The organism is Chryseobacterium sp. StRB126 (assembly GCF_000829375.1).
In the GTDB taxonomy this organism is placed as follows: Bacteria; Bacteroidota; Bacteroidia; order Flavobacteriales; family Weeksellaceae; genus Chryseobacterium.
This window is the reverse complement of the sequence record NZ_AP014624.1, coordinates 5244365-5302035: the sequence shown is the minus strand read 5'-3', so window position 1 is coordinate 5302035 and position 57671 is coordinate 5244365. Positions and strand designations below refer to the sequence as shown.

The window sequence follows — 57671 nt, the reverse complement described above, 5'->3', positions numbered from 1 at the left end:
CAAGATTGATAGATAAAGGAACTACGATAAAAAAGATGGCGAAAAGCGTCCATGCAGGAACGTTATGCTGAACAGAATTTGGCATAATGTCCATTTCTCCTTTTTTCGGGGTGATTTCCTTGAAGCTGATGAGGTTTTTATTTTCTTCAAGGTTTTCCGTTGTTCCGAGCTGATCCTGGAATGCTTTGTAGATCTTTTTGTTTTCGATCTCAAAAACCATTTTGTTTACGGAGTTCATCACAGAGTTTTTGAATCCTGCATTGGTTGCCGGATCAAAATACAAATGAATCTCTTTTGCTTTTGGAGTTTCTATTTTCGTCTTTGCAGAATCTCCTTCCAATCCGAATGAACTTACAATCGTCTGAACTTTGGAATCAATATTGGAATTTAAATCTTTTGTAAGGTCTTGAGGAATGACGATCGCCATTTGATACTCTCCTGCAAATACAGCATCCTGTGCGGATTTTTCATTGAAATTGGTCAGCAGTTGGAAAGTCTTACTGTTTTCCAGTTCGCCTTTTATATTTTTAGAAACTTCAGATTTATCATTATCAATAAAAATGATAGGGATTTTTGAACCTTCAAGGTTTTTAAAGGTAGAATCCTGAATAAGAGTAATGGTTACAATCAAAAGTAACGGCATTACAAAAATGATAACAATTCCTCCAATATCTCTTTTCAGCAGAAGAATTTCCTTAATAAAACTTCTCCACAGTTTATACAACAACATCTCTTAATTCTTTTCCGGTTAATGAAATGAAAACATCCTCTAGGTTTTCTGCATGGGAAATCTGAGAAATAAGTTCTTCAGGAGTTCCTACAGCATGAATTCTTCCTTTATCGATAATCGCAATCTTGGTACAGAATTCTTCTGCCTCAGAAAGGTGGTGGGAAGTATAGATGATGCATGTTCCGCTTTTATTCAATTCTAAAAGGAAATCGATGATTACTTTTTTGGATTGTACATCTACTCCTACAGTAGGTTCATCCAAAAACAGAACTTTCGGATTGTGAAGGGTTCCAGCGATGAGGTTGCAACGACGCTTCATTCCGCCCGAGAATTGGCCTACCTGCTTATTGGCAAATTTTGAAAGACCCATAATTTCCAGGGAATCATCAATCGCTTTGGTAAGCTGTTTATGTTTTAATCCATATAAGCTTCCGAAGAACATCAGATTTTCTTTAGCTGTCAGGGTAGGATATAGAGCATATTCCTGTGGAACAATCCCCATAATCTGCCTGATTTTGAAATTGTCTTTTTGTGGAGATAGCCCGTCAATTGTAAATTGTCCTGAAGTAGGTTTAATTAACCCCGAAAGCATGGAAATCAAAGTTGTTTTTCCGGCTCCGTTAGGTCCAAGAATTCCATAGATATCATTTTTGTGGATATTCACGGAGATATCATTCACAGAAAACTCGTCAGAATTTTTGTATTTTTTATATAGATTTTTAATCTCAATCATATTCTCTGCCATATCAGATTGCTTTTCTCAGTTTTTTATAGAAAGCTTCTTCTAAATCTGCAATATGAAGCATTGTTTTTGATAATTCGTTGTAGATATCGCTCTTAGCATTTCTGTTTTTGTAAACTCTGGCAATATCTACTGCAAAATCTCTCCAAAGGTCACCAATAGATGTAATTTCCTTTGAAAGTTCTTTTAATTCATCATTTTTAAGGATAACTGCAGCTTCCTGAAGAAAAGCTCCATAAATAAATCTGAAACCTCCGCCTCCTGTTCCAATTTCCTCCTGCATTCTTATCAACTGTCCCAGATAATGGTTGGTTACTTTTGTTCCTTTCTTTTCTGCCCATTTAGGAATGCTTTTAGCCACCCATCTCATGGCTTTTACCCCGATAAGTGGTACCGGAGCCAACATGTTTTTGCAGGTATCTTTGATTCCTTTTTTAATAGCTTCTTCCAGATGAACATTTTCAGGGATGTAAATAGGATAATACATATGTCCTTTTGGAGGAAGTGCTCCCTTGGCGTATCGTACTTTTTCAAGTTCTGCTTCTGTAAGGGAAGTGGTGTAGTCCATTACGGGATCACTGATAAGAAATTTTCCGTCTTCTTTACCATACACAACAAGATTGTGGGCGTTGAAATGGAATTTATATTCTTCAGGAAAATAAGTAAGGTTAAAAACACCTACCTGAAGTCCTGTAGGGATATTTTGTTCTAAGTTTCTTTCCAGTGCTTTTTGAGCATCCAGAGGATTTGAGAATTTTTCTCTTTTGATTTTAATTCCTAATCTTTTAGCTGCCTTACTGAAAATAGCACCCGGCATCGGACGATAGCTGAAGCCCGGAGCAAAATTCACCTTTAAAAAGGGAAGATAGACAAAAAATAATCCTGAACCGATTCCAAAGATCATAGGTTCACTTAGTTTCAGTCCTCTGTTAAGCAGTAGATTAGAAGCAACACCGTTTTCGCAATGCGCAGTCTGATGGTGTTCAAAGTTTAATTTCATTTGCAGTTTATATCTTTTTCATAGGTAAATAAAATGGATGCATCACTTTATTTATTTCCCGTCGAAGTTTTTTAGTTCATTGACTGAAATTCCAAATGCATCGGCATATTTTTTCAGTACCACTTCACTCAGTGTTTTAAATACTCTGGGTTTAAAATGTCTTTTTACCCTCCATTGCCACATTCCTACATAAGAGGCGAGTACTCCAAGATCCATTTTATTGAACTCCATAAAATAAACGATGGGGCTCACGATATTATTGGCAACATTTTGTTTTGCTTCTTCAATTCTCTCATAGATCAATTCCATAGATTCGTCTAAAGCAGCCTTTTTTACATCCCAGCCTGTACTGTTTGCTGTTGTATAATTATCATTTTCATCCGTTACATACAGAATTTCTGTCATGTTGGCGGATTTCAGATTACTTTCGTCTTGAGGTAGGTCTTGTTTTTTCATCTGACTAATGTTTAATTTTTTAGGTTCCAGATGAAATAAGACTCACCTGTTTTTGATTATTTTAATCAGGTGGCTAAAATAGTGAAAATACATAATATGAAAATTGTACTTGCTTTTATGATAGAATTACGTTGAAATAAAGGCTGTACCAGATTTTCTGTTCAAAATTTAATGATAAAGACAATGGTTGTTTTTCTCCGGTTTCATTTGTGATTTGATATTGGGGCCTCTGTTGTGGTTTATACTATTAAGTAATATCTTTCTATTCTTCAGTTTTTACCTCAGAGATATTTAACTATTGGAGGATAATGAAATCTTAAGACCAACTGTTACTACTTATGATAGGTAAACTGTAACAAGTGTCTCCAATTATAAGACTAATGGATTAGAAATTTGAATATAAAAATTATTAAAATAACCACTATGAAGAAACTTTTTATTTCTGTTTCGCTTTTCTGTATGCTTAGTGCTATGGCTCAGAAATTCGATACTCAAAAACTGACAGATGCCCAGGGCTACACGTATGAAACGGTAAAGAATGACCTGGCAGGGGTAAGAGTCTATACCCTAAAAAATGGATTAAAAGTTTATTTGGCTAAAAATGAAGATGCTCCAAGAATCCAGACTTATATTCCGGTAAGAACAGGATCAAACAATGATCCTAGTGATAATACAGGATTGGCTCACTACTTAGAGCATATGGTTTTCAAAGGAACTTCAAAGTTGGGAACTCAGGATTGGGCAAAGGAAAAAGCTTTGCTACAGCAGATTTCTGATCTTTATGAGCAGCATAAGGCAGAAAAAGATCCAGCAAAGAAAAAGGAACTTTACAAAAAGATTGATGAGGTATCTCAGGAGGCTTCAAAATTTGCGATTGCGAATGAATATGATAAAGCTATTTCTTCGTTAGGAGCTACGGGAACTAATGCTCACACCTGGCTGGATGAAACAGTTTACAAAAACAATATTCCCTCTAATGAACTTGAAAAATGGCTAAGGGTTGAGAAAGAACGTTTTTCGGAACTGGTACTTCGCCTTTTCCATACTGAATTGGAAGCCGTATATGAAGAGTATAACAGAGCACAGGATAATGACGGACGTTTGGTAAACTATGCTTTGATGGAAGCACTTTTTCCAAAACATCCGAACGGACAGCAAACTACTATCGGAACTTCTGAACATCTGAAGAGTCCTTCAATGGTAGCGATTCATAAGTATTTTGATACGTATTATGTACCTAATAACATGGCGGTAGTATTGGTTGGAGATCTTGATTTCGATAAAACTATAAAATTAGTTGACCAATATTTCGGAGCTTTCAAATACAAGGAGCTTCCGATGAAAAAGATGGTGACAGAAGAACCAATGACTCAAATTGTTTCCAGAACTGTAAAAAGCCCATCTACTCAAAGAATGACGATGGCATGGAGAACAGATTCCTACGGAAGTCAGGAAGCGAGATTGGCAGATGTGGTGGCTGAAATATTGAGCAACAGAGGTGATGCCGGTTTAATTGATCTTAATATCAATCAAAAGCAAAAAACATTAGGAGCGGGTGCCTACGAATCTCCATTCAAAATGTACGGAACGTTTGCATTAGTGGTAACTCCTAAAGAGGGACAAAGCTTTGATGAGGCTAAGAAATTATTATTGGATCAGCTTGACCTTGTTAAAAAAGGACAGTTTCCGGATTGGATGCTGAAAGCTATTGTAAATGATAAAAAGGTTCAGCGCATGAAAGGGCTGGAAACTGCTGATGGTTTGGCTACAGAACTTTATGATTCTTATATCAAAGGAAGAACCTGGGAACAGGAGCTGGATGAGATCAACCAGTATGAAAAGATCACTAAGGCTGATGTAGTAAAGTTTGCGAATGATTTCTTTAAGGATAACTATGTGGTAGTGTACAAAGAAAAAGGAGTGAATGATAAACTTGTTCGTGTAGAAAACCCGGGAATTACTCCTATTAAACTGAACAGAGACGCTCAATCACCTTTCCTTAAAGATATTTTAAATACTAAGGTTGCTGAAATTAAACCAGAGTTTATCGATTATAAGACGGCTATTCAGACTTCAAAGGTGAAAGACAAGACGGTAAGTTTTGTGAAAAATAAATACAATGAAATTGCTCAGGTAAGTTATGTTTTCCCTTTTGGAACAGATCATGATAAGGAACTTTCGTTAGCAGGTACTCTTTTCGAATATCTTGGGACAGATAAATATACTCCGGAACAGTTGAAGGAAGAGTTTTATAAGCTAGGGATTTCTTATAGCTTCAGAACTTCCAATGACCAAACTACGGTTACTTTATCCGGGCTTGAAAGCAATATGAAGAAAGGAGTGGAGTTGATGAATCACTGGATGACCAACGTAAAAGCGGATAAAGCAATTTACAGCCAAACGGTAAAAACAATTCTTGAAGCCAGAGAAGTTGCTAAAAAAGATAAAGTGAGAATTATGGGCGCTCTTTCCAACTATGCAAAATATGGGAAAGACTCAAGAATGACGGATGTGATTTCTAAAGCCCGTCTTGAAAGTATTGATGCTGTAGAACTAGTGAAAAAGATCAAAACACTGAATCAGTATCCTTACGAAGTCCTTCTTTACGGACAGGACAAAGCAGGAATGGAGAAAGCGGTACAGCCTTATATTGTAAACGTAAGTCTGCAGCCGGCAAAAGCTAAGGAATATGCAGAGCCTGCAACAACTGGAAAGGTATATTTCACAAATTATGACATGGTACAGATGGAAATGGCTAAAGTAGCAAAAGGTAGTTCTGTAAACCTAAGCAACTTCGGAAAGTCTAATGTTTTCAATGAATATTTCGGAAGAGGGTTGTCTTCTATCGTTTTCCAGGAGATCAGAGAAAGTAAGTCTTTAGCATATTCTGCGTATGTTTCTTATGCAAATGCTTCAGAAAAAGGGCATGCTAACTACATCACGAATTATATCGGAACGCAGGCTAACAAGCTTCCTTTGGCTGTAAATGCAATGAGTGAACTAATGGCGGAGTTGCCACAGATTCCGACACAGTTTGAAAACGCAAGAGGTTCAGCATTAAAGCAGATCGCGTCTAACAGAATTAACAGAACCAATATTTTCTTCAGCCAGTTAGCGCTGAAAAAATTAGGGGTTGATTATGATCTGAGAAAAGATACTTATGCTGAGATCCAAGGGTTGACATTGCCACAGCTGACAGGATTCTACAATACAGAGGTGAAACCTGTCCAATACAATACCGCGATTATCGGTAAGAAAGAAAACCTGAATATGGATTCTATCAACAAGATGGGAACCTTCCAGGAAGTGTCTCTTGAAGAGATCTTCGGATACTAATATTTTAGTTTTAATAATAGATACAGTGGAGCAGAAATGTTCCACTTTTTTGTTTCAATAAGGTACTTGCTTGATAGTGAGGGTTCCATGTGTTTTTAGAATGTTTCACGTGAAATATAGAATTGTTTAAATACGAATGCCACAAATAACTCCACAAATGTTCACAATGATTTGTAATGTTTTCAGTGGCTATTTTTATAACACAAGGTTCGCGAAAGGATTATTAATACTGGATATTTTCGATCGCAGAGGCGTTTCACTCACCAAAGGAAGACATTTGATAATATTGATGTTTTTAATTCAATAGAGGTGGGCTTTAGCCCGCCTAAATAAATCATGAAATTCATCTGGCTTTAGCCAAAACCTGATACTGAATACAAGAATTTCCCACGTAAAAATAATTAGCAGTCTTTGCTGAGTGAAACGCCTCTGCGAACTTTAAAACAATAGAAGTAAACATTTTCTTTGCGATCATAGCGTTAAAAATAACAACATCCAATCTATGCAATTATCAAAAAACAAAAAAGCTGTACAAAACGTACAGCTTTTATAGCCTTTTTCTTTCTTTTTACGATTTTACCTCCTGAATAAACAGGTTAATCTCTGCTCTAATCAACAATTCATCATTATTGAAGGTTTCGCAGAAGATGTGGCAGATATTTTCAAACTGGGAAATCAGTGATGCTTTTGAAATGATCTTGTCCTTTACTTTTGGAAGTCCGAAAATCTCAATCTTTTTGATATTGGTGATAAAGCCTATCACTTTGGTGTCTGCTTCCGGGTTTTCGAAGAAGCTTTGCCCAAGAATAGATGAGCAGGTTTGAGCGAGATTTTCAATTAAACCTGCTTCAGCCAATTCATTGTTATGAACAAAAATATTGTCTTCTTTTATTTCAAAGGAAGTCACTACTTTTTCCTTGGTCAGTTCCAGAATATAGTCTGCCATAAGCATCGGTTCGCGATGCGGTAAAAAGTTGTGAATATTGATGATATTTTCTTCCCTGGTTTCCATTAAAAGTTATTTTACAGCAGTTTTCATTTGAGATTTTGCAATGACTTCACCATTTAATTTGGTGACAATGTCTACAAGCGTTACTCCCATTACTTCATTGAGGATGGTTACCTCAGATCTCAGCTGATCCCCAATTTTAGGCAATATTTCGGCTTCAAAAGATTTAATGGCACCAATATATCCTGTAGGAGCATCTTTTCCAAGCAGATAATACTTATATCCCGTATGAAGCGCTACACTTTGTGCCTGATGCTCAATAAGTCCGGAAGCCTGAAAAAATCCGTCATGAACAAAAAGATTATCTTCTTTTATTTCAAAACCGGAAATCAGATGGCTTTCAGAATATTCTGAAAGCTCATGTACCATAACAAATGGCGCACGTTGCGGGATAAGGCTTTGTACAAAATCTTTATCGGATGTTGGCAGTCTGTTTTCCATTAGCAGACTGTTAATAATGAGCAAGAATAGGCAAATCTTCCACTTTCAGGAACGCAAAGAAGTACTTTCTCTCCTTTTTTCAATGTTCCGGAGTTCATCAGTTCCTCTAATGCTACGAAGATAGATCCGGCCCCGATGTTTCCTATGTCAGAAAGATTATAGAACCATTTTTCTGCTGGGAAATCCATTCCTTTTTTAGCGAATTCTTCTTTCAATCCATCTTTGAAATATCCTGAAGAGATGTGAGCCAGCACGTGGTCAATTTTTTCAGTATCTAGATGATGTTTATCAAAAGAAGCTCTTAAGCTTTCTGCACCTTTTACCAGAATATATTTATCAAGGATTTTAGTGTCTTGTTTAATAGCAAAAATAGAATCCTTCAACCAGGAATCAGATGGATAATCTGCCCATGATTTTAAGCTTCCGTCTTCCTGCTTCTCACATCCCGCATACATACATGCTTCGATCTCGTGAGCGTAGGAATAGAAATCAATGAATTCCACTCTTAAAGAAATTTCGTTTTCTCTAGGTTTATTTTCTAATAGGAAAGCACCTGCTCCGTCAGAAAGCATCCATCTAAGAAATTCTCTTTTGAAAGCAATAATAGGTCTTTCTTCTAATAATTTTAAATTTTCAGCTTCATGGTTGAATTTATCAGCAGTCATCCATGCAGACATTCTTTCGGAACCAGCACATACAGCACTTTCCTGTACACCGGCTCTTACAGAAAGGAATCCGTAGTTAAGGGCATTCATCCCTGAGTTGCAAAGTCCGGTTGCTGTATTGATTTCAATAGATTTCCCAATGTTCAGTTCACCGTGAACCATAGAGGCATGTGAAGGCTGAATCTGATCCGGAGAAGTAGTTCCTACGGATAATAACTTCATATCTTCCTTTTTGAAATTTTCATCAAAAAGTCCTTCAATTGCCTTTGCCGTTAGCTGTGCATTGGTATGCGTAGGGTTTCCTTCTTTATCTAAAGCGTAATATCTTGTAGTGATTTTATTATTTCTTAAAATAAGTGATCTGGCTTTAGAAGGTGCGTCATTGATAAGCCCCAGATATGTTTCCATTTCCTCATTTGATACCGGTTCATTGGGTAAAAATTTTGAAGCTTTTGTTATAAATACGTCGTACATTCTATTTTAAATTAATTCCTTGTAAATATCTTTTTTGTTTTTGTCTTTTAAACCAAAATATAGGGGTTGTAAGCAGGTGTAACACCAAAACGACAGGTGAGATGATCCATATCGCAGCCATCAAATATACCTTAAAGAATTTTATCAGCAATGGGCGTTTCTCTTTTTTCTTGATAATCAGATGAGACCATACTGTGAAAATCTTGTTCCCTACCTTTTCTACACGTACTAAAAACGGACGGATTTCAATAGCGCCATTTTTTACAAGATCCGGTTGTAAATTTTCCAGGTCATTGTTTCTAAAATGCTTTTCGATGATCTCTCCATATTTTACAGAACCTGTAATTTCTTCCTCCGAAACTCCCGCTGCCGGCAGCATACCTGATTTTTCCTTTTGTCCTGTGGTCAGCCAGCGAAGAATAGTCAGCACGCTGGTATAATTGTCATGCCGGTCTACTAATGCAATGTTTCCCACAAGTTGGGCTTTTAAATCTCTTAAGTATATTTTCAGTTTTTCCTGGGAAAGCATCCACATATTTCGGGTTCCGGAAATGGTAACTACAGGAGTATCTTTCAGGATACGTTCTGCATAGCCACTTTTCAAAAATGAAATAATCGGGATAGAGGGTGTGAGGTACCATACCTGATATCCGAACAGGATGAGGTCGTACTTTTTGTTCAGTATTTCTTCTGAAGGCGGTACAATTTCCTTAGGTATTTGTAAATAAGATTCCGGAAAGGTGTTGAAAAAAACATCACTTGGCCAGGGAAAAGGAAAGTCTTCCTTTAGCTTAATATTATAATAGGTAATATCATATTCTTCCTTTTGAGCTTCAAAAGGCTTGGCAATATTTCTCACAATATCCTCCAGCTGGCCGGTTTGAGAATAATATATGACAAGTATATTTTTTTTCATGGAATCTTTTTAGTGTTTACAAAAATATGTTTTTCATATTTATTATTTAGTTTTAAATACTTTTAACGATTCAGAACTAAACTCTAATATATAATTTTCACTTTCTATCACCTTGTTTGTGGTATTGATGAAGATGATGGTCTCAGGAAAAATCTCAATATCCTTGATATTAAAACTGTCATCAGAAACCAGAAGAACATCAATCTTCTTATTCACTTCAGACAAATCTTTTATATAGTTTATTTTTCTCCTTTTTACCAGATAATTATGGGCGGCTGTTGCTCTTTTATTCTCATTTCTAATCCAAGAAAAAATTCTTCTGCTGGCCTGATAAAGGGTAAGTAAAGTATCTTTTTGTCCAAAATCATCAGCAATATGCAGAATGTTGGCATCCCCAGCAATATGTTTATTCAGCTCAAAGTAAACCGATTTATTGGCATTGAAGTCTTTCTTTACTGCTGTCACTACTTCATTATCCTTATATAAATAGCTTAGGAATAACTGCTTTTTAAAATAATTTTCATCTTCAATTTCTTCCCTCAGCTTAGCAAACTCCTTTCTGTAGTAAGCATTGATCTTTTTTGTTCTTTCAGAATAATTTTCACCAAAGTTCAGATCCTCTTTACTGATTCTGTCACCTACTTTTACTGTGATGCTTCCGTCATAGATAATAAAATCCCCTTTTGGTAATACCTCCGAATTTCCATGAATGTATAAAGGAAGAACATCTAATCCGAATTGTTCTGCAAGATAGAATGCTCCTTTATGGAATCTTTTTACATCATTGGAATAAGAACGTTCTGCCTCCGGAAAAACAACAAGAGAATATCCCTGTGCAATTTTTTCCTTCAATTGATCCATTCCGTTTTCAATACCTTGAGAAACCGGATAAAAGCCTAATGCTCTTACCAGCTTTCCGAAAACCGGAGACTTGTATACCCAGTCATTCACTAAATAAATGATTTTATGGGTTGCCATGGCAATAGCCAGAGTATCCAGAAAAGAAGTATGATTGGCAATAATTACTGCCGGTTTACTAAAGTCTTCATTTGGATTTGGAATGACCTTTTTCTTTACAAATGGATTCGAATAGAGAACAGAAGTTAAAAACTTGGCCAAAATAAGTTTGATAATATTCAGTGTTTTCCCCTTTGAATTTTTCACAAAGAAGCTTCCTATGGCGGAAAATATCATTCCACCAAGTCCATAATATAAAAAGCTGATTACTGAGACTATCAATAATCTGAATGTAATAGGTGAAAGTCCTTTTTTTGCTCTGTTGGTAATCAATAATCTAAACCAGAACGGGTATAGAGTAGAAGTAATGATAATTACAGAGAACATTCCGATCAGGGCAACCAAAGCCAATGAATGTAAAGCCGGATGTTGAGCGAAAATTAAAGATCCGATAGATAAAATGGTTGTAAATACGGCTAAGATAATTGATGTTCTGTAAGTCGGAAGCTCATTTTTCCCTGTGGTATGCTCTTTTTGCATGGCCTGTGTAAGGAAAATACTGAAATCATCTCCTACTCCAAAGACTAGTGTACAAACTACTGTACTGAAAATATTTAATTCCAGCCCTAAGAAATATAAAATTCCGGCGGTTACCACTCCTGTAAGAACAATAGGAAACATGGTAAGAATAGTAAGTTCGAAGTTCCTGAAGAAGACAATGATCGTTAAAATAATAGCCAGAAGAGAATAATTAATCAACGTATTGAAATCTCTTTTTAATAGACCTAAAAAGTTCTCATTCATCTGCTGACGGTCAATCGCAATGGCATTATGTTTCTTTTCAATATCCTTAATGAAAGCATCCCTTTTTTTCTCATCAACCTTTACTACATTGGAAACCGTATAAAAATTATTTTCATTGCTCATGAACTCTGAAATCTGGAGTGCTTTCACCTTTTCATAGTCCTTGATATCTAATGTAGCGTAGTTTTTATTTAAAACCTCATTGAAATTGTCAAAAGCTGAACTGTTGAACCCAAATTTGTTTCCATTGCTGATGAGCTCAGAAACTGTTTGATTCTTTTTATGATCATTCCAGAATTTTTTCCATTCCTCAATTTTCTTTTGCTGATCTTTTTCAGACAGAACAATGCTTCCGATCGAGTTATAGCTTAGGATTTTACCCTCTTTTTTCTCTTGTTCCAGGAAGGTGCTTAATTGAGAGTTTCTTGCCAACGCCTGCTCTTCAGAGTTTCCATAAGAAATCGTATAAATGGATTTTGAAGTAATATCCGATAGTTTCTGAAGTTTAGCCTCACTGATTTTCATTTCTTTCGGAATGTAATTCAGATCCCCAATATCTTCATTAAAGCCTACATGCCTGAATCCAAACAAACATGCTAGAATAATGATGGAACATCCAATAATCAAAGGTTTGTTTTTTTCATACGGATATGATCCGATTTTATCAATGAAGTTGGTATTCAGTTTCTCTTTAGCCTGTTTAGGCTTATAAAGCTGCGGAACAATAATCAACGCGCTAATGGAAGATAGAATAACCGTGATGGCAGCAAAAAGTCCCAGATCCTTTAACGCTTCAGATCTTACAAATACCAGACATAAAAAGGAAACCGCAGTCGTAGCACTGCTCAAAATAATAGGCTGGGTGATTTCTTTATAAAGTTCCTCAATATTATTATTGTGCTTGTAATGGGTAAGAATATGCAGGGCATAATCTATGGTAATTCCTATGAGAATGGCTCCTACACTCAATGAAATGGCCGAGATTTTATCCTTAATAAAGTATAACACCAACAACGCCAGTAAAACAGAGAAGACTGTAGGAAGGAAGACAATGATTGGGGTAAAGAAGTTCCTGAAATAATAAATCAGCAAGACCAAAAGTACGGTCATGGAAATTACAACCGTATTCTGAATATCTTTTTTAATCTGTTTGGCATTTGCCACCGCAATCATAGGAGAGCCAAAATAACTGATCTCAGTTTTTCCCTTGAACTGTTTATTGAGATTGTCTTTTATGGTATTGAGCTGGTCCACAAAAGCCTCATTGGCCTTTGTATCATTACTTTTATTTTTAGGTTCAATGAAGAGCAGAAGATTTTTGCCATCTTTGGTTACAATATAGCTGTCTTCCAGTTTGAAATCCTTACTGATGTTGAGGGCGTTTAATTTTTTGATTCCTAAAAAGGTTAATCCAAGTGGATCTTTTTTAATAAATTCCTTAGTGACAAGGCTGGTAGGGGAAACCAATGATATATAATTGTCCTCTACCTGTTTAGCAATGCTGTCTTTTTGAAGTTTCCTTTCAATCTCTTTATAATCATTTTCATTGAGGAATAATGGCAGGTTTTGATTCACAAAATCAAAGGTTTCAGAGATTTCATTATCATTTACTTTCCCTTGAATAGAACCAATATACTTTTGTAAAGGCTCTGTTTTTTGTAAAAAAGTATCTGCGGTTTCAGAAAGCTGGAAGCTGTCTTCATGGGACTTGTTTTCTATGATAACAATAATCTTATCCGAAAAATTAAGCTGTTTAAGAACTTTTGCAGTAAGATCTGATTTTTCATTTTTAGGGATAATCTGGTTAATGTCTTCCTCAAAGTTAATCTTAGAAGCAAAGAAAAGGCATAAGAGAGCAATTCCTAACGCTGTAAAAACAGAAAGAATTTTGTTTCTGGAAATCAGATAATATAAAAATATAAAAAAGCGATGCATTACGTTTGAATCAAGTCTGCAAATTTAAATTTTTAAGAATTACATCAAAATAATTCAGGATAAGTTTTGTCTGAAAATCAATAAAATATTCTACTTTTGTAAAAGTTCCCTTTTGATGAAATATATTTTAAACCATAATTATTATTAAAAAAATAAGAATCTGTTTTTTGATATGTTGAAAAAAAATGATGAAAAAATAAACGGATTTCTATTTGTAGCAGTACTCCCGTTTCTGCTGTTTGCGATGGCTTACTATGGCTTTGAGTCTTCCTATGTAAGATTGAAAACCATGGAAAAGGCTCCTGATTTTATGTTTGCTTCTGTATATGCTTACAGGGTAATTCCCAATTATCTGAGTGTACATGTTACAGAAATAGTGACTTTCATTGTAAACAATTATATTCCCTTTCTGAAAAACTTTCTTTTAAAGCAGGGAACGTTATTTTACCATAGTATTTTTCTGATTAACAGTTTCTTTTTTATACTGTCTTCAGCTGTTCTGCATGCGCTTCTTAAGCTAGGTGCCTTGCCTCTTACGATCAGAAGAATGATCCATCTGCTGGCGATATTTTTTATGGTTATTATACAGTATGTTCCCACCAACTGTGATTCTATTGCCATCTTCTTTTATCTTTGGGGAGCACTACTCACATTGAAATTTCTAGAGCACAGGAAGCTTACAGATTTTATTCTTTTATGCGCGGTGGTATTTATTTCTACGCTGGCAAGAGAAACTTCATGCCTGAATATTTCTTTCTTCGCCGCAATGTGCATTGATTTTGAAAAATTAAAAAATAAAGATTTTACTTTTATCAAAGAACTTATCTTTTTGGTGATTGCTTTTATTGTTCCTTATGCTGGACTTAGAATAACGATTCATCAGGATGTTTCTTTTGTGGAAGGAATTTATTTCCTTGATAATTTCAGCAGTCCTTTTAACCTGAGCGGTCTTCTGTTTGGAATAATAAGTTTATATTTCAGTTACCTGTTGTGTAATGATAAAGGAAAAATGCTCCTCAGAAAGTATCTTTTCTTTGCCATTCCTTATCTGATAATGATTGCTATGGTAGGCCTTTTCTGGGAAACAAGACTTTTTTTACCATTGATTCTTACAGGAATTGTAGTGGCTTCCCATCAGTTTAAAAATATAATACCAAAACAGTGAAATTCATAATAAATGAGTTCGATAAAAAAAGCACTGGAAGGATTTAAATTAGGATGGTACCTTATAGCGGTTACTATTCTTTGTTTATTTAAAATTGGATTTGCCTATTATGCATGTAATGGGTTTGCTTTTGCGGATTGGTTGATAAATTATCAGGATGGAGGATTTAAAAGGAGAGGGCTTCTGGGAACTGTTTTTGTTTTCTTTTATGATTCATTCTCCATAAAATTACAGTATTCTGTTTTTGCAGCTCAGGCAATCGTTTATATCTTGTTTTTTTATCTTTTGTCATTACTATTTAAGGTAAAGCAAACCAATATTATAGACGTTTTCTTATTTCTTACCCCATTTTGTTTGTGGGGTTTTCTTTCCGATGCGGCAATTGGCTCTAGAAAAGATGGGATTTTATGGTTGCTTTTCTCCATATTTACTTACTTTTTAATAAAGAATAAATATTCTGGATTTAGAGAAATTATTCTATTGATTTCTTTCTCTTTGTCCGTTTTTATTCATGAGAGTTTTATTTTTTATGCTCCTTATTTTTTATTTATTCTGTTCCTTCATAGCAGGAAATTAGACATTCAAAAGAGTCTTAAAATAGTATTGGCTTTTTTTATTCCGGCGGTATTCATTTTTTTTATGGGAAATATGAACCCGGATTATGGCTATACACTTCAGCTTGTTAAGGAATGTGGTATTAACCTACAGGATTCAAACATTTTTCAATGGAAAGAAAATGAACTGATTAAGATTCAGTATTATAGAGAGCATTTCAATACAGTCAGTCTTTATGTGGTGAGTTTCACACTAGAGTTATTCTTCATACTCTATTATATTTTCATCATTAAGAAACAGGAACTTTCTAATAAGAGACTTTTATTAATCACTTTTTCTATTTTGATTATATTGACAATTCCTCTGATTTTAATCGCTATTGATGTGGGAAGATGGTTGTATAATCACTTTATTCTTTTTTTCATTATCCTAATTTTCCAGCTTCCTGATAGGAAAGGTGATGTAAAAATAATGGACAGATCTTTGGTGAATAATAAAAATATAATTTTTGTTTCACTTGTTCTTATTGCTGACTTTGTTTATCGTGTTCCATCATATGAGTTGGGCCTTGATGTGGGATTGCCTCTAAAACTTTTGTTGAAATTTTTTTAGAAAAAACAATTGGATTTAACCCCATAAGACTATTAAAATACATTTTAAATTAGCTTATTATAATTAATCTAAAACAGGAAAAATGTAAAAAACAGCGATGTGGTTTATTTATTTTTTCAATTTTACTGGTGGTATTTTTTAAATATTTTCACTGCAAATGATGTTTATGATGGTGTAAATTGTTTATATTTCATTTATGATCTATTTTTATTCAAAAATAGAATTTCTCTATTATGAGATTTTTTTTTATTTTTTTTGGTAACTTCGTTAAAAATTTAAAGATAAGCTATATCTGGAATTTTTAAGGATTTCTAAAACACATAGCCAGAAAACTAAAAACACGTAATCATAAAAAATTACGTTCTGCCTATTTACAGATTACTCTGTTCGCAGCCTCTTAAAATTATTCATAAGAATCTGATTTAACATACCCTATTTTCCAGGTAATAAATTTACGATCCTGACTTGTCGACAAAGTTAGGGTTGTGATAGTGTTTTGAATTCTATCTGATTTTCAAAATATTATTTGGATGATACATTCATCTTACCTTCTAAAACACTTTTTAATTCTTTTGGTATGAAAAATAGGTTCATCTTAAAGATTTTTGCTGCAATAATTTGTATTGCAGTATCTCATGCCTGGGCTAGGACGCCATCCGTTCCCAAGCCTATTGACACCAGTATTGGATTCAAATATGGGGCAAATTTACCTCCAAGTGTCTATGATCTGGATCCTCTTATCATCATTTCACAAAATGTGAATGAGAAGGGATTGGTAGTTATGAAAGGAAACTTTCAAAAACCCACTACCGCAGGAGATGTAAAGGTTACCATCAAGTACAAAGATGCCCAAAACAACTGGGTATCTTTATGGTGTAAAACTTTTGCAGGGAATTATGACTATGATGAAGAACTTACCGCCAATTTCGAGCTGCCGTCATCAGTTTTGAGTGCACATTCCGTTAAAATTGAATTAAGCTCAAATGAAACGGTGACAAATTGGACATCAGTTACATGGAATAAAACGGTAAACCACTACAAGCAATCGGATTATACTTATGGGAACTGTGATCTGGATGAAAACCAGTACACCCTTCTGTTTACCCCTAAAAAGAATGGAACTGTAGTGTATAATCCGAATGGAACCGTTTCAGGGGTTAAAGACAGGGTGACTTCCCAGCATCTGGTAAGAAAACTGGATGATATTGTTTTGTCTTTCCAGGGGAATGCCGCATTAGATAATTCCAATACCAGTTCACCGGTAATTAACATTACAAACCCGAATAACCTTCCTACAATAGCAAGTTCGCAGAAATATATTTATCAGAACAGTAATACCAGTCCTTTCGAGTTCTCTTATCATGATCCGGTGTATATGTTTGCGGGAAAATTTTCCAATGAAAGTTTCTTTATCAACTTCAGTAACTGGTTTTTACTAGCGTCTGATGGAGGTGAGGATTTAGGCAGGGGATATCTGGATTTTACCAAGCCTAATGCTCTTGTTAACAGATATTATAGCCTTTATAACTATATCAATGAAAAATTAGGCGATGTATTTGCCAATCAGCAGCCTGTTGTTATTGTGATCAGTAAGGTTACAGGATTAAGAGTTTATAAAGCCAACGGACAATATATTGCTCTTTCTGCGCTAAGCAACTACAATACGACCAATGATTTTGGGTATCCACCTCTTAATGGCAAGCAGAGAGGTCCCGGTTCTGAGAATTTTTCATTAAGTAATACTTCTCAGGCATCATTGTATGGTGTAGGTGCTATCAGAAACAGAAAAGTAATCAATAGCTGGAACGGTCCATCAAGACCTTTGATGGATATAGAAAGCGAGATCAATAAGTTTATAAAGTATGTAGGAATTTTTACCAACCCGGTTACTGAGGAATGCCCTGTTGCCTGCTTTACGATTAACTCCGGAGCTGTATCTGACTATGGAGACTGGTCCAAAGCTCCAAACAGTTATATCTTCACGGGTAAGGATAAGAAAACCAATGCTGAAGTAGATGGTCTTTATATTCCTGTAAAAAAGGCATATACAATGTGGAACTCCAATCCTCTTATGGGCGGAAATCCTATCCCGGCCGGTGCTGTAACTGCAGATGTATATTGGGAAGATATCCATGGATTAATAAAATCCGGAGAAAATTACAGTTTGGAAATTATAGGCTCGGGAGAAGAGGCAAAGATAAAAGTTCCGATCAACAAAACGAAAGAAGGAAATGCTGTAATCGCTTACAAAGTAAACGGAGAGGTCTTCTGGTCGTGGCACGTATGGGTTACTGACGACCCTACAAACGGTTCAACATATAAGAGTTTTGATAGGGTGAAAAGACAAAGGACTGACGGAACTGTAGAATTAATCCCTGATTCAGACTGGGGATGGATGGACAGAAATCTTGGAGCTTTAAGCAATACGATCACTGGAACTGAATTTAACAAAAACGGAGGTCTGCTGTACCAATGGGGAAGAAAAGATCCGATTCCTCCATTGGTATACAAAGGAAATGACTTTTATGAAGCTTCAGGATCTGTTGGAAGGATAAGACACAGACAGTCCAGAAATATGGCGAATGGTTCACAGAAGATCGATAATTTAATTAAAACGGTAACATTATCCAATGCAACAGTTCCCAATAACCTCCGTTTATCTATTAAAAATCCGCTAAGCTTAATTTATGTAAATAAGGATGATAATTCGGGACAGGCGCTTTATAATAACAATGCCAATCTTCAGGTGAACTGGTTTGGTAATTCAATAACGTTACCTGCCAATAGATTAAGCGAATTAAACTTGTGGTCTGATAATTCAAAAGGCTTTATTACAAATGGAGATTTGAGTAATGACAATAGTGCCAATCCATATAGAGATAAATCTCCTTTTGATCCATGTCCTAACGGATGGAGAATACCTTCTGTATTGGTTGCCAATTTAGGAGATACAAGCTATATTGATAATGTAAGAGTGGACTTTAGTCCGTTTGGTGTTAAGAATAATATATCCATCAATGCTTTTGAAGCCAATAAGTATCATATCATTAAACCAAATGATAACAGTGCTCCTGCTTATATGAAAGGTTTTAAAATTTACAACAATGTGGGAGTAGATCTAAGCAATGTAGGAGGGAATAACATGGGAATATTCCCAGGTACAGGTATGCTTGTAAGGAATTACCATGAAGGACAGTATACAGATCAGCATGAAACGTATTTATGGACTGCAACAATGACTAGGTTTTTCGATGCAACATCTTCCGTTTCAGCCAGAAGTTTCCATATGATTCCGGACAGAGACCAGCCGGATGTCCCTGATCCTTCTTTACCTTCCATCACAGGAAGATATCAATATTATCCTATAACTGGGGGAGTAACTTCCGCAGCTCATGGATGCAGATGTATTAAAGATCCTTTGTATGAAGTTAATAATTATAATTTCCCTACCGAATACTTTAATAATGTGGTAGAATATGCTGAAGGATTAAACAATCCTAACTCGTATACTGTTGTGAAGAATACAGTAGAATCTACTATTCAGATCCCAATCAGTAAAGCATTCTCTGCTCAAAGCAAGCTGCTTAACAATCCTGATATTCTGAATCCATCGAATTTCAATAATCTGAAAGTTAATGTACTGTGGTCTACTGCTACTGGCTTAATCAGTAATATTGCACTTTCTAATGCTGCTCCCACTTCGTTGGCTGATATTTCTAACACCAATATTAATGTTAAGATTGCTCCGAACCAATCAGGGAATGCTGTGGTTACGCTGCATAATGGAAGCATCACCAATCCTATTTACTGGAGCTGGCATATTTGGGTAACCAATACGCCTATCAGTTCAGTTAGCTATGTTACTGAATTACCTAACCAGGCCGCTGTTAACTATATCAATTACATCAAGCCTGGTGAAGTTATCAAAACAGGAATAATGGATAGAGATCTTGGGGCTAACCAGGCTATTGCAGAAACTAATAAAACGACTTCTACCGGAGGCTTACACTTCCAATGGGGTAGAAAAGACCCGCTGCCTGTTTTTGTAAATGCTAACAGAAACTCTATTCCTGTTTATTTAGGAACGGTACAGGCCAATGGAAGTGTTACGTATACAACACTTGCTGCTGCAACTTATTATTCGGATTCCTATCTTAAAAAGTATCCTGATTATTCTGTACAGGCGAATGTATTGGCTACAGATAAAGTAGCGGATAAAATCAGCAAGGTGTTATCCTATTCCGTGAAAAATCCAATGATCTTTATGGTTCCTAACATGACCACGAAATCAGCGGATACTAATCATACCAATGGAGCAGACTGGTTGGCAAATGAACCTAACCTGGCTCCGGAAAGATGGGGAAGAGGCGGTAAAAAGTCTCCTTTCGATCCTTGTCCTGAAGGATGGAGAATTCCCGATCCAACAGGAGTATCCAATACCAATGTAGGGACGAGTCCTTTTTATAAACCTACTGGAGGAATCAGCATTCCTAATAATTATGGAGGAACAAGAATCAACAGAAGTCCCTATAGTTCCGCTGCTATTGCATATTCTTTTGGTGATGTAGCTTATAATATAGGAAGCTTTGCCAATTTGGGAGTAAGGGGGGGGCGAAATACCATAGAAGCAAGTCCTGCTTCTCCGGATTTCAATGCTATTGATTACGTGTATGGAGGTTTTTGGTTAGGAGCTTTAGGTTCTAATTATACAGGAAGAGCATTAAGAACGGAGATACAGTATATCGGAAATTACTTAATTTCATTCAGTAGTAATGCTGATCCATATTTTGCTCAAAACTGCCGTTGTGTTAAAGTACAATATGATGAAAACGGAAATGAGTTAGGCCCAATTCCTAAACTGCAGATTACCTCATTGTCTGCGGCTAGAGCAACGAATGTTTTAGCAAAGTCTGTAATTGAGGATAAAATAACCCAAAATAAATTTGAGTTATTCCCTAACCCTGTGAAAAGTATATTATACATCAAAGGGAATGAAAGGGTTAAAGAGTATTATTACCAGATTTATAATATGTCTGGCCAGATGATAAAATCAGGTAAGTTTGAAAATGAACAGACTGATCTTTCTTCTTTATTATCCGGAGCCTATTTAGTAAGAATCAACAATTCTGAAACCATAGTAAAGATTATCAAAGAATAATATGAATTAATGTGAAATTTGAAACCGTCTCAGTTTTTGAGACGGTTTTTTTTATAGAATTTAAAATATTTAATATTTGTTCTCATCTTATCCAAATGTTCATAAATCAGTTTTGTAAACCTTTTGAAGAGAACCCTTTTGATACCCTTGTTATTGCTCATAATTATAGTCTTATGAATAATTCATTTTGTGGAATTAATTACTTGTGCATCGTTCCAAAGTAACAGTATTAAAACACAAAATGTATTCTATTATATGAACTGGGAATTGACATGGGGCTGCCCTTAAAGCTTTTTTGAAAATTTTTAAAGAAATTGCCTCAATCTAATATCACAAGAATATTAGAATACTCTTTAAAAATTATCAATAATAACTTTTTATCGTTGACTCAAATTCGGAGAAGGAAAATCTAAAAAATAGGGAACGTTCTTTACTTTATTCAAGTAGAACAGCATTTTTTATATATTATTTATAACAAATAAGCTTTATGATATCCTAAATCACCTGTTTTTGATTTATTTCACAGGTTTTTCAAATATAGAATATCTCTATTGTGGGAATATATTTTTTTTCTATTTTTGTTAAGACTTTAAAGATCAGTTTCATCTGAAATTTTTAAAGTTGAAAAAACACACAATAGAAAAACTAAAAACATATAAACATGAAAAAAAATACTTTCTACCCATTAACAGGTTTCTCATTTCGTTACCTCTGAAACCTACTCACAAGAATCTGATTTAACCAATGATATATTCTAGATAGAAAATTGTAAATCCTAGCTTTTAATTGACAAGCTTGGGATTAGGATATTTTTTAATTCTATTTGACAACCAATGTATTATTTGGATGATGCATTCATCATATTCACTAAAAACACTTTTAATTCTATACGTATGAAAAAAAAATCGACCTTAAAGATTTTTGCTGCAGTACTTTGTATTGCGTCGTCTCATACATGGGCAAGGGCAGCATCTGTCCCCGAACCCGGTGAGACCAGTATTGGATTCAAACATATGACTGCTTTACCTCCAAGTGTCTATGATCTGGATCCTCTTATCATCATTTCACAAAATGTGAATGAGAAGGGATTGGTAGTTATGAAAGGAAACTTTCAAAAACCCACTACCGCAGGAGATGTAAAGGTTACCATCAAGTACAAAGATGCCCAAAACAACTGGGTATCTTTATGGTGTAAAACTTTTGCAGGGAATTATGACTATGATGAAGAACTTACCGCCAATTTCGAGCTGCCGTCATCAGTTTTGAGTGCACATTCCGTTAAAATTGAATTGAGCTCAAATGAAACGGTGACAAATTGGTCATCAGTTACATGGAATAAAACAGTAAACCACTACAAGCAATCGGATTACACTTACGGGAACTGTGATCTGGATGAAAACCAGTACACCCTTCTGTTTACCCCTAAAAAGAATGGAACTGTAGTGTATAATCCGAATGGAACCGTTTCAGGGGTTAAAGACAGGGTGACTTCCCAGCATCTGGTAAGAAAACTGGATGATATTGTTTTGTCTTTCCAGGGGAATGCCGCATTAGATAATTCCAATACCAGTTCACCGGTAATTAACATTACAAACCCGAATAATCTTTCTACAATAGCAAGTTCGCAGAAATATATTTATCAGAATAGCGATACCAGTCCTTTCGAGTTCTCTTATCATGATCCGGTGTATATGTTTGCGGGAAAATTTTCCAATGAAAGTTTCTTTATCAACTTCAGTAACTGGTTTTTACCACCGTCTGAAGGAGGAGAGGATTGGGGAAGAGGATATCTGGATTTTACCAATCCTAATGCTCTTGTTAACAGATATTATAACCTTTATAACTATATCAATGAAAAATTAGGCGATGTATTTGCCAATCAGCAGCCTGTTGTTATTGTGATCAGTAAGGTTACAGGATTAAGAGTTTATAAAGCCAACGGACAATATATTGCTCTTTCTGCGCTAAGCAACTACAATACGACCAATGATTTTGGGTATCCACCTCTTAATGGCAAGCAGAGAGGTCCCGGTTCTGAGAATTTTTCATTAAGTAATACTTCTCAGGCATCATTGTATGGTGTAGGTGCTATCAGAAACAGAAAAGTAATCAATAGCTGGAACGGTCCATCAAGACCTTTGATGGATATAGAAAGCGAGATCAATAAGTTTATAAAGTATGTAGGAATTTTTACCAACCCGGTTACTGAGGAATGCCCTGTTGCCTGCTTTACGATTAACTCCGGAGCTGTATCTGACTATGGAGACTGGTCCAAAGCTCCAAACAGTTATATCTTCACGGGTAAGGATAAGAAAACCAATGCTGAAGTAGATGGTCTTTATATTCCTGTAAAAAAGGCATATACAATGTGGAACTCCAATCCTCTTATGGGCGGAACTCCTATCCCGGCCGGTGCTGTAACTGCAGATGTATATTGGGAAGATATCCATGGATTAATAAAATCTGGAGAAAATTACAGTTTGGAAATTATAGGCTCGGGAGAAGAGGCAAAGATAAAAGTTCCGATCAACAAAACGAAAGAAGGAAATGCTGTAATCGCTTACAAAGTAAACGGAGAGGTCTTCTGGTCGTGGCACGTATGGGTTACTGACGACCCTACAAACGGTTCAACATATAAGAGTTTTGATGGGGTGAAAAGACAAAGGACTGACGGAACTGTAGAATTAATCCCTGATTCAGACTGGGGATGGATGGACAGAAATCTTGGAGCTTTAAGCAATACGATCACTGGAACTGAATTTAACAAAAACGGAGGTCTGCTGTACCAATGGGGAAGAAAAGATCCGATTCCTCCATTGGTGTACAAAGGAAATGACTTTTATGAAGCTTCAGGATCTGTCGGAAGAATAAGACACAGACAGTCCAGAAATATGGCAAATGGTTCACAGAAGATCGATAATTTAATTAAAACGGTAACATTATCCAATGCAACAGTTCCCAATAACCTCCGTTTATCTATTAAAAATCCGCTAAGTTTAATATATGTAAATAAGGATGATAATTCGGGACAGGCGCTTTATAATAACAATGCCAATCTTCAGGTGAACTGGTTTGGTAATTCAACAACGTTGCCTGCCAATAGATTAAGCGAATTAAACTTATGGTCTGATAATTCAAAAGGCTTTATCACAAGCGGAAATTATAATAGTGATACTAGTGCCAATCCGTATAGAGATAAATCGTCTTTTGATCCATGTCCTAACGGATGGAGAATACCTTCTGTATTGATTTCCAACTTAGGAAATGGAAGTTATATTGATGATTTAAGAGTAGATTTTAGTCCCTTCGGTATCAAGAATAATATATCCATCAATGCTTTTGAAGCCAATAAGTATCATATCATTAAGCCAAATGATAACAGTGCTCCTGCTTATATGAAAGGTTTCAAAATTTACAACAATGTGGGAGTAGATCTAAGCAATGTAGGAGGAAATAATATGGGGTTATTCCCAGGGACAGGTGTTCTTGTTAGAAATTACCATGAAGGACAGTATACAGATCAGCATGAAACGTATTTATGGACTGCAACAATGCCAAAATGGTTTGATGCAACCCCTGTAGTATCAGCCAGAGGTTTCCGTATGATTCCGGACAGAGACCAGCCGGATGTCCCTGATCCTTCTTTACCTTCCATCACAGGAAGATATCAATATTATCCTATAGGTTCAGGAGCAACTTCAGGAGCCAATGGATGCAGATGTATTAAAGATCCTTTGTATGAAGTTAATAATTATAATTTCCCTACCGAATACTTTAATAATGTGGTAGAATATGCTGAAGGATTAAACAATCCTAACTCGTATACTGTTGTGAAGAATACAGTAGAATCTACTATTCAGATCCCAATCAGTAAAGCATTCTCTGCTCAAAGCAAGCTGCTTAACAATCCTGATATTCTGAATCCATCGAATTTCAATAATCTGAAAGTTAATGTACTGTGGTCTACTGCTACTGGCTTAATCAGTAATATTGCACTTTCTAATGCTGCTCCCACTTCGTTGGCTGATATTTCTAACACCAATATTAATGTTAAGATTGCTCCGAACCAATCAGGAAATGCTGTGGTTACGCTGCATAATGGAAGCATCACCAATCCTATTTACTGGAGCTGGCATATTTGGGTAACCAATACGCCTATCAGCTCAGTTAGCTATGTTACTGAATTACCTAACCAGGCCGCTGTTAACTATATCAATTACATCAAGCCTGGTGAAGTTATCAAAACAGAAATAATGGATAGAGATCTTGGGGCTAACCAGGCTATTGCAGAAGCTAATAAAACTACTTCTACCGGAGGCTTACACTTCCAATGGGGTAGAAAAGATCCGCTGCCTGTTTTTGTGAATGCTAACAGAAACTCTATTCCTGTTTATTTAGGAACGGTACAGGCCAATGGAAGTGTTACGTATACAACACTTGCTGCTGCAACTTATTATTCAGATTCCTATCTTAAAAAGTATCCTGATTATTCTGTACAGGCGAATGTATTGGCTACAGATAAAGTAGCGGATAAAATCAGCAAGGTGTTATCCTATTCCGTGAAAAATCCAATGATCTTTATGGTTCCTAACATGACCACGAAATCAGCGGATACTAATCATACCAATGGAGCAGACTGGTTGGCAAATGAACCTAACCTGGCTCCGGAAAGATGGGGAAGAGGCGGTAAAAAGTCTCCTTTCGATCCTTGTCCTGAAGGATGGAGGATTCCTGATTTAACAGGGGTGTCCAATACAATTATAGGAGCAACTCCTTTTTATAAACCTACTGGAGGAATCAGCATTCCTAATAATTATGGAGGAACAAGAATCAACAGAACTCCATCAAGTTCCGCAGCTGTTGGATATTCTTTTGACAATCCTGCTTATAATATAGGAAGCTTTGCCAATTTGGGAGTGAGGGGAGGTAGAAATACCATAGAAGCAAGTCCTGCTTCTCCGGATTTCAATGCTATTGATTACGTGTATGGAGGTTTTTGGTTAGGAGCTTTAGGTTCTAATTATACAGGAAGAGCATTAAGAACGGAGATACAGTATGCCGGAAATTATTTAACTCCATTCAGTAGTAATGCTGACCCATATTTTGCTCAAAACTGCCGTTGTGTTAAAGTACAATATGATGAAAACGGAAATGAGTTAGGTCCAATTCCTAAACTGCAGATCACGTCATTGTCTGCGGCTAGAGCAACGAATGTTTTAGCAAAGTCTGTAATTGAAGATAAAATAACCCAAAATAAACTTGAGTTATTCCCTAATCCTGTGAAAAGTATATTATACATCAAAGGGAATGAAAGGGTTAAAGAGTATTATTACCAGATTTATAATATGTCTGGCCAGATGGTAAAATCAGGTAAGTTTGAAAATGAACAGACTGATCTTTCTTCTTTATTATCCGGAGCCTATTTGGTAAGAATCAACAATTCTGAAACCATAGTAAAGATTATCAAAGAATAATATGAATTAATGTGAAATTTGAAACCGTCTCAGTTTTTGAGACGGTTTTTTTATAGAATCAAAATACTTAATATTCGTTCTGGTTTTATGTGGATAACTTTAATTTGGACTGTAGGATTAGGAGCACTTGAAAGAGAGATCGTAGATATGCGGGAAAATAGGAGGTTGAAAAATATTCCACTTGAAAATTTAGATAGAGGGAATGAGCGGGCGTAATATTTTAAAGCCAAATTTTGAGAAGCTCATCTTTCTGAAAAGATTAATAAAATAGCAAAAGAATCTATCGATAATCAAAGCTGGGTTTTACAGATGAAAGTACTTCATATGCTGATTGATAGGCTTGATGCTGCCAATAGTATAGTCTTAGGAATAATTATGGATATTCAGTAAAAACTTTAAGGTATATTAATAATTCCTTTTGTGAAATTAATTACCTTTGTGAGGTTCCAAATTAATAGTATTAAAACACAAATGAATTCTATTACAAACTACTTTTTGCGATTTTTTTTATTCTTTATTACTCTTTTTTTGATTTTTAAGATTTATTTCGCGTATACCATTGCTAATGGTTACCCTTTCGGAGATTGGCTTATTAATTATCAGGATGGAGGGTTTAAAAGAAGGGGATTACTGGGAACAATCGTTTTTTTTATATATGAGAAATTTCAGATTAAAGTACAGTATACTGTATTTTTCTTTCAGTTTCTCTTCCATTTTCTTTTCTTCTATTATCTGATACGGCTAATACAATTGAAAAAGTATAATATTCTTGATTTTGTATTTTTATTTACACCGTTTTGTTTATGGGGATTTGTTTCCGACTCTGGCATGGGGGCGAGAAAGGATGGCGTCTTATGGTTTATGCTATCTTTCTTTACTTATACTCTTACAAAGGGTAACATAAGCAAGTGGCGATGGTATTTTTTGTACCTCATATTTTTTGTTTCGGTGTTTATACATGAAAGTTTTGTTTTCTTTTTTCCATGTTTTATTGCTTTATATTATTTTCATACAAAGAAGGTTGAGACTTCTAAGATGGTCATTATCTCCTTATCATTTTGTATTCCTGCCCTGATTATCTTTTTTGGAGGGATGAAAAATGTTGGGTCAGAGTATACAATAAATATCATTAAAGCTTGTGGAATCAATTTTCAAAGTGATAATATCTTTGCATGGAAAGAAAATAAGTTGTTAAAACTAGATTATTATGATGAACATCTTTCTGGTTATTTACTGTATATCATAACTTTCACATTGCAGTTTGTGTATGTGATTTTCTATTTATTGATAAGAGAATTTAAGAAAGAAGATATACGAAGATTGACGTTTTTCTTTTTTGCCTGTTTATTGGGTACAATACCCTTGTTTTTGATTGCTATTGATTTTGGAAGATGGCTTTACAATTTGTTTATCTTCTGGAGTTTATTGATTATCTCTCTTTTGCCAGATGCAGAAGCAAAGACATTCGTTTTTGATTATAAAACTATTTTTTCAAAAAAAAATATCAGTTTTATAGTGTTAGTTTTTTTATCCAATTTTATTTACAGAGTTCCTTCTTATTTTATTGGAATTGAAATAGCTGCACCCTTAAGAAGAGTGATGATTTGGTGTGGATATTCATAGAATAATTTAAAGAATAAGCTTTAGCTATGAGATTTTATTAATATTTGATTTTTTGATACATTAGCAGTATGGATATATTACCTCTTTACTTTTTAGTAATTTTCATTATTTTATTATTTCTTTCTTTTCAAGAATATTCCGGCGGATATATAAATCCCGGAATCTTATATACAATTTGTTTTTTTCAAATTATTTTGATTGGACTTCGAAATGAGGCAGGACCGGATTATGGCTCTTATAGAGGAATTTTTGACTACTCTTATCTTAATGATTATTCGAAAATATTTTTGAGTAATATTCCATTCAGTAATACCCCCAAGCTGGGAATAGAATGGATATACGTATTGATGAATAGGGTCGTGCTCGACCTAGGGCTTCCTTTTTATGTAGTTACTTTATTAGTGGCTATTATCTCGCTGATATTATTCTATACATTCTTAATTAAAAACTCGGATTATCCTACGCTTTTACTTTTAATAGGATTTATCCCAGGAATGTTAATTTCTACAGGGGGACAGATGAGACAGTCAGTGGCTGGTGGAATTATGTTCTATTCTTTTATCTTTATTAAAGAAAGGAAGCTCTTAAAGTACTTTATCTGTGTATTTTTGGCTGCAGGATTTCATACTTCAGCGTGGGCAACCTTACCATTGTATTGGTTGGTTAGGATTCCTCTGAACAAATTCTTAATCTTTGGATTAGTCTTAGTTTCAATGATATTGTCTCCCTTTAAAATATATGAACAGCTTGGTGCTTTTTTGAATACAATAGCAGGAGGTACTGCAATTTCAGATGGAGTTAATGGATATATGGATGAACAATATGCGAGGATTAATGGAGGTTTTGGTATCCCTGAAATCTTAATGGTTCTTTATACATGTTTTATTATATATTTTAATGATAAATTAGAAGAGAGAAGCCCTTATTACGAGTATTACAGAAATGTTACCATAATAGGGATATGTGCATTTTTCATACTAAGGGAAAATCCTATCTTAAGTTCCAGATTAGTAGGGGTTTTTATGGGGTTTGTAATGTTGCTCATGGCAAATTCGATGTCGGTGGTTTCTAAAATAGAAAGGCGGTTTATTTTTTCAGGGCTTATTTTTATTGTATTTTTTAACTTTATTATTTTTTCAATTTTTAATGCTAAAAAGGCAAATTACTCTATTGATACCTATAAGAATTTTGTATTGCCTAATTAAGATTGACTTTAGATATTGATAATAGACTGATTTTATTAATACCTCTAAATACCTAGAGACATTGTTAAATCATAAGGTTATTTTGTTATTTCGCTTCTTGAGGATTTTAAAAATACACTATGCGGATAGAAAAGTTTGTACAACATTTTAATATTAAGATATTTATTTATTTTCTTATCGCTGTTACAGCAATTTATACCCTTGCATTTACTCTTGCATTTAATCTTAAAGATGACGGATATATTCTTGCAGACTGGCTTATTAACTATGAAGACGGAGGCTTCAAAAGAAGAGGACTATCCGGGAGTTTCTTTTTTATTCTGCAGGATATAACAGGACTTAATCTTAATTATATTGTTTACTTTTTTCAGTTTATAATTATTTCACTGTTCTTTTGGTGTTATACAAAGCTTATAAGGTATAAAGTAACAGACCTGCTGTATCTCTCACTTTTACTATCTTCCATTGGTTTTGTAGGGCTTTTGAATACTGTTACCTATGTTGGAAAAAAAGAATTTATTGTATTGCTTCTGTTTACCTATTTTGTATATCTTTTAGATAATGATAAGCTTTCAAAATATAAAGAATATATCTTCTGTTTATTGCTTTTTATAAGTACACTTTTACACGAAGTTACCCTGTTTTATATTCCTTATTTTGCCATTGCACTCTATATGAAAAAAGGAACGCTAGAGATCAAAAGATACATCAAATTTTTTCTGGCGGTTATCATTCCTGCGGCAGCTATTGTTGTATGGGGGAAAAATGTGAACGAAGGAATGTCATTAGAAATTCTTAACAGCAGAGGAGTGCATCCTACCTATGGTATTTTCTATTGGAACATTGATGAAAGACAGTATATTAAAGAACATCTTAATGAATATCTGCTTTACTTTATCAGTTTAGGAATAAGCCTATTTCATATCACCTATTATTTAAAATATCTAAATGGGCGAAAGATTTTATATATTTTATTAATCGGAGCCTTTATCTTTTCATTTCCACTGTTTTATCTTGCTATAGATTGGGGAAGGTGGATGTATATTCATATGATGCTGATGATTGTGCTTTTTGCCATGATGCTGAGAAAAGGAGATTCAATATATGCCTATGAACCCATAGTCATTAACAGGAAGTTTTATATTATAATGGCCATTATACTGCTGTCCTTGCTATACAGAGTAGAAATGTCCGGCAGAGGTTTTACTTTCGAAGGAATACTCTACAGACTGTTTGTTGCTCCTATAGAATTATTAAATAAAATGTGATTTCAAAAAGTATATAATAAAAAAGCTTTACTTTTGCAAAAAATTTTTTTTAGAATGTCAAAAAATTTAGTAATCGTAGAGTCCCCGGCTAAGGCAAAAACTATTCAGAAATATTTAGGTAAGGATTTTGAAGTGAAATCCAGTTTCGGACATATCCGGGATCTCCCTAAAAAAGGAATGGGAATAGATCTTGCCACCTTTAGTCCTGATTACGAAGTTTCAGCAGACAAAAAGAAATTGGTGACAGAATTAAAGGCCGCAGTAAAGAAAGCAGAAATGGTTTGGCTGGCTTCCGATGAAGACCGCGAGGGAGAAGCTATTGCATGGCACTTAGCAGATGAATTGAAACTGAAGCCTGAAAACAGAAAAAGAATTGTTTTCCACGAGATTACTAAAAATGCCATTCTAAAAGCCATTGAAAACCCCAGAGATATCGATCAGAACTTAGTGAATGCTCAGCAGGCAAGAAGAGTGCTGGACAGAATCGTAGGTTTTGAAATGTCTCCGGTTTTATGGAAAAAAGTAAAACCAGGACTATCTGCAGGAAGAGTGCAGTCGGTAGCCGTAAGATTAATTGTTGAAAGAGAAAAAGAAATCCGTGAATTTGTACCCAAAGCAAGTTTCAAACTTGACGGAATTTTCTTAAACAATACAGAGCAGGAAATTGCTGCCAAACTTAAAAAAGACTTCGAAAAAGAAGTTGAAGCAGAAAAATTCCTTGAACAGGCAAAAACTACAGAATTTAAAGTTCTGAATGTTGAAACAAAACCTGGTACACGGTCTGCATCTGCACCTTTTACCACTTCTACAATGTTGCAGGAAGCTTCATCGAGATTAGGATATAATGTGACAACAACCACTCGTTTGGCTCAGAGACTATACGAAGAAGGATTCATTACCTATATGAGAACTGACTCCGTAAACCTTTCCCAGGAAGCTATCGATGGTGCTAAAAAACAGATTGTATCAGAATACGGAGCAGGATATTCTTCTCCAAGAAATTATACTACAAAGTCAGCTTCAGCACAGGAAGCTCACGAAGCCATCCGTCCTACGGATTTCGCAGTGAAGAGCATTGGAGATGCACAGTTGAATAAGCTGTACCAATTAATCTATAGAAGAACATTAGCTTCCCAGATGACGAATGCTAAAATTGAAAAGACTGTAATTGAGATCGGAAATGCTTCATTACCACATCATTTTGAAGCACAGGGAGAAGTAATCATTTTTGATGGTTTCCTTAAAGCTTATGGTATTGTAAAAACAGAAGACGATGATGAAGAAAACAGCGAAAAATTATTACCTAAAGTAAGTGTCGGAGAAGTTTTAACTTATAAAACAATTACGGCTGCTGAAAAGTTCACAAGGTCAAGCGTAAGATACACAGAAGCTGCTTTGATAAGAAAACTTGAGGAATTGGGAATTGGACGTCCTTCTACCTATCCTCCTACAATTCAGACGATTCAGAATAGAGAGTATGTAGATAAGCGCGAAATCGAACCGAATATTCGTAAAGTTGTTAAAATTACTTTAGATAAAGATAAAATAAAAAAAGAAGTCCTTGATGAAAAGTTTGGAGGTGATAAAAATAAATTCATCCCTACGGATATTGGTGAAGTTGTCAATGACTTTTTAATTGACAACTTCAAAGAAATTCTTGATTATGGTTTCACGGCAAGAGTAGAAGAAAGTTTCGACGAAATTGCAAGCGGAGACCAGAAATGGAAAGAAATGATGAGTGATTTCTACTCAAAATTCCATCCAAGAATTGAAGATGTAGAAGAAAATGCAGACCGTGCAACAGGGGACAGGCTTCTAGGAGTAGATCCGAAGACCGGTAAAAATATTCATGCCAGAATCGGAAGATTTGGAGCAATGATCCAGATCGGAGAAACAGATGATGAAGAAAAACCAATTTTTGCATCATTAATGTCTGGTCAGAATATTGCCACCATTACTTTTGAAGAAGCGTTGGAATTGTTTAAATTACCATTTGAATTGAGCGATTTTGAAGGACACGCAGTTTCTGTGGGAGTAGGAAGATTTGGACCTTATGTAAAATGGGGAGAAACTTTCATCAGTATTCCAAAAGGTGAAGATCCACTTTCTGTAGATCAAAAACGTGCAGAAGAGATCATCAACGAAAAGAAAAAAGCGGATGCTCCAATTGCTACGTATAAAGGAGAACCTGTAACCAAAGGATCAGGAAGATTCGGACCATTTATCAAATACAAAGATATTTTCATAAATGTTCCGAAGAAATATAACTTCGATAATCTTTCTCAGAGCGATATCAATGAACTGATTGATGCTAAGCTTGAAAAAGAAGCCAACAGATACATCCAACAATGGGAAAAAGAAAAAATTTCCCTTGAAAACGGAAGATGGGGACCTTTCATCAAATTTGGAAAAGCCATGTTCAAAATTCCAAAGAAAAATGATGATACCAAATACGATGCAGAAGAATTGAAAGAAACTTCCCTGGAAGAAGTAAAGAAATGGATCACAGATCAGGATAAAAATGCCTTTGCAGAAAAGAAAAAGCCTGCCGCAAAAAAGGCAACTACTGCTAAGAAAACTACAGCTGCTAAAAAACCAGCTGCTAAAAAGAAGTAATATTAATTATATCATACAAAGCCGTTAACAAATAGTGTTAACGGCTTTTTTTATGAACAAAACTCTTCGGAAGGTTCACAGTTGTAGCGTTTTTTTGTATGTTTGTTAGATCAAGCAATTATTAAACTATTATATTTTCAGGTTACAATATGGATTTTGAAGACTTTATCATTTCACCAAGAAATTTTAAAACAGAAAGCTGGCAGATCGGAAACCGGATTACAAAAGATATAAAAGAAGACAGTATTGTTCTTTTATTTGTGTCAGATTATAGAGGAGCAGGTGGCGATGCAGAAGTACAGGATTTTACAGCAGTCAGAAAAGAATTTTACAAACTTGCACAGTTGGATTTTGAAATTCCGATTGTGGATCTTGGTGATCTGGTCTCGGGAAAGTCTGTTCAGGATACCCATTATATTTTACAGGAAGTTTTATCGGCTTGTCATTACAAAAGAGCACTTCCGGTGATTATCGGAGGATCTAATGACTTTGCTTTTTCACTGTTCTCAGCATTGAATTTCCATCAGAAAAGTATCAATTATACTCAGATCAGTAATATAATTTCACTTAAACAGGGAGAAGAAATAAATGAATATACTTTTTTAGGTAAAATTTTCGGAGCTAAGAATTTTTCCATTAAAAACTATCATCATCTAGGATATCAGAAGCATTTGAACGAAATGGATTCTGTACGATTGATTAAAGAAGTGGAGTTTGACATCATCCGTTTAGCAGAAATGATGAATTCTACTGAAAAAACAGAACCTTTCTTCAGAAAAGCAGATCTGGCGACAGTAAATTGTGATGCTATTGAGAGTTTTAGTGATCCTTTTTCTATGAATCCACAAGTAAATGGATTGAACAGAAGAGAAATTTGTGCTTACATGAAAGAAATCGGGTTGAGTGAAAACTTGAAAACGGTAGGGATTTTTAATTATAATATTTATTCGGACAATCAACTGAATCATCAACTGTTAGCACAAATGATATGGTATCTGATCGAAGGAATCAATATTCAGCAGTCTCATCCCAAAGAAAGACAATATGAATTGTTTTATGTTTTAATTGATGATACACAATTTGCATTTAAGCGTGATACTTTCAGTAATTTGTGGTATTTTGGCGACGATGAAAATATAGAAAACTGTATTCCCTGCTCAAGAAAGGATTTTGATGATGCTAAAAAAGGCTGGTTGAATGCAAGACTGACGAAATTTTAATGTATGACCAACGTTCCCTCAAGAATTTCCATTATTGTTCCTGTTTATAATGTCGAAAATTATTTGGCAAAATGTCTCGACTCTCTGGTGAATCAGACCCATCAGAATATCGAGATTCTTGTTGTAGATGATGGAAGTAAAGATAATTCCGTAGAGATCATTAAAGAGTATGAAGGAAAATATCCTGACAAAATAAAAACCTTTACCAAGGAAAATGGCGGATTAAGTGATGCCAGAAACTTTGGTCTAGATAGAGTAACAGGAGATTACATAGGCTTTGTAGATAGCGATGATTATGTTACGGAAACGATGTTTGAAGAAATGCTTCACTTGGCTGAAAAGCATCAGACGAGAATAGTGATCTGTAATATTCAGAAAGTAGATGAAAATGGGCAGGTTACCCAAAAGCTGACACAAATTCCCAATATGGAGGAAAAGATAAGATTGGAAGATCATTTCTCAGTTTTTTCAGATATCAGTTATTTTGCCTGCAACAAATTGTTCAAAAAAGAACTTTTTAATCAGAAAAGATTTAAAAAAGGAGTTCATTTTGAAGATATTCAGTTAATTCCACAGTTATTGCTGGAGTGTGAAACCATCGCACAAACGCAGAACTTTCATTACCAATACCTTGAACGTACGGATTCTATCACTAAAACCCATTCGGAAAAAGGGCTTGATATTTTAAAGGCAGTGTTGGATGTGGAAAGTGCATTTAGTCAATCAAAATATGCTCATAAAAAAAAGGAACTGAAAAACTTCCAGATTTTTGAAGGAGTATATTCTTTTCTGGCATATCTGGCCTTTGTGAAAGACGAAAAAACTTTTTACAGCATGGCTGATAAACTATCTGTTTTTATAAGAGAAAGACAAATAAAAATTCAAGATATATTGAACTATAGTCGTTTTGGTACAAATTATCTTTTATCTTTGCCGATGAAAAAAAAGATTTTTTATCTATTATTTTTTGCCGGACAGAAAAAGTTGATAAGAAAATTGATATAAACACAAATGTAAGTACTATTGTTTCGGACGATAGAACATGATGAAAGCTATATGCGTCGTCAGTTTAATTAGAAAGATAATGTGTACTGGATAAGAAAAGAATGAAAAACTTTGAATTGTTCTTAAGCGGATCGGGAATACCTATTTTCTATGTAAAAATAGGATTAGGTTTCGTATTCTCCTTTTTAATTACCTTTTTTTCCATCCCTACTATTGTAAAGATCTCCAGAAGGAAGAATCTTATGGATGAACCTGGTGTCAGAAGTTCACATCTTAGAAAAATCCCAAATCTTGGGGGAATTGCCATCTTTTATTCCATTGGGATATGCGTTTCCATTTTCGCTTACGAGCTGTTTGACCTTTATAAATTCTTATTTGCTTCACTGGTTATCCTTCTGTATATTGGAGTAATGGATGATATTGTGGTCATGAGAGCCTATAAAAAGCTTGTGGCTCAGATCTTAGTATCCTCATTAATCGTCATTGGTTCAGATATTAGAATCAGAAGCCTCTTTGGAATATTTGGAGTCTTTGAACTAGGCTATTTTGTAAGTATTCTATTCAGTATTGTTACTTTTATTATTCTTATCAATGCTTTTAACCTGATTGATGGAATTGATGGTTTAGCAGGCGGATATTCTGTGATCTGTAGTGCATTATTTGGAATAAGCTATTACAGACTGGGGGAGTATAATTATCCATTGGTTGTTTTATCAGTAGTGATTATAGGAACTGTTTTGGCATTTTTATATTATAATCTGTCAAATTACAGAACCAACAAAGTATTTATGGGAGATACTGGGTCTATGCTTTTAGGCTTCCTGTTGGCTTTTACCTCCATTTGTTTTATAGATATTTTTATAGATAAAAATCTTGCAGATGTGCCAAGGTACCACCTGCAGTCTGCACCGGTAGTGGCTGTAGCAATTCTGATCTTACCGATTGTGGATACACTGAACGTAATCTTCGTAAGGCTTTATAACAAAAAGTCACCCTTTGATGCTGATAAAAACCATATTCATCACAAACTTCTAAAATTGAATCTCACCCATAGAAGATCCACATTCTATATTATTCTATATTATTTAATGATTGTAACAGTGGCATATTATCTGAGACATATCAATGTGAATCTGCTGTTGTTGGTTGTTGTTGTATTGGGCTTTATGGGAGCATATTTACCGGATTTGATATATCGATTAAGAAATAACAAAAATTAACAATTAAATATTACTTTTGTAAACAATATTCAAACATGATGAAGAACTTTAAGTATTTATTTTTATTATTACCTTTTTTACTTACCTCGTGCATCACAACAAAAGATGTAAGATACTTACAGCCGAGTGAAAGCCTTGTAATTAATGAAGAAGGTCTTGTTCCCTACAATATTCCTGTCTACAGGATTACCAAAAATGATATGCTTAACCTTAATATAGTGACTACTCCTAAAGGAGATGCAGCACAGTTTTACTCTGCTTATAATGTTTCAGGCGGAACAGGTGGCGGAAATGTAAACAACTCTGTTGCAGCAGGCGGAGGAGGAGGTGGTGTAGGGGCATCTGCCGGAGGGAATGTTAATTTCTATTTTAACGGTTTAAAAGTAGATATCAACGGAGATATTAATGTCTTCGGTATAGGCTACATTAAGGCAGAAGGAAGAACCCTTGATGATGTATCGAAGGAAATACAGGTTAAAGTAAATGAAAACTTCCAGGAAGGTAAATCTGAAGTAAGATTAAATACTGATGGAATTACCTATTACATACTTGGAGATGTAGAAACTACTGGCCTTTCCGGAGAAAAAGTAGCCCATAAAAATACTCTTACAATTACCGAAGCTTTGGCTATTAATGGGGGGCTGAACAGAACTATTGATAAAAAAGAAATAGTTATCCACAGAAAGCTTCCGGAAGGAATCAAAATTGCTAAAATAGACCTTACCCGTGAAGATCTGATGAACTCTCCTTACTATTATATACAGAACGGAGACGAAATTTATCTTAATACCAGAAGAAAAAGCTTGAACGGATTCGGTAAAGATCCTATTCAGACACTACTTACTGGGGTAACAGCAATTACAACGGCATTAACTCTATATACAATCCTACAAAGACTTTAATCTCATGATTCCAGGAAAAGATACTAACGTAGGAAAAAGCGAAGCTCCCAAAGAAAAGTCCGGAACTTTTGCATTGTTTGATATTGAGCATTTTTTAAGAAGGTTACTCAAAAACTGGTATTGGTTTGCTTTTATGTTCCTTATTGGTTATGCCATCTCTTGGGCATACAGTAAATACTATGCTCAGAATGTTTATGCTTCAGATTTATCCCTGAGTATTTCCAATAATACCTCAAGTTATTTTAGCCCGAACCAATCTATTAATTTCATTTGGGGGCAAGGAGGAAATCAGGATGGTGTTTATCTAAAGAAAATGCTTTTATCAAGATCTCATAATGAATATTTGGTTAAAGAATTGAATCTTTTTGTAAATTATTCTACTAAGGGACTCATAAAATCTACCTATTTAGATAAAGACGATTCACCTGTTTTTCTTGAAATCGATAAAAAGCATCTTCAGCAGGTAAATTATCCAATTACAATAAAACCAAAAGGAAATGGCACCTATGAAGTAGTATTGCCGGAAGAAGGGCATTCTACAAGTTTGTACAGTTATGAAATAGAAGGTTTTCAAAATATTAATGCCTATAACAGACCCGCAAATAAAGTTATTAGAGTAAATGAATGGTATAATTCTCCAAATTTGAGATTTAAGCTGGTTCAAAATCCAGTTACTCCTGGCATTAAGCTGGATAATATTATTGTTAATTTAACGACAATAAATCAGAGTGTTAATGATATTGTTTCTACTATTGCTGTAAATTTCGATAGGGAAATCAGTACCATCATGATCATTAGTAAAAGAGGATATAATCTTAACAGTACGGTAAATTTCCTGAATAAATCAGTTGCTGAGCTTCAGAAAAAAAGACTGGAAGATAAAAATACTGTTAATAAGAATACAACGGCTTATCTACAGGGAAGCCTGGATGAGATCCGCAAAAGATTAGATTCTGCTGCCACTGCTCTGAACTATCTGAAAACTTCAGAAAAGCTTTATAATATTAAAGATAGAGATGAAAAGTCGCTTGAAACAATAAAAGACCTTGAAGCCAAAAAAGCGGATATTGTAAGCAAAATTGCATCTCTGAATAATATTAGAAATACACTTCAGTCACAGAATTTTGATAAAATGATTACTACCAATGCGGCCGGTTTTGAAGATGGAATGTTTTCTGCTTCTGTGAGTGAGCTTAAGGCTCTGTATACAAAAAGATCAGAATTAGCTACTATCTATAAACCCGCTTCTGAGCCTATGAAGGAAATAAACAGAATGATTAATGATGCTAAAACCAGCTCTTTTAACAGTCTGAAGAATTACTATACCAAATACTATGATGAGATCAATAAACTTGATCAAAAGGTTGCAGATGCTAATTCCGATTTACAGTCTTATCCGGAAAAAGAAAGAAAATATCTGGACGCAGAAAGAGGTTATAATATGATTGAAGCTACTTACAGTAGTCTTTTAAACAGACAAAATGAATCTCGTTTAAATGTAGCAACCAATCAGTCTGATATTAGCGTAATTGACCCTGCAAAAAATCTTGGACAAGGGCCTATAAGCCCTAATATAAAAATGGCAAAAGCAGGAATAATCGCTTTAATGTTATTAATCCCACTCTTGTTTATTCTAATAGGTGAATTGCTGGATAGTAAGATCAGAAATATCAAAGAACTATTAGGCGTAACAAAAATTCCGCTTATTGGTGTTATTGGAAATAATAACAGTGAACAGATGCTTACTGTTTTGGAACAGCCAAAATCATCTGTTTCAGAGGCATTTAGAGGAATTAGAGCCAATATGAGATTTCTGATGAATAATGAAGATGAAAAAGGTAAGGTAATCTTGGTAACATCTTCCGTTGGAGGAGAAGGAAAAACTTATGTTTCCATTAACCTGGCTTCTGTATTGGGGTTAAGTGACAAAAAAACTATTCTTTTAGGAATGGATCTTAGAAAGCCAAAAATCTTTGGTGATTTTAAGATTGATAATAAATATGGTATTTCAAACTATCTGACAGGAGAAGTGGGCATTGATCAGATTATTAATAACACCAAGATCCCAAATCTGGATGTCGCCACTTCAGGACCTATCCCTCCGAATCCTTCAGAATTGCTGATGAGCCAGAGGAATGTTAATTTTATAAAGGAGTTGAAGGAGATATATGATTTCATTATTATAGACTCTCCGCCGGTAGGTTTGGTAGCAGATTCTTATGAAATTATGAAATATTCTGATGCCAATATTTATGTGGTGCGTCACGAGTACACAGAGAAATATATGATGAAGCTCATTACCGAAAAGTATCAGAATAATGAAATTAAACATTTAGGACTTATTTATAATGATTATAATACGAAGCAGGGATACGGGTATGGTTACGGATATGGCTACGGTTATGGATATGGATATTTTGATGAAGATAAAAATTATAAAGAACCGTTATTAATTAGGATACGGAATAAGATGCAGACAATGTTTAATAAAAAATAGAGCCTTAAACCCTCATTCAATGGGGGTTTTTTCATACTTTGTGTATTTTGATTCTATGAAAAAAAGAATATTTTTGCCACTTTGCCGTTTACTTTATAACAAATTATGTTTTTTTGTTTATTTTTAACTAAACATTAAGATTATCATTAATATAAAAATGTTTTATATTTGCAAAAATTAAATTTTAAAATAACCATAAATCCATATTCTTTTATGAATAAAAAATTATTGTTTAGCTTCCTTGCCTTCCTTGGAGTGGTAAGTGTTAAAGCACAAAGAAACGAATTGGGGGTTCGTCTAGGTATGAGTAACCTAGTGGGTGATGTAGGGAGTACAAGTTATATTTTACAAAAGCCGTTGGATTTAAATAGAATGTCGGATTGGGGGATCCCGTTTTATGGTGGAATTTTATACAGATTTAATTTTAACCCGCACCAAACTGTTAGATTGGATTTAGGATATAACCAGATTCAGTTTAGCGATAAAGCTGCGAAAGAAGAATATAGAAGAAATAGAAATGCATACGGGAAAAATAACGTATACGAAGCAAGTTTAATGTTTGAATATAATTTTTTCCCAGTTAATAATGAACAGGTAAGTATGGTAAGCCCATATATTTTTGGAGGTATTGGTGCCTTGATGTTTGATGCACCTAAAGCTAATCTAGCCCATGATTTCAGAAGAGATCCGGACGGTGTAGCTCTTGCTCCCATTAATGAAATGGACTTTAAAACAACTACCGAATACTCATTAGGAAAAAAAGTTACCATGCATATCCCTTTTGGAGTAGGGTTAAAGTATAAATTTAACCATACTTGGGCTATATTTGCAGAAGCAACATTTAGATATACTTTGACAGATCAGCTTGATCACAGTAAAATTCTTTCTGAGGATGTAAAAAATTCCTTTAATGCCGATATCCTAAATCCGGCTACAGGAGGCTCTTTATTACAGTCTGGAAACTATTATGCTGTTGCTAAGGAAAGAGAAGAAGAGTTTATTAAAAAGAGAAATATTGGAGATGATAAATCCAAAGACTGGTTAAATACATTCAGTTTAGGATTAACGTTTTCGTTTGGAAGACCTCCATGTTATTGTGATTAATTAATATGTCGTTGATTAAAGATAAAATAAATTCTGAGAATTTACCAAAACACGTAGCCATCATTATGGATGGTAATGGGAGATGGGCTAAATCTCGTGGCGAAGAAAGAACCTTCGGTCACAAAAATGCCATTAATGCTGTAAGAAATGCTATTAATGCATGTAATGAGATCAATATCCCTTATTTAACACTGTATACATTTTCTTCAGAAAATTGGAATCGTCCTTTTGAAGAAGTAAATACCCTCATGAGCTTACTTGTGGAAACCTTACTGTTAGAAGCAGAGGAGATCTTCAGTAAAGGACTGAGAATGCATGTGATAGGAGATCTTGAAAAACTGCCTGCTTTAGTAAGAGAACAACTGCAGCGTGTGGTAGAACTTACAAAAGAAAACACAAAAGGAAATCTTGTACTGGCAATCAGCTATGGCTCACAAAACGAAATACTGGAAGCCGTTAAAAATATCAGTTCAGATGTAAAAGAAGGAAAGATAGATGTAGAGGATATAGATGAAAAACTATTAGAAAACTATCTCTATACCAAAGACTTTCCTCCTGTAGATCTATTGATAAGAACTAGCGGCGAAATAAGAATAAGCAACTTCCTCCTTTGGCAGATTGCTTATGCTGAATTACAGTTTTTAAATGTTCTATGGCCGGATTTTACCAAAGATATTTTCTTTCAATGTATTTTGGATTATCAAAACAAAGAAAGAAGATACGGTTTAACCGGAGATCAGATACAAGGCCAATAATTTTAAAGAAAAGAAAGACTCGATAAAATGAAGTTTAGACTATTACCCATCATTATGTTTGCTGCTTCTGCACATTTTTATGGACAAGTAACTCCACAGGACAGCACAAAAGTAAACAATGCTGTGCATGCAGACAATGAGGTAGGTACTTATACGCTTAAAGACATTGTTGTAGATGGGGTAAAAAAATATACACCAGCTCAGATCCTCAGATTTACTGGCCTATCCAAAGGAGAAAGCGTAGATATTCCGGGACAGAAAATCAGCAATGCTGTTAAAAAGCTTTGGGATACCCAATCTTTCTCTGAAGTAGAAGTATACGTTCAAAGTATTGAAGGACAGACTGTAATTCTTAAATTCTATCTTCAGGATCTGAAGGAACTTGGAGAAGTAAAATTCAAGGGTAAAGGAATTGGAAAATCAAAAAGTGAAAAACTGGCTAAAGACAACAACCTGAAGCCGGGTACAAAGATTACCCAAAACTTAGTATCAAGTCTTAAGACAACTATTCCTAAAGACTATATCAAAAAAGGTTTTGCTGATGCCAAAATTACAATCGAGGATAAAGTAAATGCCGGAGATCCTGCTTTGGTAGACTGGACGATTAATGTAGAGAAAGGTAAAAGAGTTAAGATCGACCATATTGAGTTTGAAGGGAATCCAAGTGTAAGTGATAGAAAACTTAGAAACAAAGCCTTTAAAGAAACAAAACAGAAACGTTTCAGTATTGGTGGTATTTTGAAATCTTCAAAATTCATTGAAGATAAATATCAGGAAGACAAACAAAATCTGATTAACTATTATAACTCCCTAGGGTATAGAGACGCAAAAGTTGTTTCAGACTCTGTATGGAGAAATAAGAAAAACAACTATGAAATCAATGTAAAACTTAACGAAGGTAAAAAGTATTATATCGGTGACATTACGTTCACAGGTAACACTGTTTACGCTACAGAATATTTACAGAGATTATTAGGATATAAGAAAGGAGATATCTATGATGCAGTAGGATTCAACAAAAAGGTTGGTGAAGACGGAGGTAAAGAAGATGATTCCGATATTAAGTCCGTTTACATGAATAACGGATACCTTTTCTCCAATGTGACACCGGTTGAAAAATCAGTGAACGGTGATGCTGTAAACCTTGAGATCAGAATTAACGAAGGAGAACAAGCTACTTGGAATAAAGTAACATGGCAAGGGAACACAACAACCCATGACCACGTAATCCTTAGAGCATTAAGAACAAAACCGGGAGAATTATTTAAAAAGACTGAAATCAAGAGAACCTATTTTGATTTGGCAGGGATGTCATTCTTTGATCCACAACAGATAGGACAGGATATTCAACCTAATCAGGTAGACAACACTGTTGATGTTAACTGGAAACTTGTAGAAAAAGGATCTTCTCAGGTTCAGCTCCAGGCAGGTTATGGGGGTAATAGCTTTATTGGTACCTTAGGATTGACGTTTAACAACTTCTCATTGAGAAACTTCCTTAAGTTCAAAGACTTTAAGCCAGTACCACAAGGGGATGGGCAGACTTTCTCCATTCAGGTGCAGGCAGGTCAGTACTTCCAGAATTATGGAGTATCATTTGTAGAACCTTGGTTATTCGGAACAAGACCAACAGCTCTTTCCGTGAGTTTAAATAACTCAAGAGTAAGATATAGTGATAGCATGGGAGGTTCTCAGAAATTGAATATATTCTCTGCATCAGTAGGTCTGAACAGATTATTGAACTGGCCAGATGACTATTTCTCTCTATATACAGGATTACAGTTTCAGAAGTATGACTTTAATAACTATCCATTCCAGTTTGGTGAGACTACAGAGTATAATGGATCTGCAAATAACTTTAGTGTCAACTTAGGATTAAGCAGAAACTCTGCCGGGATAGATCCTATCTTCCCGACAACGGGTTCTAATATTGAGCTTTCGGCTAAACTAACACCTCCATATTCATTGTTCAGTAATAAAGATTACGATACAATGAAGCCTGTTGATAAGTACAAGTGGATGGAATTCTACAAAATCAAGTTTAAAGCAGACGTTTATAACGAAATTGCCGGTAAACTGGTCTTGAGATCTTCTGCTGAAATGGGATTCATGGACGGATATAACAAAAATCTTGGAGCACCACCATTTGAAAGATTCTATGTGGGAGGTACCGGATTATTTGGTGGTAGATATGACGGTAGAGAATTGATTCCTTTAAGAGGATATGATAATGCAAGTACTTACGGTGGTGAAGCTGCCGATATTACTCAAAGAGGTGGGGGAACAATCTATAACAGATTTACTTTAGAATTAAGATACCCGATTTCAATGAACCAAACTGCTAAAATTTATGCATTAACATTTGCTGAAGGTGGTAACGTTTGGAATTCATGGGGTAATTATAACCCATTCCAGCTGAAGAGATCAGTAGGGGTAGGTGTTAGAGTTTATATGGGAGCGTTCGGACTGATCGGGTTCGACTTTGCTTATGGATTTGATAAGACAATGTCAGGAACTCCATCAGGATGGCAAAATCACTTCTTGATGAACCAATCATTATAATTATACATATGAAGAACTTTAAAATAACCATCACTTTTGTATTACTCTTAATTTTCGGGTTTGGAAATGCCCAAAAAATTGGAGTAGTAGATACGAATGAAATTTTAAATAAATTACCTCAGTATAAAGAAGCCGAAGCGAGATTAAACTCTCAGATTGATACCTGGCAGTCTGAACTTCAGAATATGCAGTCCGAGTATGAAAGAAAAAAAGCGGCCTTTGAAAGTGAAAAAGTGTTATTGATAGGTGACCAACTGAAACTGAGAGAAAAAGAAGTGGTAGATCTTGATAAGAATATCAAAACCACTACCAGCTTACGTTTCGGAGCCAATGGTGAAATAACAAAACTGAGAACAAATCTCGTTTTACCATTCCAGGATCAGATCTGGGAAGCTATCAAAACAATGTCCGAAAAAAATGGATTGGGCATAGTTCTTGATAAAAGCAATAACATTAGTGTTATATTTCTTCAGGGAAAATATGACTATACGGAAAAAGTATTAGCTGTTTTACTGAAAGGAGATAAAAAAGAGAAAACTACAAGTAAAAGTAAAAAGTAAAATTGTAAACTAACTTTTACGTAAATTTGAAATCTAAAAACAAATTAAATTATTTATTTACCAATTATGAAAAAATTAAGTGTATTATTTGCAGCAGTAATGATGTTTGTTTCTGTAGGTATGGCAAAAGCTCAAAAAATGGCTACTTTAGATGTATTGGGAGTTCTTAATGCAATGCCTGAGAAGAAAAAAGCAGATGCTGACCTTAAAACATTCTACGATACTAAACAAGCTGAGATCAAGAAGAAATATGATGCTGGGCAAGCTAAACTAAAGCAATATAGCGAAGAAGCTCCTAAGAAAACTGCAGACGAAAACAAAGCTAGAGAAGCTGAACTACAAAAAATTCAGGAAGAAATAGCTCAAATGCAGGATAAAGCTCAAAAAGATCTTCAAGCTAAGCAAGAAGTAGCTTTCGGACCAATTGAGAAAAAATTGAACGATGCAGTTGATAAAGTTGCTAAAGCTAACGGGTACGAGTATGTAATGGATGCAAATTCACCTGCATTCCTTTATAAAGCAGGTGCTGATGCTACTGCAGCTGTAAAGAAAGAATTAGGAATTCAATAATTTCGGCAAATTAACAAAGATTTATAAGACAAACCACCTCCAAAAGAGGTGGTTTGTTTATTTTTGCGGAATGGAAAAAGAAGTATCAACTATAGTAAAAGTGAGGTTTAGCGATTGTGATCCAATCGGTCATTTGAATAATGTAAAATATCTAGATTATATGTTCAATGCCAGAGAAGATCACGTGGAAACATTTTACGGATTTACTTATGAAGAATATACCAAACAGACAGGCTGTACCTGGATTGCCATCCAGAATGAAATAGCTTATATGAAAGAAGTAAGATATAATACGCAAGTCGTTATCAGCAGTAAAACTATCGATGTACAGGACAGAACAGCCAAAGTTGAAATCTTAATGAAAAGCTTAGACGAGAAAACAGTTCATGCTGTACTTTGGGTTACCGTTATTTATTTCAATATGAAGACAAGAAAATCAGAAGTACATCCAGAAGATATAAAAGAAACATTTAATAAGTTTTATGTAGATCTGATACAAAAGGATTTCCAGTCAAGAGTTAAATTTTTAAGATCCCAAAATGCAAAAAACTCTTAATAGATAGTCCTATTGAGAACTTTTTTATAATTTAAATTGATAATATATGAAAAAAATAGCAGTAGTAGGCAGCAATGGCCAGTTAGGAAACTGTATCAGAAAAATTGCTCCCGATTTTGAAAATAAGTATGAGTTTCTTTTTACAGATTCCACAATCCTGGATGTTACCAATGAAGAACAGATTAACGACTTTTTCTATGATAACAAACCAGATTACTGTATCAATGCTTCCGCATATACAGCGGTAGATTTAGCAGAGAAAGAAAAAGAAAAAGCATTTGCTGTAAATGCAGATGGAGTTGCCAATCTTGCTAAGGCTTGTATAGAGTATAAAACCATCCTTATTCATGTTTCTACTGACTATGTGTTTGATGGAGATACCAATTTGCCTTATTCAGAAGACGATTTTACCAATCCGGTAGGAGTGTATGGAGAATCAAAGAGAAGAGGAGAGGAGCTGGCATTGGAACTTAATCCGAAAACCATTATCCTTAGAACTTCCTGGCTGTATTCCGAATTTAATAAAAACTTTGTGAAGACGATGTTGAACTTGTTCTCACAGAAAACAGAGTTAGGGATTGTTGCAGATCAGTTTGGGCAGCCAACCAATGCTAATGATCTTGCGGCAGCCATTATGGAAATTATCGAAAATCCAAATAAAACCTTTGGAATTTTCCACTTTTCAAACTATCCGGAAACCACATGGTTTGATTTCGCTAAGAAAATTGCTGAATTTTCAAAATCTTCAATACAATTAAACGCGTTAACAACGGAACAGTATCCAACTCCTGCCAAAAGACCCGTAAGAAGTACTATGTCTCTGGATAAGATTGAAGAGATTTATAAAATTGAACCCAAACACTGGGAAAACAGTCTTGAAGAATGTGTTGACATCCTTACACAACAATAATAATATGAAAAATATAGCCATCATCTTTTCCGTAGTATGTGCTCAGCTTTGGAGTGCACAAAATGTTTATCTGAGCAAGGTGGAGAAAACCAATGACAATTCAGATAAGTTTCTCTATAAAAAAGATCAAGCAGAAACAAGTGCTATCTATTTAGGTGAAGCTGAAGTCCAGGGATTCTCAAAAGATGATGCAATGGTGTTCTCGTTAGTATACAAAAAAGCAAAGGAGATTGGAGCCAATACTTTTGTAATAAAACCTTTTGAAAATATTGACGGATCATCTCAGACTTTTAATGCTTCTAATTATAAGATCGCCTTATATTACACTCCAAAAGAAAAACTGAAAGTTCAGGAGGGGGCAATGTATATATTTGCTTCCTCAGAAAAAGATCAGAAGATCAATGTTAATAGGAAAGACTATATTGTTGCCCCAAGAACATTTTTAAAATTAAAAATTGTTCCGGGAGAAGTTTATACAATTTCTACCAAGAAACTTTTAGGTTCAACCGTGAAAGTTCAGCCAAAGACCAATGATGAGAACTTATATTTTCAGGTATCATCATTAAAAATTAAGCCGGATGCTTCAGGAGTTGGAGGTTTAAACCTTAAATCAGGAGATGTTATTGGTTTGGATAAATCATATGCAGAGTTTTTAAGTGCTATTTATACAGAAAAAACACCTTAAAAATAAATCCGGAAATCTTAATTTATCTTTTCTTTATATAAGAAGGCCGATTAACTAAATTTTGTTTAAAATTTTTCACTCATGCTATCAGAGTATTAGATTAAAATATGACGTGAATATGAAATTAAAGTTAATAAAGTTTGTTTTGCGTGTTAATAAGTTGTTATCTTTGCCCCACTGAAAAACGAAAGAGATTCAGTAAGCGCAGAAGAGCTTTTAGATAAGCATTAAACATTTATTCTACTTAATGAAACGAACGGAAAAAGCTTTTAAATTTTAGTAAATAAAATTTGCTGGTTAAAATAAAGTTAGTATCTTTGCAATCCCAATTAAGGGAGCGCAGGAGTAGAGAGATTGAGAGTTTAGGAAGAATTAAGGTTACTTAAAAAACTTTAAAATTTCTTTCAAAAACATTTGGTCAAATGAAAATAAATTTTTACTTTTGCACTCGCAAATATGGAGTACCACTGACAGAGAAGAGTGCTTCATTAAAAAGCGAAAGATATAAAGATCATTGACATACAATATAACAACCAAGTAAGGAAAAACTAAAGCGTTAAAACTTTGAGTGAGTCAGACAAACATACAATGGAGAGTTTGATCCTGGCTCAGGATGAACGCTAGCGGGAGGCCTAACACATGCAAGCCGAGCGGTAGAGTCTCTTCGGAGACTTGAGAGCGGCGCACGGGTGCGGAACACGTGTGCAACCTGCCTTTATCTGGGGGATAGCCTTTCGAAAGGGAGATTAATACCCCATAATATATCAGATGGCATCATTTGATATTGAAAACTCCGGTGGATAGAGATGGGCACGCGCAAGATTAGATAGTTGGTGAGGTAACGGCTCACCAAGTCTGCGATCTTTAGGGGGCCTGAGAGGGTGATCCCCCACACTGGTACTGAGACACGGACCAGACTCCTACGGGAGGCAGCAGTGAGGAATATTGGACAATGGGTGAGAGCCTGATCCAGCCATCCCGCGTGAAGGACGACGGCCCTATGGGTTGTAAACTTCTTTTGTATAGGGATAAACCTAGATACGTGTATCTAGCTGAAGGTACTATACGAATAAGCACCGGCTAACTCCGTGCCAGCAGCCGCGGTAATACGGAGGGTGCAAGCGTTATCCGGATTTATTGGGTTTAAAGGGTCCGTAGGCGGATCTGTAAGTCAGTGGTGAAATCTCACAGCTTAACTGTGAAACTGCCATTGATACTGCAGGTCTTGAGTGTTGTTGAAGTAGCTGGAATAAGTAGTGTAGCGGTGAAATGCATAGATATTACTTAGAACACCAATTGCGAAGGCAGGTTACTAAGCAACAACTGACGCTGATGGACGAAAGCGTGGGGAGCGAACAGGATTAGATACCCTGGTAGTCCACGCCGTAAACGATGCTAACTCGTTTTTGGTTTTTCGGAATCAGAGACTAAGCGAAAGTGATAAGTTAGCCACCTGGGGAGTACGTTCGCAAGAATGAAACTCAAAGGAATTGACGGGGGCCCGCACAAGCGGTGGATTATGTGGTTTAATTCGATGATACGCGAGGAACCTTACCAAGGCTTAAATGGGAAATGACAGGTTTAGAAATAGACTTTTCTTCGGACATTTTTCAAGGTGCTGCATGGTTGTCGTCAGCTCGTGCCGTGAGGTGTTAGGTTAAGTCCTGCAACGAGCGCAACCCCTGTCACTAGTTGCCATCATTAAGTTGGGGACTCTAGTGAGACTGCCTACGCAAGTAGAGAGGAAGGTGGGGATGACGTCAAATCATCACGGCCCTTACGCCTTGGGCCACACACGTAATACAATGGCCGGTACAGAGGGCAGCTACACAGCGATGTGATGCAAATCTCGAAAGCCGGTCTCAGTTCGGATTGGAGTCTGCAACTCGACTCTATGAAGCTGGAATCGCTAGTAATCGCGCATCAGCCATGGCGCGGTGAATACGTTCCCGGGCCTTGTACACACCGCCCGTCAAGCCATGGAAGTCTGGGGTACCTGAAGTCGGTGACCGTAACAGGAGCTGCCTAGGGTAAAACAGGTAACTAGGGCTAAGTCGTAACAAGGTAGCCGTACCGGAAGGTGCGGCTGGAACATCTCATTTTAGAGCGTCTTTTGACGATAAAAAAAACAGTACGCAAGTACAAAATACTTACTTAAAGTATAGCTTTAGTTTTTTGTTTGGTTGCTTATATTAAAAATACAACACCCACTAGAAATTAGTAAAGGGATAGAGAGATTTTAGATTATAAATTATAGATTTTAGATTTAAATAATCATTTAAAATTTTCAATTTAAAATTTAAAATTAATAATGAAGTCTCGTAGCTCAGCTGGTTAGAGCGCTACACTGATAATGTAGAGGTCGGCAGTTCGAGCCTGCCCGAGACTACTAATTATAGGGAATTATAGATTATGAATTATAGATTTTAGATTAAAAATAATTTAAAATTTATAATCTAAAATTTAAAATTTCTACTAGAGGGGGAATTAGCTCAGCTGGCTAGAGCGCCTGCCTTGCACGCAGGAGGTCAAGGGTTCGACTCCCTTATTCTCCACAGTTTTGGAATACTGATTTAAAAGTTACGGATGGAGCCAAAAACAACATCTGTTCATCAGTTGGACAAGAAGACATTAAGATCATTGACATTAACGGTAAAGACATCACAAAGAGATAACCGAGCACTTTCGAGTGCCGAGTTTATAAAAATATCGATAGACGAGAGTTTATCAAAAAAATACTGAACTAATATAATTATTAGGAAAGAAATCGTTAAGGGCGTATGGCGGATGCCTAGGCTTTCAGAGGCGACGAAGGACGTGGTAAGCTGCGAAAAGCTGCGGGGATTGGCACACACGAATTGATCCGCAGATGTCCGAATGGGGCAACCCGGCTGGTTGAAGACCAGTCACCTCTTAGGAGGAGCAAACCCGGAGAACTGAAACATCTAAGTACCCGGAGGAAAAGAAATCGAAGAGATTCCGTAAGTAGTGGCGAGCGAAAGCGGATTAGCCCAAAAGTCTTTATATATTTAGAAGAACGTTCTGGAAAGAACGGCCGTAGACGGTGATAGCCCGGTATTCGAAAGGTATATTAAGATGATAAATGAGTAGGGCGGGACACGTGAAATCCTGTCTGAATATGGGGGGACCATCCTCCAAGGCTAAATACTCCTGAAAGACCGATAGTGAACAAGTACTGTGAAGGAAAGGTGAAAAGCACTTCGAATAGAAGGGTGAAATAGAACCTGAAACCGTACGCCTACAAGCGGTCGGAGCCCACATGTTGGGTGACGGCGTGCCTTTTGCATAATGAGCCTACGAGTTAATTTTACTAGCGAGGTTAAGGTATTAAGTACCGGAGCCGGAGCGAAAGCGAGTCTGAATAGGGCGTATAGTTAGTAGGATTAGACGCGAAACCTTGTGATCTACCCATGGGCAGGTTGAAGCTCTGGTAACACAGAGTGGAGGACCGAACCGGTTGACGTTGAAAAGTCTTCGGATGACCTGTGGGTAGGGGTGAAAGGCCAATCAAACTGGGAGATAGCTCGTACTCTCCGAAATGCATTTAGGTGCAGCGTCGTATATAAGTTTATTAGAGGTAGAGCTACTGATTGGATGCGGGGGTTTCATCGCCTACCAATTCCTGACAAACTCCGAATGCTAATAAATGTTCTACGGCAGTGAGGGCATGGGTGCTAAGGTCCATGTCCGAGAGGGAAAGAACCCAGACCAACAGCTAAGGTCCCAAAATATATGTTAAGTTGAAGCAACGCGGTTGGACTGCATTGACAGCTAGGATGTTGGCTTGGAAGCAGCCATTCATTTAAAGAGTGCGTAACAGCTCACTAGTCGAGCGGTCCGGCATGGATAATAATCGGGCATAAACATATTACCGAAGCTATGGATTTGTACTTTATGTACATCTGGTAGGAGAGCATTCTATTTGCGCCGAAGCAGTACTGTGAGGTATTGTGGAGCGGATAGAAAAGAAAATGTAGGCATAAGTAACGATAAAGCGGGCGAGAAACCCGCTCACCGAAAGACTAAGGTTTCCTCAGCCATGCTAATCAGCTGAGGGTTAGTCGGGACCTAACGCGAACCCGAAAGGGGTAGTGGATGGACAATGGGTTAATATTCCCATACTTGCTCACACTAAAAAGGGGACGGAGTGCCGTACTTACTGGAGACTGACGGAATAGTCAAGGCCTAGCCTTCGGGCGAAGCTGCTGTAGGGAAAGTGCTTCCAAGAAAAGCCGAAGTGAAGCAACCCGTACCAAAACCGACACAGGTAGTCGAGGAGAGAATCCTAAGGTGCTAGAGTGAATCATGGTTAAGGAACTAGGCAAAATAGTCTCGTAACTTCGGGAGAAGAGACGCCATCAGCAATGGTGGCCGCAGTAAAGAGGCCCAGGCGACTGTTTATCAAAAACACAGGACTCTGCAAAATCGAAAGATGCAGTATAGGGTCTGACACCTGCCCGGTGCTGGAAGGTTAAGGAAGGTGCTTAGGGTTAAACCGAAGGCATTAACTGAAGCCCCAGTAAACGGCGGCCGTAACTATAACGGTCCTAAGGTAGCGAAATTCCTTGTCGGGTAAGTTCCGACCTGCACGAATGGTGTAACGATCTGGGCACTGTCTCAACCATGAGCTCTGTGAAATTGTAGTCTCGGTGAAGATGCCGAGTACCCGCAATGGGACGAAAAGACCCTGTGAACCTTTACTATAACTTCGTATTGACTTTGAGTAAGTAATGTGTAGGATAGGTGGGAGGCTTTGAAGCTTGCACGCTAGTGTAGGTGGAGCCAACGTTGAAATACCACCCTTTACTTACTTGGAGCCTAACTTCTTTTAGAAGGACATTGCGTGGTGGGTAGTTTGACTGGGGTGGTCGCCTCCAAAAGAGTAACGGAGGCTTTCAAAGGTACCCTCAGCACGCTTGGTAACCGTGCGTAGAGTGTAATGGCATAAGGGTGCTTGACTGTGAGACCAACAAGTCGATCAGGTGCGAAAGCAGGACATAGTGATCCGGTGGTTCCGTATGGAAGGGCCATCGCTCATAGGATAAAAGGTACTCCGGGGATAACAGGCTAGTCTCCCCCAAGAGCTCACATCGACGGGGAGGTTCGGCACCTCGATGTCGGCTCGTCACATCCTGGGGCTGGAGAAGGTCCCAAGGGTTGGGCTGTTCGCCCATTAAAGTGGCACGCGAGCTGGGTTCAGAACGTCGTGAGACAGTTCGGTCTCTATCTATTGCGGGCGTTAGATGTTTGAGAGGGCTTGATTCTAGTACGAGAGGACCGAATTGAACAAACCTCTGGTGTATCAGTTGTACCGCCAGGTGCACTGCTGAGTAGCTACGTTTGGAAGAGATAAGCACTGAAAGCATATAAGTGCGAAACTCGCCTCAAGATGAGACATCTTTTAAGGGTCGTGGGAGATGACCACGTTGATAGGCTATAGGTGTAAAGACAGTAATGTCATAGCCGAGTAGTACTAATTACCCGTAGATTTATAGCCTAATATGGCGCACGGAAGTGCAGCAAGGTTAGCTCTTTGTGAAAGTTTTTATCGCTTAAAACAGATGTCAGCTGTAAGACATTAGATAACAGACGAATACGTCTGAACTCTGATATCTATAGACTGATATCTTATATACAACCTTTAGGGTGGTTTTAGCGGTGGGGCTCACCTGTTCCCATTCCGAACACAGAAGTTAAGCCCACCAGCGCCGATGGTACTGCTAACGCGGGAGAGTAGGCCGCCGCCAGTTTTTATTTTATTTTTAAAAATCCTTTATCGAAAGATAAAGGATTTTTTTTGCGTTATACCCAACGAATAAAGCAGACCTAATCCACAACTCAAGGATACTCAATCCAACGACAACCCTAACCACTTATTCTTAAGTTTTGGCTAAAGTCACTGGATTATTCTTTTTTATTTGAACGGGCTCCCTTCGACTAAGCTCAGGACTACTGCCCGTCCCTATTGAATGCTTAATTTGTATAATACTAATGTAAGCTCATGATCTATTCTTGATATCAGCTTTTAAAATTTCTTTTTTTTAGATATATTCTTTGTATCATTACTTCTGATAAATTTATCGGTTTTGTTATCCTGTAAGGAGCTTTAGTAGCTATAAGGCTATGCAGTAAGCTTCCGTAAATGGCAGAATAAGATTACGAGTACCATTGTCTAGATTTCTATGGGACGACAAAGAGTGAGGATTACTGGCACATTAAAGGATCATACAATGATCTTCATGGTAAATTACTTATTATTATTAATGATCACAGGAGCTACATCCATTATCGATCAAAATAATCATTGAATTATTTTATTGTTTACAAGTTTTTTTGTATTCGAATATTTTCTATTTCTATTAAAATTTAATCTTTTTTTTCAAATATGAAAGTATAACTTCAATTATATCAATGATATTTTAGTATTTATTCTTATTTTTTATTAGTATACTATTAAATACTGTTAAAATATTATATTTGATTTCAAGAAATTAAATATAATTATGAATAGAACTATAGTTAAGGCGGGACTTCTTTCATCTTTAGTTTTTTGCTTTACTGGATTATCTGCACAGAAGACAGATTCTACTAAGATTGGAAAAATTGATGAAGTTGTTGTAACAGCTTACGGAGTTAAAAAAGAAAAGAAGAGTTTAGGATATTCTTTTCAGGATGTTAAAGGCCAAACATTAGTTGATGCAAAAGAAACGAATGTTACTAACGCCTTAGTTGGTAAAGTAGCGGGAATGCAGGTGATTAAAGGTGGTTTTGGCCCAGCATCATCATCAAGGATCAATTTACGAGGATTTAACTCTCTTACAGGAGATAGCCAACCTCTGATTGTAGTAGATGGAGTTCCATTGAATAATGGTACGGGGGTAAAAGCAAAACAAAATGATGGTTACTTTAATAATGATTTTTGGAATCCGGATTTGGATATGGGAAATGGTCTGAATGATATTAATGCAGAAGACATAGAAAGTATTTCTGTCCTCAAAGGAGGTGCAGCTTCTGCATTATATGGTTCCAGGGGGGGGAATGGTGTTATTCTGATTACAACAAAAACTGGAAAGAAAAAAGGGGGTATAGGAATCACTTATTCTACGAATTTAGGGTTTGAAACTATTTTTATGAAACCAGATATGCAGACTAGTTTTGGGTTGGGACAAAATGGTGTTGTGAATCCAGCCAATAGTGAGAATACGAGTTCATGGGGACCGGCATTGGAAGGGACTAATATGAAGCGATATGATAACCTGAGTAATTTCTTTAAAACAGGGATCAATTCTCAGCATACTTTGAACTTTCAGGAAAATCTTGGAGAAGGAACAAGTTTATACACATCATTTAACTATTTGAATGATAATAGTCAGATTCCGAATTCCAAATTTGAGAGGTTCAACTTCATGGCGAAAATGAATTCTATTTTTGGAAAAGAAAAAAGATGGACATCAGAAGTAAAAGCACAATATATTAGTAGTAAAGCAAATAATAGACCTGCTGGAGGAAGAGGTGATGGAAATTATTATTCTAATATTCTCTTGATGCCACAGGATATTGATATTCGTAATTATCGTGAAGGACAAACACAAAACAATATAAAATCGAATTGGATCAGCCCAAATGGTATCAACCCTTATTGGTCTGCATATAACAGCCTTAATGCTGATAAAAAAGATCGTGTACTATTAAATGGGTATCTTAAATATCAGTTTAATGACTGGTTGAGTGCTGACCTAAGACTTGGAACTGATTTTTATGCCTTAAATGCAGATGCAAGAGTATGGACAGGTTCATCACGAAGAAACTCTTATGCTACCAGCGAAGAAAAGTTTTATGAAAATAATTACATAGCAAACCTTACTGCTAAAAAAGATAATTTATTTGGAAAATGGGGTGGCTCTTTTTCATTGTATGGACAACTAATGGAGACAAGAACTAAAGCCCTTTATTTTAGTACTCAAAATTTAATTGTTCCTAATGTTTTTAGCGTAACGAATACAAGTGATCTTGCAGGTATTGCTAATAACGAACTTGATCTTTGGAAGAAAATTAATTCTGTTTTTGCTGCTTTGGAAATTAATTATGATGGATATTGGTTTATCAACGCTACATTCAGGAATGACTGGTCTTCAACTTTAAGTATAGAAAACAGATCTTACTCTTATCCTGCTATCAGCACCTCTTTGGTTTTAACAGAAATGCTGCATAAGTTGAATGGAACTACTTCTAAAGCATTAACTTTTGCGAAACTTAGAGCCGCTTATGCAGTCACTGGTAATGGATTAGGCCCTTACGAATTATATAACGTTTATAAGCTTGGTTCAGATCCTACGGGCCATGCTGTTTTAGGAAGAATAAAAACGTTATATGATGCCAGCTTGGTAGCTGAAAAATTAAAAACTTTTGAAGTAGGAGCAGATCTTAAATTTTTTAATAGGGTTTCTTTGGATGTAAGCTACTTTGTTAATACAGCGACAAAACAATTAATTAATTTACCTATGAACCCTCTTTCAGGGTATGAGTATAAGAAAATTAATGGAGGGAAAATTCAGAATAGTGGAATTGAAGTTGTTTTGAATACGGATATTTTAAAAAAAGAAAACTTTAGCTGGAATGTAAATGCTAATTTTTCACAATTAAAAAGTGAAGTAAAAGAGCTTTATGGTTCTATTTCGAAATATCCATTAGGAGGTTATGATAATGTTACATTTTTTGCAGAAGTAGGGAAACCTTTTGGAGCCATTTATGGAACAAAATTTTTAAGAGTGGAGGATCCTAATAATCCTAATTTTGGAAAATTAATTGTAGGAGCAAACGGATTACCTCAAGCCACTCCTGATCAATATTATTTAGGAGATCAAACCCCAAGAGCATTATTTGGCCTTACCAATAGTTTTAGTTATAAAAACATTGGTCTTTCTTTTCAGATTGATGGGCGTATTGGTGGGAAATTTTACTCGGCAACCCAATCAGCTTTACAAAAAGTAGGACTTGCAGAAGATACTGCTCCTGGAGGTAGAAGAGATAATTTTGTGCTTGATGCAGTAGTACAGCAACCTGGTGGCGGATATACATCCAATACAAAGGAAATCACGCAACAAGATTACTGGGCAGCAGTAACAACAGGGAACCTAGGTATTACAGAACAGAATATCTATGATGCTACAAACATCAGATTAAGAAATATTCAGGTATCTTATAGTTTCCCTAAAAGTTTATTTCAAAAATTTGCACTTCAAAGTGCTAAGGTTTCTTTCACAGCCAATAATGTATGGATGTTATATAGCAAAGCAAAAGGTATTGATCCTGAATCGGTATTCGCTATTAACTCTAATGCAGTAGGATTTGAAAACCTATCATTTCCTACCACAAGATCTTATTTATTCACTATTACATTAGGCTTTTAATATCAATAATAACATCATGAAAAAATATATTTTATCTTTCATAGCACTTACTACGATTCTTGCTTCATGTACTGATTTTGAAGACATGAATAATAACCCTTATGCAGTAGATATTAATAAAGCTGAACCGGAGTATTTTTTAAACAATTCTATTTTAGGAGCTCAGCAAGATCCTAATATTGCAGAACGTACTTTTGTTTTGTATTGGAAAACGGCTGCAAGACAACATCTAACAACAGGAATTGCAGGGGGATCTTACGATGATTCCTGGACTGTAGAATATTGGAAAGGAATTTCAGAATGGTTAAATAATGCGAATGCAACTATTGAAATTGCCAATGAGAAGAAGGCAATAGGCCAAGGCAAGCCTCACTATGATAATCTTATTCAGGTAGCGAGAATTTGGAGAGCTTATTTAATGAGCGAGTTTTCTGATAATTTTGGCCCACAGCCTATTCAGGCATTTAAAGGTGTAAATCCTGGGTTTAATTCTGAAAAGGAGGTCTATTATTTTATTTTAGATGAACTGAAAGATGCAGCAGCTAAAATGGAT

Annotated in this window: 33 protein-coding genes, 2 tRNA genes and 3 rRNA genes (2 of these 38 running past the window's edge); 29 read left to right on the top strand and 9 right to left on the bottom strand. The window is 35.8% G+C overall.

Features of this window, described 5'->3' with window-relative positions:
- The 4 genes in view from CHSO_RS23870 to CHSO_RS23855 are tightly spaced (at most 51 nt apart) and all read right to left on the bottom strand, a layout consistent with a single transcriptional unit that may run on beyond the window.
- On the bottom strand, positions 1–730 hold the 5' portion of the coding sequence (locus CHSO_RS23870; protein WP_045501287.1) for an ABC transporter permease. It extends 539 nt beyond the left edge of the window; only the first 730 of its 1269 coding nucleotides appear in the window; it begins with the start codon at positions 728–730; its stop codon lies off the left edge, out of view.
- Complete coding sequence (locus CHSO_RS23865; RefSeq protein ID WP_045501286.1) at positions 717–1475, bottom strand: ABC transporter ATP-binding protein; 759 nt, start codon at positions 1473–1475, stop codon at positions 717–719. The genes CHSO_RS23870 and CHSO_RS23865 overlap by 14 nt, the downstream gene beginning before the upstream one ends.
- 1 nt (position 1476) lies before the next feature.
- Complete coding sequence (locus tag CHSO_RS23860) at positions 1477–2472, bottom strand: BtrH N-terminal domain-containing protein (protein ID WP_045501285.1); 996 nt, start codon at positions 2470–2472, stop codon at positions 1477–1479.
- Positions 2473–2523: 51 nt separating this feature from the next.
- Positions 2524–2928, bottom strand: a complete 405-nt coding sequence (locus CHSO_RS23855) for a hypothetical protein (protein ID WP_045501284.1) — start codon at positions 2926–2928, stop codon at positions 2524–2526.
- Positions 2929–3351: 423 nt separating this feature from the next.
- On the opposite strand from CHSO_RS23855, the gene CHSO_RS23850 reads away from it, so the two are divergent.
- A complete protein-coding gene (locus CHSO_RS23850) occupies positions 3352–6264 on the top strand; it encodes an insulinase family protein (protein ID WP_045501283.1) in 2913 nt (970 codons plus the stop codon).
- A 568-nt stretch (positions 6265–6832) separates the two neighbouring features.
- Here CHSO_RS23850 and CHSO_RS23845 read toward each other — a convergent pair.
- Genes CHSO_RS23845 through CHSO_RS23825 form a run of 5 tightly spaced genes read right to left on the bottom strand, consistent with a single transcriptional unit; the run spans position 6833 to position 13465 of the window.
- Entirely contained in the window at positions 6833–7276 is a 444-nt protein-coding gene (locus tag CHSO_RS23845; protein ID WP_045501282.1) for an ABC transporter permease, read from the bottom strand.
- Positions 7277–7282: 6 nt separating this feature from the next.
- Positions 7283–7714 (bottom strand): hypothetical protein, encoded by a 432-nt coding sequence (locus tag CHSO_RS23840; protein WP_045501281.1) that lies wholly within the window; start codon positions 7712–7714, stop codon positions 7283–7285.
- On the bottom strand, positions 7714–8853 hold the full coding sequence (locus CHSO_RS23835; protein ID WP_045501280.1) for a beta-ketoacyl-ACP synthase III: 1140 nt from the start codon (positions 8851–8853) through the stop codon (positions 7714–7716). The genes CHSO_RS23840 and CHSO_RS23835 overlap by 1 nt, the downstream gene beginning before the upstream one ends.
- 1 nt (position 8854) lies before the next feature.
- On the bottom strand, positions 8855–9769 hold the full coding sequence (locus tag CHSO_RS23830; RefSeq protein WP_045501279.1) for a hypothetical protein: 915 nt from the start codon (positions 9767–9769) through the stop codon (positions 8855–8857).
- Between the two features lie 42 nt (positions 9770–9811).
- Positions 9812–13465 (bottom strand): MMPL family transporter, encoded by a 3654-nt coding sequence (locus tag CHSO_RS23825; RefSeq protein WP_045501278.1) that lies wholly within the window; start codon positions 13463–13465, stop codon positions 9812–9814.
- Positions 13466–13637: 172 nt separating this feature from the next.
- On the opposite strand from CHSO_RS23825, the gene CHSO_RS23820 reads away from it, so the two are divergent.
- From CHSO_RS23820 to CHSO_RS23685, 28 genes are all read left to right on the top strand, one after another.
- Positions 13638–14630: a hypothetical protein gene (locus CHSO_RS23820; RefSeq protein ID WP_045501277.1), complete on the top strand. Its 993-nt coding sequence runs from the start codon at positions 13638–13640 to the stop codon at positions 14628–14630.
- A gap of 12 nt (positions 14631–14642) precedes the next feature.
- Positions 14643–15797 carry a hypothetical protein gene (locus CHSO_RS23815; protein ID WP_045501276.1) on the top strand — a complete coding sequence of 385 codons (1155 nt, stop codon included), beginning with the start codon at positions 14643–14645 and terminating at the stop codon, positions 15795–15797.
- Between the two features lie 577 nt (positions 15798–16374).
- Entirely contained in the window at positions 16375–20955 is a 4581-nt protein-coding gene (locus CHSO_RS23810) for a T9SS type A sorting domain-containing protein (protein ID WP_144429028.1), read from the top strand.
- Positions 20956–21848: 893 nt separating this feature from the next.
- On the top strand, positions 21849–26429 hold the full coding sequence (locus tag CHSO_RS23805; RefSeq protein ID WP_171817685.1) for a T9SS type A sorting domain-containing protein: 4581 nt from the start codon (positions 21849–21851) through the stop codon (positions 26427–26429).
- 750 nt (positions 26430–27179) lie between these two features.
- Positions 27180–28052: a hypothetical protein gene (locus CHSO_RS23800; protein ID WP_144429027.1), complete on the top strand. Its 873-nt coding sequence runs from the start codon at positions 27180–27182 to the stop codon at positions 28050–28052.
- 68 nt (positions 28053–28120) lie between these two features.
- Positions 28121–29257, top strand: a complete 1137-nt coding sequence (locus tag CHSO_RS23795; RefSeq protein WP_045501274.1) for an EpsG family protein — start codon at positions 28121–28123, stop codon at positions 29255–29257.
- A 119-nt stretch (positions 29258–29376) separates the two neighbouring features.
- The gene (locus tag CHSO_RS23790; RefSeq protein WP_045501273.1) at positions 29377–30525 is read left to right on the top strand and encodes a hypothetical protein; all 1149 of its coding nucleotides are present in this window, start codon (positions 29377–29379) and stop codon (positions 30523–30525) included.
- 54 nt (positions 30526–30579) lie between these two features.
- Positions 30580–33141 carry a type I DNA topoisomerase gene (gene topA, locus CHSO_RS23785; RefSeq protein WP_045501272.1) on the top strand — a complete coding sequence of 854 codons (2562 nt, stop codon included), beginning with the start codon at positions 30580–30582 and terminating at the stop codon, positions 33139–33141.
- A gap of 149 nt (positions 33142–33290) precedes the next feature.
- On the top strand, positions 33291–34361 hold the full coding sequence (locus tag CHSO_RS23780; protein ID WP_045501271.1) for a formimidoylglutamase: 1071 nt from the start codon (positions 33291–33293) through the stop codon (positions 34359–34361).
- Positions 34362–34364: 3 nt separating this feature from the next.
- Positions 34365–35366: a glycosyltransferase family 2 protein gene (locus CHSO_RS23775; protein ID WP_084221058.1), complete on the top strand. Its 1002-nt coding sequence runs from the start codon at positions 34365–34367 to the stop codon at positions 35364–35366.
- A 101-nt stretch (positions 35367–35467) separates the two neighbouring features.
- Positions 35468–36586, top strand: coding sequence for a glycosyltransferase family 4 protein (locus CHSO_RS23770; protein WP_045501270.1), 1119 nt, complete (start codon positions 35468–35470; stop codon positions 36584–36586).
- Positions 36587–36624: 38 nt separating this feature from the next.
- Positions 36625–37488: a polysaccharide biosynthesis/export family protein gene (locus CHSO_RS23765; protein ID WP_045501269.1), complete on the top strand. Its 864-nt coding sequence runs from the start codon at positions 36625–36627 to the stop codon at positions 37486–37488.
- A 4-nt stretch (positions 37489–37492) separates the two neighbouring features.
- Entirely contained in the window at positions 37493–39985 is a 2493-nt protein-coding gene (locus CHSO_RS23760; RefSeq protein ID WP_045501268.1) for an exopolysaccharide transport family protein, read from the top strand.
- A 213-nt stretch (positions 39986–40198) separates the two neighbouring features.
- A complete protein-coding gene (locus tag CHSO_RS23755; protein WP_045501267.1) occupies positions 40199–41089 on the top strand; it encodes a DUF6089 family protein in 891 nt (296 codons plus the stop codon).
- Positions 41090–41094: 5 nt separating this feature from the next.
- On the top strand, positions 41095–41844 hold the full coding sequence (locus CHSO_RS23750; protein ID WP_045501266.1) for an isoprenyl transferase: 750 nt from the start codon (positions 41095–41097) through the stop codon (positions 41842–41844).
- Between the two features lie 27 nt (positions 41845–41871).
- On the top strand, positions 41872–44406 hold the full coding sequence (gene bamA / locus CHSO_RS23745) for an outer membrane protein assembly factor BamA (protein ID WP_045501265.1): 2535 nt from the start codon (positions 41872–41874) through the stop codon (positions 44404–44406).
- Between the two features lie 8 nt (positions 44407–44414).
- Positions 44415–44966: an OmpH family outer membrane protein gene (locus CHSO_RS23740; protein ID WP_045503308.1), complete on the top strand. Its 552-nt coding sequence runs from the start codon at positions 44415–44417 to the stop codon at positions 44964–44966.
- A gap of 66 nt (positions 44967–45032) precedes the next feature.
- Positions 45033–45536, top strand: coding sequence for an OmpH family outer membrane protein (locus CHSO_RS23735; protein WP_045501264.1), 504 nt, complete (start codon positions 45033–45035; stop codon positions 45534–45536).
- A 70-nt stretch (positions 45537–45606) separates the two neighbouring features.
- Positions 45607–46092 carry an acyl-CoA thioesterase gene (locus tag CHSO_RS23730; RefSeq protein ID WP_045501263.1) on the top strand — a complete coding sequence of 162 codons (486 nt, stop codon included), beginning with the start codon at positions 45607–45609 and terminating at the stop codon, positions 46090–46092.
- Positions 46093–46138: 46 nt separating this feature from the next.
- Positions 46139–47002, top strand: coding sequence for a dTDP-4-dehydrorhamnose reductase (gene rfbD, locus CHSO_RS23725; RefSeq protein WP_045501262.1), 864 nt, complete (start codon positions 46139–46141; stop codon positions 47000–47002).
- A 4-nt stretch (positions 47003–47006) separates the two neighbouring features.
- Positions 47007–47687, top strand: a complete 681-nt coding sequence (locus tag CHSO_RS23720) for a hypothetical protein (protein WP_045501261.1) — start codon at positions 47007–47009, stop codon at positions 47685–47687.
- Between the two features lie 585 nt (positions 47688–48272).
- A 16S ribosomal RNA gene (locus tag CHSO_RS23715) occupies positions 48273–49789 on the top strand.
- A gap of 213 nt (positions 49790–50002) precedes the next feature.
- Positions 50003–50076, top strand: a tRNA-Ile gene (locus tag CHSO_RS23710).
- A gap of 92 nt (positions 50077–50168) precedes the next feature.
- A tRNA-Ala gene (locus CHSO_RS23705) sits at positions 50169–50242 on the top strand.
- 205 nt (positions 50243–50447) lie between these two features.
- Positions 50448–53205: ribosomal RNA gene (locus CHSO_RS23700) — 23S ribosomal RNA — on the top strand.
- 145 nt (positions 53206–53350) lie between these two features.
- Positions 53351–53458: ribosomal RNA gene (gene rrf / locus CHSO_RS23695) — 5S ribosomal RNA — on the top strand.
- Together the 16S, 23S and 5S rRNA genes with 2 tRNA genes alongside form the textbook arrangement of a ribosomal RNA operon.
- 753 nt (positions 53459–54211) lie before the next feature.
- On the top strand, positions 54212–57118 hold the full coding sequence (locus CHSO_RS23690; protein WP_045501260.1) for a SusC/RagA family TonB-linked outer membrane protein: 2907 nt from the start codon (positions 54212–54214) through the stop codon (positions 57116–57118).
- Between the two features lie 16 nt (positions 57119–57134).
- On the top strand, positions 57135–57671 hold the beginning of the coding sequence (locus tag CHSO_RS23685; protein ID WP_045501259.1) for a SusD/RagB family nutrient-binding outer membrane lipoprotein. The gene runs 1359 nt beyond the window's last position; 537 of the gene's 1896 nt are visible here — the first part of the coding sequence; the start codon lies at positions 57135–57137; the stop codon falls past the right edge of the window.

What these genes read in the sequence shown, in the direction of transcription:
- CHSO_RS23770 (WP_045501270.1), top strand. Translation starts at nt 35,468, where the DNA reads ATGAAAAACTTTGAATTGTTCTTAAGCGGATCGGGAATACCTATTTTC.
- CHSO_RS23830 (WP_045501279.1), bottom strand. Translation starts at nt 9,769, where the DNA reads ATGAAAAAAAATATACTTGTCATATATTATTCTCAAACCGGCCAGCTG.
- CHSO_RS23775 (WP_084221058.1), top strand. Translation starts at nt 34,365, where the DNA reads ATGACCAACGTTCCCTCAAGAATTTCCATTATTGTTCCTGTTTATAAT.
- CHSO_RS23810 (WP_144429028.1), top strand. Translation starts at nt 16,375, where the DNA reads ATGAAAAATAGGTTCATCTTAAAGATTTTTGCTGCAATAATTTGTATT.
- CHSO_RS23820 (WP_045501277.1), top strand. Translation starts at nt 13,638, where the DNA reads ATGTTGAAAAAAAATGATGAAAAAATAAACGGATTTCTATTTGTAGCA.
- CHSO_RS23855 (WP_045501284.1), bottom strand. Translation starts at nt 2,928, where the DNA reads ATGAAAAAACAAGACCTACCTCAAGACGAAAGTAATCTGAAATCCGCC.
- CHSO_RS23865 (WP_045501286.1), bottom strand. Translation starts at nt 1,475, where the DNA reads ATGGCAGAGAATATGATTGAGATTAAAAATCTATATAAAAAATACAAA.
- rfbD (WP_045501262.1), top strand. Translation starts at nt 46,139, where the DNA reads ATGAAAAAAATAGCAGTAGTAGGCAGCAATGGCCAGTTAGGAAACTGT.
- CHSO_RS23760 (WP_045501268.1), top strand. Translation starts at nt 37,493, where the DNA reads ATGATTCCAGGAAAAGATACTAACGTAGGAAAAAGCGAAGCTCCCAAA.
- CHSO_RS23740 (WP_045503308.1), top strand. Translation starts at nt 44,415, where the DNA reads ATGAAGAACTTTAAAATAACCATCACTTTTGTATTACTCTTAATTTTC.
- CHSO_RS23780 (WP_045501271.1), top strand. Translation starts at nt 33,291, where the DNA reads ATGGATTTTGAAGACTTTATCATTTCACCAAGAAATTTTAAAACAGAA.
- CHSO_RS23795 (WP_045501274.1), top strand. Translation starts at nt 28,121, where the DNA reads ATGGATATATTACCTCTTTACTTTTTAGTAATTTTCATTATTTTATTA.
- CHSO_RS23690 (WP_045501260.1), top strand. Translation starts at nt 54,212, where the DNA reads ATGAATAGAACTATAGTTAAGGCGGGACTTCTTTCATCTTTAGTTTTT.
- CHSO_RS23765 (WP_045501269.1), top strand. Translation starts at nt 36,625, where the DNA reads ATGAAGAACTTTAAGTATTTATTTTTATTATTACCTTTTTTACTTACC.
- CHSO_RS23840 (WP_045501281.1), bottom strand. Translation starts at nt 7,714, where the DNA reads ATGGAAAACAGACTGCCAACATCCGATAAAGATTTTGTACAAAGCCTT.
- CHSO_RS23755 (WP_045501267.1), top strand. Translation starts at nt 40,199, where the DNA reads ATGAATAAAAAATTATTGTTTAGCTTCCTTGCCTTCCTTGGAGTGGTA.
- topA (WP_045501272.1), top strand. Translation starts at nt 30,580, where the DNA reads ATGTCAAAAAATTTAGTAATCGTAGAGTCCCCGGCTAAGGCAAAAACT.
- CHSO_RS23850 (WP_045501283.1), top strand. Translation starts at nt 3,352, where the DNA reads ATGAAGAAACTTTTTATTTCTGTTTCGCTTTTCTGTATGCTTAGTGCT.
- CHSO_RS23815 (WP_045501276.1), top strand. Translation starts at nt 14,643, where the DNA reads ATGAGTTCGATAAAAAAAGCACTGGAAGGATTTAAATTAGGATGGTAC.
- CHSO_RS23845 (WP_045501282.1), bottom strand. Translation starts at nt 7,276, where the DNA reads ATGGAAACCAGGGAAGAAAATATCATCAATATTCACAACTTTTTACCG.
- CHSO_RS23720 (WP_045501261.1), top strand. Translation starts at nt 47,007, where the DNA reads ATGAAAAATATAGCCATCATCTTTTCCGTAGTATGTGCTCAGCTTTGG.
- CHSO_RS23735 (WP_045501264.1), top strand. Translation starts at nt 45,033, where the DNA reads ATGAAAAAATTAAGTGTATTATTTGCAGCAGTAATGATGTTTGTTTCT.
- CHSO_RS23805 (WP_171817685.1), top strand. Translation starts at nt 21,849, where the DNA reads ATGAAAAAAAAATCGACCTTAAAGATTTTTGCTGCAGTACTTTGTATT.
- bamA (WP_045501265.1), top strand. Translation starts at nt 41,872, where the DNA reads ATGAAGTTTAGACTATTACCCATCATTATGTTTGCTGCTTCTGCACAT.
- CHSO_RS23825 (WP_045501278.1), bottom strand. Translation starts at nt 13,465, where the DNA reads ATGCATCGCTTTTTTATATTTTTATATTATCTGATTTCCAGAAACAAA.
- CHSO_RS23860 (WP_045501285.1), bottom strand. Translation starts at nt 2,472, where the DNA reads ATGAAATTAAACTTTGAACACCATCAGACTGCGCATTGCGAAAACGGT.
- CHSO_RS23750 (WP_045501266.1), top strand. Translation starts at nt 41,095, where the DNA reads ATGTCGTTGATTAAAGATAAAATAAATTCTGAGAATTTACCAAAACAC.
- CHSO_RS23790 (WP_045501273.1), top strand. Translation starts at nt 29,377, where the DNA reads ATGCGGATAGAAAAGTTTGTACAACATTTTAATATTAAGATATTTATT.
- CHSO_RS23835 (WP_045501280.1), bottom strand. Translation starts at nt 8,853, where the DNA reads ATGTACGACGTATTTATAACAAAAGCTTCAAAATTTTTACCCAATGAA.
- CHSO_RS23730 (WP_045501263.1), top strand. Translation starts at nt 45,607, where the DNA reads ATGGAAAAAGAAGTATCAACTATAGTAAAAGTGAGGTTTAGCGATTGT.